At 60.5% G+C, this 56,591-nt stretch carries 51 protein-coding genes and 9 pseudogenes (1 of these 60 running past the window's edge); 50 read left to right on the forward strand and 10 right to left on the reverse strand.

All coding sequences use genetic code 11. From position 1 onward, the window contains the following. Window positions 1-149: 149 nt before the first annotated feature. From FJ973_RS07010 to FJ973_RS07020, 3 genes and pseudogenes are all read left to right on the forward strand, one after another. Window positions 150-401, forward strand: coding sequence for a type II toxin-antitoxin system Phd/YefM family antitoxin (locus tag FJ973_RS07010; RefSeq protein ID WP_140522731.1), 252 nt, complete (start codon window positions 150-152; stop codon window positions 399-401). Between the two features lie 2 nt (window positions 402-403). Beyond that, on the forward strand, window positions 404-847 hold the full coding sequence (locus FJ973_RS07015; protein WP_140522733.1) for a type II toxin-antitoxin system VapC family toxin: 444 nt from the start codon (window positions 404-406) through the stop codon (window positions 845-847). Between the two features lie 171 nt (window positions 848-1,018). Next, window positions 1,019-1,639, forward strand: a pseudogene (locus tag FJ973_RS07020) (ISNCY family transposase); the annotation flags it as partial. 364 nt (window positions 1,640-2,003) lie between these two features. Here FJ973_RS07020 and FJ973_RS07025 read toward each other — a convergent pair. Then, window positions 2,004-4,628: an EAL domain-containing protein gene (locus tag FJ973_RS07025; RefSeq protein ID WP_140523374.1), complete on the reverse strand. Its 2,625-nt coding sequence runs from the start codon at window positions 4,626-4,628 to the stop codon at window positions 2,004-2,006. A 211-nt stretch (window positions 4,629-4,839) separates the two neighbouring features. Here FJ973_RS07025 and FJ973_RS31215 point away from each other — a divergent pair. The 9 genes and pseudogenes from FJ973_RS31215 to FJ973_RS07060 all read left to right on the forward strand — a co-directional run. Further along, window positions 4,840-4,982: pseudogene (locus FJ973_RS31215) on the forward strand (IS630 family transposase); the annotation flags it as partial. A 403-nt stretch (window positions 4,983-5,385) separates the two neighbouring features. After that, window positions 5,386-5,541: a hypothetical protein gene (locus tag FJ973_RS30800; protein ID WP_181165398.1), complete on the forward strand. Its 156-nt coding sequence runs from the start codon at window positions 5,386-5,388 to the stop codon at window positions 5,539-5,541. Between the two features lie 21 nt (window positions 5,542-5,562). Next, a complete protein-coding gene (locus FJ973_RS07030; RefSeq protein WP_140501511.1) occupies window positions 5,563-6,459 on the forward strand; it encodes a LysR family transcriptional regulator in 897 nt (298 codons plus the stop codon). Between the two features lie 185 nt (window positions 6,460-6,644). After that, window positions 6,645-7,243, forward strand: a pseudogene (gene wrbA / locus FJ973_RS07035) (NAD(P)H:quinone oxidoreductase). Next, entirely contained in the window at window positions 7,195-7,869 is a 675-nt protein-coding gene (locus tag FJ973_RS07040) for a DUF1003 domain-containing protein (RefSeq protein ID WP_224647543.1), read from the forward strand. Before wrbA ends, FJ973_RS07040 begins: the two are co-directional and overlap by 49 nt. A gap of 149 nt (window positions 7,870-8,018) precedes the next feature. Continuing rightward, window positions 8,019-8,624: a sulfite oxidase-like oxidoreductase gene (locus tag FJ973_RS07045; protein WP_140501506.1), complete on the forward strand. Its 606-nt coding sequence runs from the start codon at window positions 8,019-8,021 to the stop codon at window positions 8,622-8,624. Beyond that, window positions 8,617-9,363, forward strand: a complete 747-nt coding sequence (locus FJ973_RS07050) for a ferredoxin reductase (RefSeq protein WP_181165397.1) — start codon at window positions 8,617-8,619, stop codon at window positions 9,361-9,363. The genes FJ973_RS07045 and FJ973_RS07050 overlap by 8 nt, the downstream gene beginning before the upstream one ends. 250 nt (window positions 9,364-9,613) lie before the next feature. Then, entirely contained in the window at window positions 9,614-10,300 is a 687-nt protein-coding gene (locus tag FJ973_RS07055) for an antibiotic biosynthesis monooxygenase (RefSeq protein ID WP_140522735.1), read from the forward strand. Between the two features lie 161 nt (window positions 10,301-10,461). After that, on the forward strand, window positions 10,462-10,956 hold the full coding sequence (locus FJ973_RS07060; protein WP_140522737.1) for an OsmC family protein: 495 nt from the start codon (window positions 10,462-10,464) through the stop codon (window positions 10,954-10,956). A 183-nt stretch (window positions 10,957-11,139) separates the two neighbouring features. Here FJ973_RS07060 and FJ973_RS07065 read toward each other — a convergent pair whose 3' ends face one another. Then, a complete protein-coding gene (locus FJ973_RS07065) occupies window positions 11,140-11,685 on the reverse strand; it encodes a carboxymuconolactone decarboxylase family protein (protein WP_140501500.1) in 546 nt (181 codons plus the stop codon). A gap of 113 nt (window positions 11,686-11,798) precedes the next feature. Here FJ973_RS07065 and FJ973_RS07070 point away from each other — a divergent pair, with 113 nt between their 5' ends. The 7 genes and pseudogenes from FJ973_RS07070 to FJ973_RS31220 all read left to right on the forward strand — a co-directional run. After that, window positions 11,799-12,746, forward strand: a complete 948-nt coding sequence (locus tag FJ973_RS07070; RefSeq protein ID WP_140501498.1) for a LysR family transcriptional regulator — start codon at window positions 11,799-11,801, stop codon at window positions 12,744-12,746. 192 nt (window positions 12,747-12,938) lie between these two features. After that, window positions 12,939-13,529 carry a peroxiredoxin-like family protein gene (locus tag FJ973_RS07075; RefSeq protein ID WP_281405129.1) on the forward strand — a complete coding sequence of 197 codons (591 nt, stop codon included), beginning with the start codon at window positions 12,939-12,941 and terminating at the stop codon, window positions 13,527-13,529. A 171-nt stretch (window positions 13,530-13,700) separates the two neighbouring features. After that, entirely contained in the window at window positions 13,701-14,636 is a 936-nt protein-coding gene (locus tag FJ973_RS07080; RefSeq protein ID WP_140522739.1) for a LysR family transcriptional regulator, read from the forward strand. Beyond that, complete coding sequence (locus FJ973_RS07085) at window positions 14,633-15,364, forward strand: peroxiredoxin family protein (RefSeq protein ID WP_140522741.1); 732 nt, start codon at window positions 14,633-14,635, stop codon at window positions 15,362-15,364. The genes FJ973_RS07080 and FJ973_RS07085 overlap by 4 nt, the downstream gene beginning before the upstream one ends. Window positions 15,365-15,614: 250 nt before the next feature. Beyond that, window positions 15,615-16,067, forward strand: coding sequence for a peptide-methionine (R)-S-oxide reductase MsrB (gene msrB, locus FJ973_RS07090; protein WP_140501490.1), 453 nt, complete (start codon window positions 15,615-15,617; stop codon window positions 16,065-16,067). 2 nt (window positions 16,068-16,069) lie between these two features. After that, complete coding sequence (msrA, locus tag FJ973_RS07095; RefSeq protein WP_140522743.1) at window positions 16,070-16,582, forward strand: peptide-methionine (S)-S-oxide reductase MsrA; 513 nt, start codon at window positions 16,070-16,072, stop codon at window positions 16,580-16,582. Window positions 16,583-16,740: 158 nt separating this feature from the next. Next, window positions 16,741-16,978: pseudogene (locus FJ973_RS31220) on the forward strand (SUMF1/EgtB/PvdO family nonheme iron enzyme); the annotation flags it as partial. A gap of 234 nt (window positions 16,979-17,212) precedes the next feature. Here the strand turns inward: FJ973_RS31220 and FJ973_RS07105 are convergent. Next, a complete protein-coding gene (locus FJ973_RS07105) occupies window positions 17,213-18,166 on the reverse strand; it encodes an AraC family transcriptional regulator (protein WP_210239479.1) in 954 nt (317 codons plus the stop codon). 729 nt (window positions 18,167-18,895) lie between these two features. Here FJ973_RS07105 and FJ973_RS31705 point away from each other — a divergent pair. The 3 genes from FJ973_RS31705 (at window position 18,896) to FJ973_RS07120 (ending at window position 22,146) form a co-directional block, all read left to right on the forward strand. Continuing rightward, on the forward strand, window positions 18,896-19,468 hold the full coding sequence (locus FJ973_RS31705) for a zinc-binding dehydrogenase (protein ID WP_347439607.1): 573 nt from the start codon (window positions 18,896-18,898) through the stop codon (window positions 19,466-19,468). A 65-nt stretch (window positions 19,469-19,533) separates the two neighbouring features. Continuing rightward, window positions 19,534-20,451 carry an NADP-dependent oxidoreductase gene (locus tag FJ973_RS07115; RefSeq protein WP_140501484.1) on the forward strand — a complete coding sequence of 306 codons (918 nt, stop codon included), beginning with the start codon at window positions 19,534-19,536 and terminating at the stop codon, window positions 20,449-20,451. 1,161 nt (window positions 20,452-21,612) lie between these two features. Continuing rightward, the gene (locus tag FJ973_RS07120; RefSeq protein WP_181165396.1) at window positions 21,613-22,146 is read left to right on the forward strand and encodes a DUF1993 family protein; all 534 of its coding nucleotides are present in this window, start codon (window positions 21,613-21,615) and stop codon (window positions 22,144-22,146) included. 212 nt (window positions 22,147-22,358) lie between these two features. On the opposite strand, the pseudogene msrA (FJ973_RS07125) reads toward FJ973_RS07120, so the two are convergent. Next, window positions 22,359-22,888: pseudogene (gene msrA, locus FJ973_RS07125) on the reverse strand (peptide-methionine (S)-S-oxide reductase MsrA). A gap of 257 nt (window positions 22,889-23,145) precedes the next feature. Between msrA (FJ973_RS07125) and FJ973_RS31710 the strand changes: the two are divergent. The 6 genes from FJ973_RS31710 (at window position 23,146) to FJ973_RS07165 (ending at window position 29,267) form a co-directional block, all read left to right on the forward strand. After that, window positions 23,146-23,628: a hypothetical protein gene (locus FJ973_RS31710; RefSeq protein ID WP_318013163.1), complete on the forward strand. Its 483-nt coding sequence runs from the start codon at window positions 23,146-23,148 to the stop codon at window positions 23,626-23,628. A 350-nt stretch (window positions 23,629-23,978) separates the two neighbouring features. After that, entirely contained in the window at window positions 23,979-24,485 is a 507-nt protein-coding gene (locus FJ973_RS07135) for a DNA starvation/stationary phase protection protein (protein ID WP_140501480.1), read from the forward strand. 562 nt (window positions 24,486-25,047) lie between these two features. After that, window positions 25,048-25,755 (forward strand): glutathione S-transferase N-terminal domain-containing protein, encoded by a 708-nt coding sequence (locus tag FJ973_RS07145; protein ID WP_140522747.1) that lies wholly within the window; start codon window positions 25,048-25,050, stop codon window positions 25,753-25,755. Between the two features lie 1,108 nt (window positions 25,756-26,863). After that, a complete protein-coding gene (locus FJ973_RS31225; protein ID WP_224656240.1) occupies window positions 26,864-27,046 on the forward strand; it encodes a hypothetical protein in 183 nt (60 codons plus the stop codon). Window positions 27,047-27,437: 391 nt separating this feature from the next. Further along, entirely contained in the window at window positions 27,438-27,839 is a 402-nt protein-coding gene (locus tag FJ973_RS07160; RefSeq protein WP_140522749.1) for a hypothetical protein, read from the forward strand. Window positions 27,840-27,992: 153 nt separating this feature from the next. Continuing rightward, window positions 27,993-29,267, forward strand: a complete 1,275-nt coding sequence (locus FJ973_RS07165; RefSeq protein ID WP_224656239.1) for an MFS transporter — start codon at window positions 27,993-27,995, stop codon at window positions 29,265-29,267. A gap of 71 nt (window positions 29,268-29,338) precedes the next feature. Here FJ973_RS07165 and FJ973_RS07170 read toward each other — a convergent pair whose 3' ends face one another. Continuing rightward, window positions 29,339-29,752 carry a hypothetical protein gene (locus tag FJ973_RS07170; protein WP_140501470.1) on the reverse strand — a complete coding sequence of 138 codons (414 nt, stop codon included), beginning with the start codon at window positions 29,750-29,752 and terminating at the stop codon, window positions 29,339-29,341. 341 nt (window positions 29,753-30,093) lie between these two features. On the opposite strand from FJ973_RS07170, the gene FJ973_RS07180 reads away from it, so the two are divergent. The 7 genes and pseudogenes from FJ973_RS07180 to FJ973_RS07225 form a co-directional block, all read left to right on the forward strand. Beyond that, a complete protein-coding gene (locus FJ973_RS07180) occupies window positions 30,094-30,336 on the forward strand; it encodes a hypothetical protein (protein ID WP_140522750.1) in 243 nt (80 codons plus the stop codon). 263 nt (window positions 30,337-30,599) lie between these two features. Then, window positions 30,600-31,211: pseudogene (locus FJ973_RS07185) on the forward strand (molybdopterin-dependent oxidoreductase); the annotation flags it as partial. Between the two features lie 179 nt (window positions 31,212-31,390). Further along, window positions 31,391-31,861: pseudogene (locus FJ973_RS07190) on the forward strand (cupin domain-containing protein). Between the two features lie 461 nt (window positions 31,862-32,322). Continuing rightward, window positions 32,323-35,256, forward strand: a complete 2,934-nt coding sequence (locus tag FJ973_RS07195) for a lysozyme inhibitor LprI family protein (RefSeq protein ID WP_140555410.1) — start codon at window positions 32,323-32,325, stop codon at window positions 35,254-35,256. Between the two features lie 47 nt (window positions 35,257-35,303). After that, window positions 35,304-35,996: a hypothetical protein gene (locus FJ973_RS07200; protein WP_140522756.1), complete on the forward strand. Its 693-nt coding sequence runs from the start codon at window positions 35,304-35,306 to the stop codon at window positions 35,994-35,996. Between the two features lie 796 nt (window positions 35,997-36,792). After that, window positions 36,793-37,143 carry a DUF2200 domain-containing protein gene (locus FJ973_RS07210; protein ID WP_140522758.1) on the forward strand — a complete coding sequence of 117 codons (351 nt, stop codon included), beginning with the start codon at window positions 36,793-36,795 and terminating at the stop codon, window positions 37,141-37,143. 591 nt (window positions 37,144-37,734) lie between these two features. After that, window positions 37,735-37,903: pseudogene (locus FJ973_RS07225) on the forward strand (DUF4158 domain-containing protein); the annotation flags it as partial. A 169-nt stretch (window positions 37,904-38,072) separates the two neighbouring features. On the opposite strand, the gene gcvA reads toward FJ973_RS07225, so the two are convergent. Further along, window positions 38,073-38,987, reverse strand: a complete 915-nt coding sequence (gene gcvA / locus FJ973_RS07230; protein ID WP_140522762.1) for a transcriptional regulator GcvA — start codon at window positions 38,985-38,987, stop codon at window positions 38,073-38,075. 170 nt (window positions 38,988-39,157) lie between these two features. Here gcvA and leuC point away from each other — a divergent pair, with 170 nt between their 5' ends. From leuC to FJ973_RS07265, 7 genes are read left to right on the forward strand one after another with little or no spacing between them, the layout of a single operon-like run. Beyond that, window positions 39,158-40,645: a 3-isopropylmalate dehydratase large subunit gene (gene leuC / locus FJ973_RS07235; RefSeq protein WP_140522764.1), complete on the forward strand. Its 1,488-nt coding sequence runs from the start codon at window positions 39,158-39,160 to the stop codon at window positions 40,643-40,645. Then, on the forward strand, window positions 40,642-41,280 hold the full coding sequence (gene leuD, locus FJ973_RS07240) for a 3-isopropylmalate dehydratase small subunit (RefSeq protein WP_140522766.1): 639 nt from the start codon (window positions 40,642-40,644) through the stop codon (window positions 41,278-41,280). The genes leuC and leuD overlap by 4 nt, the downstream gene beginning before the upstream one ends. Further along, on the forward strand, window positions 41,277-42,155 hold the full coding sequence (locus FJ973_RS07245; RefSeq protein WP_181165395.1) for an isocitrate lyase/PEP mutase family protein: 879 nt from the start codon (window positions 41,277-41,279) through the stop codon (window positions 42,153-42,155). The genes leuD and FJ973_RS07245 overlap by 4 nt, the downstream gene beginning before the upstream one ends. 57 nt (window positions 42,156-42,212) lie before the next feature. After that, window positions 42,213-43,262, forward strand: coding sequence for an ABC transporter substrate-binding protein (locus FJ973_RS07250; RefSeq protein ID WP_140522770.1), 1,050 nt, complete (start codon window positions 42,213-42,215; stop codon window positions 43,260-43,262). A 44-nt stretch (window positions 43,263-43,306) separates the two neighbouring features. Beyond that, window positions 43,307-44,077, forward strand: a complete 771-nt coding sequence (locus tag FJ973_RS07255; RefSeq protein WP_281405704.1) for an ABC transporter ATP-binding protein — start codon at window positions 43,307-43,309, stop codon at window positions 44,075-44,077. Further along, window positions 44,074-44,826, forward strand: a complete 753-nt coding sequence (locus FJ973_RS07260) for an ABC transporter permease subunit (protein ID WP_140522773.1) — start codon at window positions 44,074-44,076, stop codon at window positions 44,824-44,826. Before FJ973_RS07255 ends, FJ973_RS07260 begins: the two co-directional genes overlap by 4 nt. Beyond that, a complete protein-coding gene (locus FJ973_RS07265) occupies window positions 44,823-45,653 on the forward strand; it encodes an ABC transporter permease (protein ID WP_140522775.1) in 831 nt (276 codons plus the stop codon). The genes FJ973_RS07260 and FJ973_RS07265 overlap by 4 nt, the downstream gene beginning before the upstream one ends. Before the next feature lie 661 nt (window positions 45,654-46,314). On the opposite strand, the gene FJ973_RS07270 is transcribed toward FJ973_RS07265, so the two are convergent. Together FJ973_RS07270 and FJ973_RS31715 are read right to left on the reverse strand one after the other, a co-directional pair. Next, window positions 46,315-46,758, reverse strand: a complete 444-nt coding sequence (locus tag FJ973_RS07270; protein WP_140522777.1) for a hypothetical protein — start codon at window positions 46,756-46,758, stop codon at window positions 46,315-46,317. Window positions 46,759-46,826: 68 nt separating this feature from the next. Then, on the reverse strand, window positions 46,827-47,291 hold the full coding sequence (locus tag FJ973_RS31715; protein WP_210239480.1) for a metalloregulator ArsR/SmtB family transcription factor: 465 nt from the start codon (window positions 47,289-47,291) through the stop codon (window positions 46,827-46,829). Between the two features lie 161 nt (window positions 47,292-47,452). Here FJ973_RS31715 and FJ973_RS07280 point away from each other — a divergent pair, with 161 nt between their 5' ends. The 6 genes and pseudogenes from FJ973_RS07280 (at window position 47,453) to FJ973_RS07305 (ending at window position 52,344) form a co-directional block, all read left to right on the forward strand. Continuing rightward, window positions 47,453-47,962 (forward strand): hypothetical protein, encoded by a 510-nt coding sequence (locus FJ973_RS07280; protein ID WP_140522779.1) that lies wholly within the window; start codon window positions 47,453-47,455, stop codon window positions 47,960-47,962. Window positions 47,963-47,972: 10 nt separating this feature from the next. After that, the gene (locus tag FJ973_RS07285; RefSeq protein WP_140522781.1) at window positions 47,973-48,512 is read left to right on the forward strand and encodes a hypothetical protein; all 540 of its coding nucleotides are present in this window, start codon (window positions 47,973-47,975) and stop codon (window positions 48,510-48,512) included. 172 nt (window positions 48,513-48,684) lie between these two features. After that, window positions 48,685-49,116 (forward strand): annotated as a pseudogene (locus FJ973_RS31240) (ion channel). Window positions 49,117-49,314: 198 nt separating this feature from the next. Continuing rightward, window positions 49,315-50,283 carry a GAF domain-containing protein gene (locus FJ973_RS07295; RefSeq protein ID WP_140522783.1) on the forward strand — a complete coding sequence of 323 codons (969 nt, stop codon included), beginning with the start codon at window positions 49,315-49,317 and terminating at the stop codon, window positions 50,281-50,283. A 142-nt stretch (window positions 50,284-50,425) separates the two neighbouring features. Then, window positions 50,426-51,943 (forward strand): aldehyde dehydrogenase, encoded by a 1,518-nt coding sequence (gene adh, locus FJ973_RS07300; protein ID WP_140522785.1) that lies wholly within the window; start codon window positions 50,426-50,428, stop codon window positions 51,941-51,943. A 41-nt stretch (window positions 51,944-51,984) separates the two neighbouring features. Then, window positions 51,985-52,344, forward strand: coding sequence for a DUF779 domain-containing protein (locus tag FJ973_RS07305; protein ID WP_140522787.1), 360 nt, complete (start codon window positions 51,985-51,987; stop codon window positions 52,342-52,344). Between the two features lie 46 nt (window positions 52,345-52,390). Here FJ973_RS07305 and hemN read toward each other — a convergent pair whose 3' ends face one another. After that, window positions 52,391-53,740 carry an oxygen-independent coproporphyrinogen III oxidase gene (hemN, locus tag FJ973_RS07310; RefSeq protein ID WP_140522789.1) on the reverse strand — a complete coding sequence of 450 codons (1,350 nt, stop codon included), beginning with the start codon at window positions 53,738-53,740 and terminating at the stop codon, window positions 52,391-52,393. Between the two features lie 160 nt (window positions 53,741-53,900). Here hemN and FJ973_RS07315 point away from each other — a divergent pair, with 160 nt between their 5' ends. Continuing rightward, window positions 53,901-54,629, forward strand: coding sequence for a Crp/Fnr family transcriptional regulator (locus tag FJ973_RS07315; RefSeq protein ID WP_140522791.1), 729 nt, complete (start codon window positions 53,901-53,903; stop codon window positions 54,627-54,629). A gap of 2 nt (window positions 54,630-54,631) precedes the next feature. Here FJ973_RS07315 and FJ973_RS07320 read toward each other — a convergent pair whose 3' ends face one another. Continuing rightward, window positions 54,632-55,168, reverse strand: coding sequence for a hemerythrin domain-containing protein (locus tag FJ973_RS07320; protein ID WP_224680308.1), 537 nt, complete (start codon window positions 55,166-55,168; stop codon window positions 54,632-54,634). A 105-nt stretch (window positions 55,169-55,273) separates the two neighbouring features. On the opposite strand from FJ973_RS07320, the gene ccoN reads away from it, so the two are divergent. Then, window positions 55,274-56,591, forward strand: partial view of a cytochrome-c oxidase, cbb3-type subunit I gene (ccoN, locus tag FJ973_RS07325; protein WP_140522793.1) — the 5' portion only. It continues 293 nt past the right edge of the window; 1,318 of the gene's 1,611 nt are visible here — the first part of the coding sequence; the start codon lies at window positions 55,274-55,276; its stop codon lies off the right edge, out of view.

The raw sequence follows: 56,591 nt of genomic DNA on the forward strand, positions 1-56,591 counted from the left end.
CCCAGCCTCCATCCGCTGGCGATAAAACCGGACAACTCACGTGCTACCTAATCCGGACAACTCATCTGCTTACGACAGTTGGGCTACGGCCTTCTTGTCAAGGCTCGCTCCATAAGCTATATGACTACTTTGGTCACAGGGCTGTCAAGATGAAAGAGATTCAGCTTAAAGACGTGAAGGCGACGTTCTCGCATGTGGTCGACGAAGCGGTTGCAGGCGCACCGACGGTTGTCACCCGTCACGGCAAAAGAGAGGCTGTCGTAATCAGCTATGCGGACTACGAGCGCCTTTCCCGTGTGCCATCGCTGGGTTGGTTGCTTACAAACTCGCCCTTGGAGGACGGCGACCTGCCAGCGCGAAGCCGAAAGCCCGCACGGGCTCTGCGTGACCCGGCGTTTTGACGTTGTACCTTCTGGATACGAATGTCGTCAGTTTGCTCGCCCCCTCGAGACGCAGGACACCCTCCGATGAAAGACTAGTTGCCTGGATCGTCGACAGATCCTCCGACCTTTGGCTGTCCGTCATCACCTCGGCTGAGATCGAGGACGGTATTGCGAACGCCAAGCGAACCGGTGCCACCAAAAAAGCGGCCGCGCTCGCTGAGTGGTGGGGAGAAATTCGTCACTACTACGGTAGCCGCATTCTGCCTCTTGATCTCGAGACGGCAACGATAACCGGGCAACTTATGGCAGTCGCCCGCGGAGCTGGCATCTCTCCCGGTTTCGAGGATATCGCGATTGCTGCCACAGCCACGCAACACGATCTAATCGTGCTCACGGACAATGAAAAGGATTTCAGACCGCTCGGAGTTCGGTATCAGAATCCGTTCATCGGGCTTCCCGGTTAGCTTGTCCAATCGAAATATTGAAGTTCACATAAGTATATGAATAGTAATCACAAATGTTAGTTCCATAATACATGTTATGCGACTTATGGGTATTGCCGCAAAATAGAAATGTCTTGATTCCGCAAAGTAGGAATGTCGCCCTGCTCGCCGATGAGCGAGGGAGACGGCGGGTTGGGACTGATCTTAATGAGCGAGCGCGAGCTGCAACGCATCGAGGTGCTGTCGAAGGTTTTGGAGCGGCGCATGACGGTTGTCTCGGCGGCGCATGTCCTGGATATGACAACGCGCCAGGTCCAGCATCTGCTGAAGGCGTTCCGGACTGAAGGCGCCGCGGCACTTCGGCACAAGGCTCGAGGACGACCGTCGAACCATCGATATGTCGCCGGCATCGGTGAGTTGGCGGTTCGGCTGGTTCGGGAACACTATCTCGACTTCGGGCCGACCTTGGCGGCCGAGAAGTTGGCGGCGAACCACGGCCTGATCGTGTCGCGAGAGACGTTGCGCAAATGGATGGCGGAAGCCGGAATCTGGCTGTCGCGCAAGCAGCGCCGGACATTCCATCAGCCTCGTTTGCGTCGAGAATCTTATGGCGAGCTGGTGCAGATCGACGGCAGTGATCACCGTTGGTTCGAGGAGCGGGGCGATCCATGCACCCTGCTCGTCTTCATCGACGACGCCACGAGCAAGCTCCAGCAGCTTCGCTTTGTGAAGTCGGAGAGCACCTTCAGCTCCTTCGAGGCGCTGGAACTCTATCTGAAGGCACACGGCTGCCCAGTCGCATTCTACTCCGATAAGCCCCAGTCCCCTGGTCGATCATGAGAACCTGAAAGAACCTACCCGGCCTGTCGTATCCGAAGTGAGCCGCGAGCCTTCGGTTCTGCTTCCTTCCCTTCGAGAAGCTTAAGGATGTGACCAATCTCCAAAAGCTTGCCAGTGACGCCAGCGGCTATCGCCTGCGTCATGCGGCGCGAGGCATCAATGCGTCGCTCAATTGTAATACCTGGAATGGAGGCCACCGGGCTGGCGTGAGCCTCTGCCTTGTTAGAAAAGCCATTGGTCTGGCGCGTGAAATGGCGCTAGTACATCCGCTTGGTCATGCGCAGGGGCCGCAAACGGGGGTTGGCGGGCGCCGATGCTCGTCGCGCGCGCGCTGATCTCATGATGCTGCGAGCATTCGCCGGTTGTTTAACAACTTCGTGATGCCGTGTGCGGTCATTGGTCGGCTCAGCGCATAGCCTTGCAAGATGTCACAGCCTAAATTCTTGAGGACCTTGGCCTGCTGCATCGTCTCGACACCTTCGGCGATGACCTCCACGCCCAAGGACCGGCCAATCTGCACAATCGATTGTACGACCTCTCGCTGCTGGGCTGACCTGGCGATTGGACCAACTAGCTGGCGTGCAATTTTCAACCGTCGCGGTTGAAGCTTGAGCAAGCTGACAATCGACGCATGGCCGGTGCCGAAATCGTCAATTTCGATGTCGATTCCGAGTTCCTTGATCTGGTTGACGTTCCAGATCATAAGCTCATCGTTGTCGTCGAGGAAGATTGATTCTAGAAGTTCGAACGAAACGGTTCCTGGTTTTATCGAAAGTGACGTCAGGCTGGTGATCAGCTCCTCGTCCTGAAGCCGTCTCGCGGAGACGTTCACCGAAGCGCGCGGAACCAGGAGGCCGGCCCTCTGCCAGCGATCAAGGTCGTGGAGGGTTTGTTCCAGTACTAGTCGGTCAATAATTGAAACGACATTCAACTCTTCAGCAATCTTGAGGAACCCGGCTGGCGTCTGAAGTCCGTCGGCGGGATGGTTCCAGCGCGCCAGCGCCTCAACGCCCGCAACCTCCAGCGTTTTGGCATCGAACTGTAGCTGGTAATGTGGAACAAACTCGTTGCGTTCCAACCCTGCGAGGATCTCGTCGGCTACCCGTTTGGTCCGGATGATCTCAGAGTGGAGGTCCTGGGTGAAGAACTCATATCGATTGCGTCCCCGACTCTTGGCCCGGTAAAGGGCTATATCCGCGTTGACCATCAGGCGTGGGCCGTCGATGGGACCGTCCGCATCGACTGCGATCCCGATGCTAACGCCGATACGGCATTGATGGTCCTTGTAGGGAATCGGCTGCCGCAATCTATGTATGATGCGGTCGGCCAGCTGTTTAAGCTGATCAGTTGAGATATCGCGTCTGCAGACTACCACAAACTCATCGCCTCCGACTCGGGCAACGAAGTCTGATGAGCGAACAGTTGATGTCAGCTCCTTTGCGGTATGGATCAGCACGGCGTCGCCGATGGCATGGCCGAGCGTGCCATTTATCTGTTTGAAACGATCGAGATCAAGATGCAGAAGCGCGGCGCCGCTGCCAGGCGTTGAGCCTGTGACGGCGTAGCTATCGAGCATCGTGTCAAGGTGGCGGCGATTCGGAAGGCCGGTCAGTGAGTCGTGAAGCGCCGTATGCTCATTGCGCGCTGTCGCCGCCTCAAGCTCAGCACTCCTCGTTTCGGCGAGATCCTTTGCCCGTTCCAGTTCCCGTGTCTGGATCACATCCGCCGTCACGTCCCATTCCGCGCCAACCATTTTGTGATCGGTGCCGTCCCTGTAAGTCTTGGCACGCACGCGGACGTGTCGGACAACTCCATTGGGAAGCACCACACGATATTGCGAAGAGTATATGCCGGTTGCGATCCCTTGCGCGAAATCCCGCTTAGCCTCGTCGAGATCGTCAGGGTGGATCGATCTTGACCACTCTTCGAAGGTTCTTGGTTCGCCATCTGCTGACTTGCCATAGATTTCGTTCAGGCGGTCGTCCCAGAATATAATGTCCGAGTCGAGATCCTGCTCCCAGACGCCAATTTGCGAGGCGTCAAGCGCAAGCTCCAGCCTCTCTGAAAGCTGTGCCAGTCGTCGTTCGCCGCGGCGCAGATCGGCGTAATGCTTATACCGCTGATTGAGAAGCCGCCCCGCAAAGACGATCGGAACCACGACCAGGGCGCCGCCGATGAGCATTGTTAGTCGCAAAATCCAGGCGTTGCGGGGCGTGGTGTTCCAGCCACCCTTGGGAATGGCGGAAATTTGCCAAGATCCTGTCGGCAACCGCACCTCGGAAGTGACGGGATCTTGTTCCGTCACGTACGCGGGACCGTAAAATCGCGCCCCGCTTCTCCCGAGAGCGTCCTTACCTGTCAGAGCGATTTCGATTGGCAGGTTCTTGTCTAAAAGACCGCTGTCCGCGTACAGCTTCGGAACGTCGATCACGGCGGCCACTATGCCCCAGAACGTCTCGCGAGGGCCGTCACGGTCAAGGAAGACAGGAAATCGCCCGATGAATGCCTGACCTCCTTGTTTGAGTTCTACCGGCCCGGCTAACACCAGTTGCTTGTTATCGCGTGCCCGAAGTACTGCTTCGCGCAGCTTTTCGTCTTCGCGGAAGTCCAGCCCTATCGCTTTTTCATTGCCTTCCCTCGGATACATCAACGAGACGACCAGGTCAGGGGCGCCGGCAATGTTTCTGATCTGTGTCTTCTCGCGAAAGAGGCTCTTTGCCAGTTTGGCAAAGCGAGCTTGGCTCATGTTCGGTTCAGTAACGATCGTCGCGACCAGACCACGCGCCAGTTGAAGGTCTCCGTTGACATTACCCTCAAGTTTGGCGCGAACGAGGTTCATCTCCTTCGCAACGTCAACGCGCAATGCCTGCTCGGTTACAATGCTGTTTTGATGGTCCGCAAAAATTCCGGCAGTTAACAGCACCGCAAGGGCGATCACTGCCGGAAGACTGGTCCAGGTCATCAAGGTGCGGAAGCGCTGATGAATAGCAAATGGCAAGATGGAATCTCGGTCGCCCTGATTTCCAGTTGGCGCAGGATATCGGAGCCGACTTAATCGAATCTCTTCGCCTCTACTCAAAATTTATAAAAGACACCTGGAAGACTAACGCGTATCTGGCGTGCGCTGATCTCGCCAGCAGGCGCTTGCGTTTGGATCCTCGCAGACCGGGCCCGATCCCCAGTGCCTGTTCGATGAGCCGTGGATCAAGGCCAACATGGCTCGCTGTCATGTTGGCGGCCGAAGTGGAAGCGGCTGTGCGCCCTGGCTCCGCGCGGCCATTGGCGCACCCTGACCTTCCGTGGCGCGCTGCGCTGTATGGGTGCGCGGCTGCTCCACGAATATAAGGCGATCAGCGCGGCCGGCATGGACTAAGCGGCGCCCCGCGGCAAAAAGATAATCAGCGGCCAGAGCTAACGACCGCACCTGAGCGACGAGCGGTTGAATGATACCGGCGTTTCGCGGTTTGACACCAACTGCGCTGCGCGCTGAATGAAGAGGCGCGCTGAGATCAGAAGCGTGGGGGCGGCTCGTAGCGAGGGACCGTGACTTCCTAATCGCAGGGGATATTGCCGCCGACATCCCATAGCGCCGCCAGGAGCACGCAAACTACCTACTCTCATATGCCGAGAGGCGGTGTCTCACAGATAGACGATTATGTTGAGAGTCGATAGGCACTACTTCCCAGGTGTTGCAGAGCATGGTGCCGCTGAGGAGACCGATGAATGCCTGGAAAGCCGCACTCGCGACCGCAGTCGGCCTTTTTCGCTTCCAACGAGCACGGGGGTTTGGGGTCGCCGCCGTCTGCGCTGCGGTGGCGGTGGCCGCCGCGCTCGATACGATCCTGGCCCTCGTGCTGGATCCGACCTCCGTGTAGCCCGCCGCGAGCCACCAAGTGATGAACGACCGACTCTCAGCACTCAGACTGTTTGCTCGCGCCGCGCGCGTCGGCAACTTCTCCCGTGCCGGGCGCGAACTTGGCCTGTCGCAGCCGTCCGCATCCAGGCTGATCGCTGCGCTCGAGGAGGAGGTCGGCGCGACGCTTTTTAGCCGCACCACGCGAGCAGTGACGCTGACCGAGGCCGGCGCGACGTACTTGATGCGCGTCGAAACGATCCTCGCAGCGCTCGACGATGCCGACCACGAGGCGCGCGGAACAGGAGAGTTGCGCGGCTCGCTTCGCGTCGGCACGCCGACAAGTTTCGCGCTCAGGGAGATCATCCCGCGGCTTGGCGCGTTTACGAAGCAGCATCCGGCGCTGAAAATCGAGCTCCGAGTGACGGACCGCTACCCAGACCTCGTGACTGAGGGCCTCGACGTGTCGTTGCAGTTCGGCGCCCTCCCCGACTCCAGCGCGATGGCGCGCAAACTCATCCACCAGCCAAGGGTACTCACGGCCTCGGCAGGCTACTTACAGGAGCGCGGCACACCCACGATGCCGTCGGATCTCGTGCACCACTCGGTGATCATCAGTCCAGCGCATCCCTCGCCGACTTTCTCCTTCCGCAAGGGCGGCCGCATCACCTCCGTGCGCGTTGATAGCGCGCTCTCGATCACCACCAACGAAGTAGCCACGGCAAGCGCTGTCGCCGGGTTGGGGGTCGCCGCATCGAGCGAAAACAGCGCGCGGGCAGAGCTCGACGCCGGGAAACTTGTTCGGGTGCTGCCCGACTGGGATTTCGGCTCGATGGAACTGAATGCGCTCTTTGTCAGCGCAAAGACCATAAAGCCCGCCGCCCGTGCGTTTACCGACTTCCTTCTCAGGGAACTCCGCGCTGCAGACGATCGACCATAGGATTGCAGCGATAGCGCGGCATTCCCGGCAGTTATTGATACGATACGTTTACCCTTCCTGCCCCGAAACTTAATGCTAGCAAAGCAAGCACCCGACCGGACGCCCTCGCGCCGGAGGTTTTCTGCATGCTTCGAAATAGCCGAAGACGCGTAAGCGGGCGGCGGTCAATACGATGAACGGCTCCCATGGCCAAAGTGCTAGTACTCTACTGCTCCTCCTACGGGCACATCGAAAAGCTCGCACACGAAATCACCGCGGGCGCGCGCGAGGCGGGCGCGTCCGCCGACGTGAAGCGAGTGCCTGAACTTCTATTTCCGGAGGCGCGAAGGCAGCCAACGACAACCTCGACCAGACCGCTCCAGTCGCGTGCATCGACAACCTCGCCGTGTAGGACGCGATCGTCTTGGGCGCAAGCAGGCGCTGCGGCAGGATGTCGTCCCAAATGGCAAGTTTCCTCGACCAGGCTGGCGGCCTATGGGCGAAGGGAACCCTCAATCGCAAGGTCGGCGGCTCCTTCGCGTCATCGACGACGCAGGATGGCGGCCAGCAGACGACGCTGTTCACCATCATCACCAATCTGCTCCACTTCGGCATGACGGTGGTCGGAATGAACTGCGGGTTTGCCGGCCAAAGGAAAGTCGATGAGATCGCCGGCGGTACGCCTTACGGCGCCACGACAATTGCCGGCCCCGACGCGCAGCGGCCGCCGACCGAGAACGAGCTTGCCGGCGCCCGGTGCCGGCGACGAGCCATCGCGGATATCGCCACGAAATTTCACGGCTAAACGACGCGATCAAAAACGCGGTGGGGCGCTGGCGCGTCGACCGTGCAATCAAGCGGAACGGTGCTGGCAACGTGGAAGAGAAGGTGGAAGACCAGGACGGCATGGAACAAGCCGAGCATGACCTGCTCGCCGACCTCAGGCGAGCGCGTCGCTCATTTCGTCTCCAGGACATGGATGAGTCCGCGGCGGCTGCGTGCCTGACGCCCGGGCAAAGGATAGCTGACGCCGTCGCCAGCGTCATGGGATCGTGGAGTTTCATCATCGTGCAAAGTGCGATCCTGGTCGTCTGGATAGGGGCCAACCTAGTCAGCGCGATCAGGGGCTGGGACCCCTACCCGTTCATCCTTCTCAATCTCGCGCTTTCTTTCCAAGCGGCCTACGCCGCGCCAGTCATCATGATGAGCCAGAACCGGCAGCAGGACATCGATCGCAAGGCCGCGGAGAATGACTACCGCATCAACGTGAAGGCGGAGCTCGAGATAGAGTTGCTGCATGAAAAGATCGACCAACTACGTGAGCGCGAAGTCCTGAAGCTGACGGAGGCCGTCAGGATGCTGACCGAGCTGCTGGAGCAGTCGGCGTCGGGCGCACGCGAGGCCGATGCGGAAGGCGGACGGCGATCATAACGCCCGGCTATCGACTTCATGGCGTGACGTCATTTCCCATTCGCGGCGCGGAATACTATGTTACGCCGGTACCTTGCTCATCCGGCGCACTACGGCTTGGCGTTGCGCGGGACGACGCTCTTTTTACCTGCCGAGGAAGGATGTCCGCCATGGTTACTCGCGGTTTTACCGGCCGCCAATCCGGATCGGAACTATCGGATCGGATTCCCCCGGGACAGCACCTCGTCGACAATTTCCCGGTGCTTACGGCCGGTCCCACGCCGAGGATCGAGCCCGCGGACTGGACATTCACGCTAAAGGTCGGACCTCGTCCGGTCAAAGCTTGGAGCTGGTCGGAGTTCAACGCCCTCCCACGAACCAAGATGACGCGAGACATCCACTGCGTGACCTCCTGGTCGAAGCTCAACACCGCGTGGCAGGGCGTGGCCGTCGACGATATCCTCGCCGACGCCGGCCTCAGCGCACCCACTCCGTTTGCGCTCGCCCATTGCTACGACGGCTACTCCACGAACGTGCCACTGGCGGACCTCGCGACGGGCAAGGCGATGATCGCACTCGAGTACGAAGGCCAGCCACTGCCGCGCGACCACGGGGGGCCGGCGCGGCTCTTCGTGCCGCATCTCTACTTCTGGAAGTCGGCGAAGTGGGTAAACGGGCTTCAGTTCACCGAGCGCGACGAGGCCGGCTTCTGGGAGCTGCGCGGGTACCACATATACGGGGATCCGTGGCGCGAGCAGCGATACACGAATGACTGAAGCGATTGGCACAACCGCGCGATGGCAGAGCTGCGCGATTGTCGAGATCGCGACGAGAACGCCGGCTATAAAGAGCTTCTTTCTTCGCCTATCCGAACCGTTCGAGTATACGGCCGGACAGCACGTTGACGTGCGGCTGACTGCACCCAACGGCTACACTGCCATGCGCAGCTACTCGATCGCGTCGGCCCCGGGCAATTCCAAAGTGATCGAGCTGGCGATCGAGCGCCTCGCGGACGGCGAGGTCTCCCCGTTCTTCCACGACGTCGCTCGAGCAGGAGATATGATCGAGCTTCGCGGGCCGCTTGGCGGTCACTTCCTCTGGCCGGGACCGACAGCGAAACCGCTGCTCTTGATCGGCGCGGGCTCCGGCGTCGTGCCGCTGATGGCAATGATCCGGCATCGGAAGGCCAGCGGCGAGCCAGTGCCTGTCGCGCTGTTGCTCTCCTCCAGGACCTGGCGTGACGTGCTTTTCAGGGACGAGCTCCTCGAGCTCGAGAGGTCGCTTCCCGATTTCGCACTCGCCCTGGCCTTGACGCGCGAGCCGGCGATGCGCAGCAGCGACTTCAGCAGGCGGATCGACGCGGCGATGGTCGCCGACGTCGCGGCACGTCAGCCTGTCTCTCCCGGCAGCGTCTTCGTGTGCGGGTCGACTGCTTTCGTTGACATCGCGGCGGACGCGGCGCTCGCATTGGGACTGGAAGCGAGAGCGATCAAGGCCGAACGCTACGGCGCTTGAGGGACCGTTCCTTTCGTTTTGCGAGAGCATAATTTTCGCAAACGCCAGATTATCCGTGCGGCCTGCAGCGACTTTAGTGGTTGAATGCGAGGACCCGCGCAGTGAATGAACGGGAGCCACTGGGGTGCTGTCCAAGGCGACCGATGTCGACGGCTGGAACGTCTTCTGCCGTCAAGAATATGTGCCTTTGTCGGGCCATTTCGACATTGGGACTGACTGCGTCGAAGCACTCTAGAGACGGGATACGAACATGTTTTCAGTGATTTTCGAAGTCCTCCCCAATAAAGAGAACTGGGATGACTACCTCGACAGCGCCAAGATGCTGCGCCCCGAGCTGGAGCAGGAAGAGGGCTTCGTCGACAACATCCGCTACAAGAGCCTGATCCGCGAGGGCTGGATCCTTTCGCTTTCGAACTGGCGGGACGAGAAGTCGCTCGTGCGCTGGCGCACCCGCAGGCATCATCACGAACTCCAGCAGAAAGGCCGCGACGAAATCCTCGCCGACTACCACCTGCGCGTGGGTCAGATCACTGCCGACAATCAGCTGCCGACGGGGTACGCCCTCACGGAGCAAAGGCTCGATGAGACTGAATTTGGGGAGGGCACGACGGTTACGCTGATCAACGCGACTCGCCCCGCGCAGTGGAAGCAAACCAACAACCCGTACGATTGTGCCGAGTGGCTTGGCCTGAATCCGTGGGCCGCCGACAGCACGTTCTGGGACATCTTTGACGCCGTACTCACGCCCGGCGACCTGATTCTCCTCATATCGTGGAAGAACGCCGCTGCCGCGCAGGCTTATGAGGACGCTTCTGCGCCGAATAACAAGGCCAGGATCCGAAGAGTGCGGATCGTGCGCGACTACGGAAAGTATGACCGTCGCGAGGCGCCTCAGTACTACGCGGATGCCGAAGGTGGCGAGACCCTCCACGCCTGATACCCACTGTCGGGAACCGTCGACCCGCAGCGTGATAAACCCTACGTTCGCAAAAGTGCGGGCCGCGGGGGAGCCAGGTCGCGCTCGCGAGGCCGTAGCTACGATACCTGGTCAAGGCGGGCCTGCCAAAAGGCCCTGTCGAAACCTGAAAGGAAAGCACGATGACGAACTCGAATGATGGCGCTCCCCACCCGCAGGCCGTGGTAGGCGGCGATCTTGACGGCGCCGGCGCGCTCAACGGCCGCGCCGGCGCATCGGAATTCTCCATTGGCGGCCTCAATGGGAGGGGCGGCATCACGGCCGGGGCAAACCCCTACGAGCTGCTCAGCGCTTCGCTCGCCGCGTGCACAGCGATGACGATACGGCTGCAGGCGCGAAGGCGGAAATTCCCGCTTTCTCATGTCGAGGTGGCTGTTTCATATCACCACGGCATCGAGGGCAGCCGCGACTCCTTCGAGCGTTCCATCCGGCTCGAAGGAAACCTGAGCGACGAGGAACGTGCCCAACTGATGCAGGCCGCGGACATGTGTCCGGTGGGGCGGACGCTTGGCCTCAGCGCCGACATCCGCACGAACGACAACGTCAGCGTCGGGCGAGCGGCTAGCTATGACGACGACTTGCGCAAGCTTCCGATCCCGAACATCGACCCCGACTAGAGGCATAATGCCGAAGAATGTGAAGCGGTTTTCGGGCAACACCATGCTCAACTTCTCCGATTTAGAGACGAATTCAGATTTCAGGTCGATTCGACCTGAAATCATCTGCTAGCGGGCCGCGAGGTAGACGGCGAACGCATCGGCATCGTCGCGTCGAGCGCCGGAGAGCGGCGTCACCTGGCGTTAGACTGCCTTCGCGGGCCTCACCTCCGGAAAATCAATCGGGGTCCGCACTGCATTGTTCACGAAGTTGGTCAACAGGAACTGAGCAGTCAGCGCGATCATTTCGAGGGTACTAGCATCCGTCCAGCCCGCATCCTTGACCGCCGCAAACTGGGCGTCGGAGAGTTTGCCGCGCGTCTCGATAAGCGCCTTCGCGAAGGCGACCGCAGCTTGGCGCTTGGAGTCGCTCGATCGGCCCTGCCGGTTTAGATCGATTTCCTCCGGAGGGATCTTCGCGAGGTTCGTTGAGACATAGCTGTGCGCTGCAAGGCAATAGTCGCAGCCATTTGCCTCCGAAACCGCGAGCGCGATGCCCTCCCGGGTCTTCAGATCGAGGGCCTTGGACAGCGACCCCATCAGACCGGCCCAGCCGCCCAGAACGTTCGGACTGATGGACATGAGGCGATAGTGGTTCGGTACGAAGCCGAGCATCTTGTTGATGTTGTCGAGGATTGGCTGGGATTCGGCAGGCGCGTCGTCGCGACCCGGGATAGCGATGCGGGACATTTCTTCTCCGTTGGACTCTGGCCGGCTCGGTTTTTGAATTGCTGTGGTAGCCTCTGCCGTTCGGCGCCATAATTGCCTAATCGTGAGAAATGGCCTCTCGGAGGGTGAGAGAAATGGACCGGTTTGAAGCAATGTCGCTTTTGGTAAGGTCGGCGGAGGCCGGCAGTTTCTCCGCGGCAGGCCGTCAGCTCGGCGTCCCTCTACCGACCGTCAGTCGGAAGGTCGCCGAATTGGAGACCCACCTCAATACCCAGCTGCTGGTCCGATCGACGCGGAAACTGTCCCTGACCGAAGCGGGGCTCGCCTACGTCGCCGCCTGCAAACGCATCCTGGAACAGGTCGAGGAAGCCGAATCGCAGGCCTCTGGGGAGTACACAGTCCCGCGCGGTACGCTCACGATGACCGCGCCTATTGTCTTTGGGCGCTTCCACGTAGTGCCTGTCGTGAATGAATTCCTCGCGCGTTTCCCGCAGATCAGCATTCAACTGACGCTCACCGATCACACGATCAACATCGTCGACGAGCACATCGACCTGGCCGTCCGCGTCGGCATGTTGCCCGATAGCACACTCGTCGCGACGAAGGTGGGCGAGATCAGGCGTGTGGTGTGCGGCAGCCCCGACTATTTCGCCGCCCATGGCGTCCCGAAAACGCCTGACGACCTGGCCGAGCACATGTGCGTGACGTTCACGGCACTCGCAGCTGGGATGACGTGGGTTTTCAAGCCGCGCGGCAAGGCGACGAGGAGCGTGCGTCCCTACTGTCGGCTGAAGATCAACACGGCGGAGTCCGCGATCGACGCGGCGCTCGCCGGCGTCGGCGTGACGAACGTGCTCTCTTACCAAATCGCGAGGCCTGTGGCCGCGGGGAAGCTCAGGATCATCCTGGAGGACTACGAGCCTGACCCGATCCCGGTGCATCTGGTGCACACCGGACAGGCGATCCTGCCCCTCAAGCTGCGGCGCTTCATGGAGTTCGCCGCTTCTCGGCTGCGCAAGTCGCTTGCGGCCGACCTGGCCAAGCTCTCCGCGCCAAAGATATGCGCAAAAACGACGAAGTAGCCAACTCTCTCTCGGGCGATCATTCATGCATGAGAAAAATAACTCAAACTCGCGCGGCAAGACTACCGGAGCCACGCTGCACCAGCGATTATGCTAGTGGCATGCCGGGCCGCGCGCGACGAGCCGAAGATGTTACTCCAAGACGAATTGGACGCCGTTAGAGCCGAGGATTTGGCCAGGACCCCGCCGAACGTGACGCTGGTTCGGCAACGGGCGGTGGAAGCGCTTGCCACATCCGGATTGGCCGAGCGGGCCGCGCAGGCCGGGGATCAAGCCCCTCCGTTCCGGCTGCATGATGGGCATGGCCGGGCATTCTCATCATGCGAGGCGCTGCGTCGAGGCCCGATGGTTCTCTTCTTCTACAGGGGGAGATGGTGTCCCTACTGCACAGTCGACCTTCGCGCGATCGAGGCGTGCTCTCACGACATACGCAGCCTCGGCGCCTCGCTGGTTGTCATCTCACAACAGACGGCCCACAACAGCCTTGAGACGCAGAGGTGGAATGCCCTTTCATTCGCGAGCCTGGTCGACGCGGGTGGCAAGGTCGCGCACGCTTTCGGCCTACGCTGGAGGGCCTCCGACGAACTGCGTTTCGTCGAGAAGGAATGCGGCATAGATCTCGCGACCTTCAACGGCGATCCGAGCTGGACGTTGACTATGCCGGCCCGGTACGTCGTTGCGCCCGACGGAACGATCAAATACGCCGATATCAGTGTCGACTATACGCGACGCGGCGACCCGTGCGATCTGATTCCGGTCCTCGCCAACCTCGCTGCGCACTAGCCGCTTTCTGGGGCTCCAGAAAGCGTGTCCGGGCGTCCAAACGAATAGACCCGGCCATTCCAACGTGCGCCTGCAAGTGGCATCCATGCTCCGTTGTTACGGCGTGCCCCGCACGCCACCGGGTGCATAACCTCGCCATCATAATGGTCAGCCACTTGACGGAGAAAACACATGGAGCTTCATCAAGTCCGCTACTTCCTCGCCGTCGCGGCCACCCTCAACTTCACTCGCGCGGCCGAGCAGTGCAACGTAACGCAGCCCGCCCTGACAAAGGGGGTGCAGAAGCTTGAGCAGGAGCTCGGCGGCGAATTGATTTACCGTGAGCGCCAATTGACGCAGCTCACCGACCTCGGAAAGGAAGTCCTTCCGATGCTGGAACGCACATTGTCCTCGGCGGAGGCGGTGTGTCGCAGAGCCCAGGAGTTCCAGCGCAAGGAGGTCGCACCACTGAAGATCGGCCTCGCCCCCTCCATCTCGGCGTCGCTCGTGCTCGATCCGATCGCGGAGATTGCAAAGTTCGTGCCTGGACTTCACGTGGAGCTGTACGAGGGTGTAGCGCAGAGACTCGTCGATTTATTGCTTGAGGGGGAGATCAGCGCCGCAATCGTCGGTGACGTGCCCGACATGCCCGCCCGCATCGACGACTGGTTGCTATTCGAGGAGCGCTACGTCGCAGTTCTCGCGCCAACACACCGCTTGGCGAACCGTCTATCGATCGGTATCGACGACCTCCGACAGACCGTCTTGCTGGATCGCGCGGGATGCGACGTCGCCCCAAAAATCCAACAGACGTATTTTCCAAAGGGACCACCCCATCTCGGCCACTGCAGCGGTCATGAATTGCACCTGCAGCACATGGCGGCGGCTGGCTTCGGCGTGATGCTCGCACCAGAGCACATGCCGCGCCTTCCCTCACTCAAGACCATTCCGCTCGAAGGCGATCAGGTTTGGCGGGAAGTCCGGTTGCTGGCTGTGCAGGGGCGCCGCTACTCGCCGGCGCTGGACGCTTTTGTCAAGGTCGCGCGGCTTCGCGACTGGTCGATCGATGTCCCCCATCGCGGGATGCTGGACCCAACGTTTCCGAAGGCGGCGGGCGTGCCGGCATGACCGCGGCACGCACGCCGCCGGCCAACCGCTTCCAGCCAACCGATCCGCAGTTTGACGCCAAACGGATGCCAAGCCAGATCGACAAGACACTCGCCCAGATTCGTTCGGAGCTGTTGACGAGGTTCAGCGAAGCGGACTGGGCGTCATACAACCACCTCGTGGGCTGGCTTCGCGATATAGACGTGGTATCGTACGCGTTGAAGGTCGGAGATGCCGCGCCGGACTTCCTCCTTCCGGACGCGGACGGTCGTCTTCACTCCTCCGACCAGCTGCGCCGGGGCGGCCCCCTCGTCCTGAGTTTCTTCCGAGGAGACTGGTGTCCGTTCTGCACCGCCGAGCTGTGCGCCCTTCAGGCGGCGAAGGAGGAGTTTGAGAGCGTCGGCGCAACTCTCGCGGTCGTGACACCCGAGACGGGACAATTCCCGCGGCAACTCAAGCGAAGTCTGGGCCTAGACCTGAAGGTACTGTCTGACGTCGACTACGGCGTTGCGTTGTCGTATGGCATATTGTTCCGGGTGCCTGACGAAATCAAAGCGCACTATTCCGGGCTCGGTTTCGACTTCGGTGCGCGGCACGGTTCGCCAGTCTGGATGCTGCCCATTCCCGCGACTTACATCATCGACACGGAGGGCCGGATCCGCAGCGCGTCCGTCGAACCCGACTTCACGATGCGGGCGGAGCCGGCGCAAATCTTGGCCTCGCTGCGCCGTGCCGCTTCCACGTCTTAGCCGGAGGGGTCCGCCACCCAACACCACGACCTGTTGCGGACCGCGGCCGGTGGGCGCGTCGCCCCGACAGGGATCGACGGCTTTGAACAAGCATGTCGAGGACGGAATCACTCCGACCGACGGCTCGCCAAAGCAGTGCTTCTTGCCGCTTGCGCTGCGTCGATGGCATCGTTTCGATAGCCCGAGGTGATTAGACGCTCGCCAACCCGCTACCTATTCTTCCAGCCTGCGCGAGAAGGAGCTCCGCGAAATGCCGACCTATAGGAAAAACCCAGCGACGGTCTCGAAGCTGACTCCGGAGCAGCACCGCGTCACGCAGACTGACGGGACCGAGCGCCCTTTTGCCAACGAATACTGGGGCAACAAGGAGCCTGGCCTCTACGTCGACGTGGTTTCCGGCGAGCCGCTGTTCGCATCTTTCGACAAGTCCGACAGCGGCACCGGGTGGCCGAGTTTCACGCGGCCTCTCGAGGCCGCGAACGTCGTAGAGAAGGACGACAGCTCGCATGGCATGACACGGACCGAGGTCCGCTCCAAGCACGGCGACAGCCACTTGGGCCACCTCTTCCCGGACGGACCGCTCGACAAGGGCGGGTTGAGATACTGCATGAACTCGGCCTCCCTTCGTTTCATCCACCGCGATCAAATGGAGAGCGAAGGGTACGGCCAGTACGCGAAGCCCGTTGCAAAACAGGAGGTCTGACAATGGCAGCGAGTACAGAACGAGCGATCCTTGCCGGCGGTTGCTTCTGGGGAATGCAGCAGCTGATGAGGCGTTTGCCCGGCGTCGTGTCGACACGGGTCGGATATTCCGGCGGTGACGTCAAGAACGCCACCTATCGCAATCGCGGCACGCATGCAGAAGCTATCGAGATCATCTTCGATCCAAGCAAGACGAGCTTCCGCGACCTGTTGGAGTTCTTCTTCAAGATACACGACCCGACCACGCCCAACCGGCAGGGGAACGACCGCGGCACGAGCTACAGGTCTGCGATCTTCTACACCAACGACGAACAGCTACGCGTCGCGCAAGACACGATCGCCGACGTTGAAGCCTCAGGACTGTGGCCGGGCAAGGTCGTGACCGAGATTTATCCCGCTGGCGATTTCTGGCAGGCGGAGCCCGAGCACCAGGACTACTTGGAACGTTACCCGAACGGCTACACCTGTCACTTCGTCCGGCCGGGTTGGAAGTTGCCGCGAAGGAACGCCGCCTGAGGGCGGCTGCGGTACGTGTGACCTGCGGCGGGCACATCTTGACTGCATGTGCCTCACAAACCGTTTTGTTAAATATTCCCGCCGCCGCGAAGTCGCCCACACACGACAAGGCTGCGAGATTTGGACGGCCGGACACAGCTTTCAGATTCCAAGCGCGGATGCATCAGATGTTCGGCGACGCCTGGGAATGGACACGCACAGCCCGTCCTCGCCTCACCGGGGTTCCGCGCGGTCGAGGGCGCGGTCGGCGAATACAATGGCAGTTCATGTCCGGGCAGTTCGTTCTACGCGGCGGATCTTGCGTGACGCCGCCGGGATACCTCCGCGCGAGCTATCGCAATTTCTTTCCGGCACACGCGTTGGCAATTCTCAGGACTTCGCTTGGCGGCGGACAGCTCGGTCCGCCTGTTCGCGAACGACTTGAAGGCGCTCCGCCGGAGGATCGCCGAAAGCCTTCTGTGAGTTCCGCGACGTCGCCTCGGCTGAGAGAAAACGCGGAGCCGTGATGATCTTCGTGTACCACCTGAAAGCCTTGATGTCTCAAAGCGTCCCGTGGCTGCTGGGGGCGCTGGTGCGTCCAGCGCACCTTACCGCGGTCGCGCCTACGCAATCCCGGAGCGAACACCGGCGTCAGGCTGCGTCGGATTCCTCGATCGCGTCTTCGATCGGCGTAGCGCTGTTGGACCAGGCTCGCTGCGCCTTGGCGCGGTACTCTGATGGGTCGCTGCCGTAATATCTGCGGAAAGTGCGCGTGAAGCTGCTTCTACTCTGGTAGCCGGCGTTCAGGGCGACCTGATCGACAGACAGCGCATTGGCCGCGAGCAGGTCCGCCGCGTGACGCATCCTCACGCGGCGGAGCAATGACATTGGAGACTCTTCGAAGGCGGCGGAAAACCTAGCCATAAAAGCCGAGCGGCTGAGACCGACGGCATGAGACAAGCTCTGGACAGTGTGCGGCGCGGATGGGCGCGAGGCCATTTCGGCAAATGCCCGTGCGATCGGAGGATCGCTCAAGTTCGAAAACCGCTCCACCCACGCGTTCGTCGACACCAGGCTGCGCCGGAGCAATGCGAGGAGAACAAGTTTCAGCAGTGCCGCCGACATCGGCCCTCCACCAACCTCCTGGGCTGCGAGCTCGGCCATCGCGTAGGTCATCACTTGGTCGAGCTGGTCGTGCACGTCGAACCTCTCGACAATGGGCGTTGCCAAGGAGGCGAACAAGTCGAGCGCCGGACCATAAGTGGCCCGGAAGGCCCCGCACGCAAGCACCAGTGTCGGATCACCGTCTCCGACGGTGTGCCGCTGAGACGACCCCAGTGTGAAGCCGCCGTTGTTGTGTTTGCCGGCGTTCCTTAGTGCGATCGGATGCTCCGTTGCGGTGATCGTCATCGCTCGCCCAGGAGGGACGACTACCAGCGTGTGCGGTATCAGGCGTATGGGCGTTTCATGATCACGGAGAATGAACCCGGCGCCTCGAAAGCAGTAGTGGATGGTGGAGGTTGCCGCGCGGGCAACCGCCAAGTGGGCTCCCGCCGCAAGCGTGCACTCCGACAGGCTGACTAGGGTGACGTCCAAAGTGGTCATCAACTTGTCGAGGTCTTGTCGCGATATACGCCAGAACGGCTCGCCTGCCACGTCCAGAAGCCTTCTTTATGGTGCTCAGGCCCAGCTCGACTGCGAGACAGCGGGACGATGCCATCTCGCCCACGCCTTCGGCCTGCGCAACCGGGCGAAGGGCCATTCACGCTCCCACCTGATGTGGGATTGATCGGTTCGATCTTCACTGCCTTCAACTGAAGACGCTGAACAATCACTCAGTTGCAGCTGACGGAGTAGTGGCTGAAGTCGAATTAGATATATTCAGGCGCAACATGAATGATCCTGCTGAGCGTCTCAGCGACCGGCAAACTTTATAAATTCACACAAACCGATGCCCAGGCGCCTCAACAGGAAGCCCCGAGTCTCGGTCGCACGGCCGAATTCGCGACCGACCGATCGCGACGCACCAGTATCGGACGTCAGCGTCATACCTACACTGTGCGTGCCGCGCGGCCACGCGGCTCCTCGGTCTGCGACAGTATCCGGGACAGTCCGGCAATGAGCGTCCTTGCAACGGCCCTGGGCAATTGTGAGCATGGCACCTTTGGATGACGATACCTCGCGCCTATCGAAAGCATGTCCAAAGGGAATTTCTAATTTCGTCCGCCGCGTCCGATCTTTGAGTCTGGCTGGGCCGGCCGAGCACACGCGGCCGCCTTGACATCGATTGAATTTATTGCAGCGCGTCGCGCGTGGGCTGCAAAGGAGCGCTCTATGGACTCGCGATTATGCCGCGACCAAAAAGTGGTTTGCAACTTCCTGAGCAACGAACAGAGCGACAAAATTTTCCATACGTCCGTCGCGGCTTTCTCGACGTTGCCGCTCCCCGCGGGCGCTGCTTCGCTGGCGCCGGGCGTCCTGGCAGGAACGGCGGCAAAGATCGCCGCTCTCGCGGAAGCATCCCAACCCACCTCCTCCCAAGCCGTGGATGCTTCCGCGAGTACTATCGCCACCAGATTGCCATCGCCAACGCCCTTCTATCTTTCATTCGGCCGGAACGAAGCCGGCTTCGTCGAGGTAACGGCCAACGTGATGTTTCCTGCGGAAGCGCTGATACCGCGCCCGCTGACCATCGCCGGCCCGGCCGGAGCACGGCCCACCAATGGATTGGCGGTCGACTTTGTCGTCGAGTCCAATCGTGACCAACTGAATGAGATTGTCCAACGGGTGCGGGACGGACGATTGCGGACGAACATCGACAAAGTCGTAACCCTCGACGAGGCGATCGCCGCGTTCAACGTGACCGAGCGACGTAAGGGGAAGACGATCATCCGCATTCGTCCGTGAGCGAATCGCGCTCATCGATGAAGCATTTCCGCTAAGCAGACAAAAGACCCGAGGAGACAATTCCCATGAAAGCGATCGTAGTGACGGACCAGGCTGCAGGAACGGCCGGGATGAAGTTGGTGCAGCGGCCCGAGCCGCAGGCGGCGATAAACGATGTCGTCGTCGAGATCCATGCGTCGGGGTTCGTCCCGACCGAGCTGACGTGGCCCTCGACCTGGACCGATCGCGTCGACGGCGACCGGACGCCATCGATCCCCGGGCACGAACTGGCCGGAGTGGTCACCGCCCTGGGCTACGGTACGACGGGACTGTCGGTGGGCCAGCGGGTGTTCGGCCTCGCCGATTGGTATCGCGACGGCACCCTGGCGGAGTATGTAGCCATGGAAGCGCGCAACCTCGCGCCATTGCCGGGCGATATCGACTTCACGGTGGGCGCTAGCCTGCCGATCTCGGGCCTGACCGCGTGGCAGGGACTGTTTCAGCACGGCCGTCTTCAGGCGGGGCAGAGCGTCCTTGCGCATGGTGCGGCCGGCGCCGTCGGGTCGATGGTGACGCAGCTCGCACGAGAGGCCGGCGCCTACGTTATTGGCACCGGACGCTCTGCCGACCGCCAGAAGGCGCTCGACTTCGGCACAAACGAATTCGTCGACCTCGAGAACGACACCCTGGAAGACGTGCGCGCAGTCGATCTGGTGTTCGATGTCATCGGCGGCGACATCCAGAAGCGGTCCGCGGCGCTGATCCGAGCCGGAGGCACGCTGGTGACCGTCGTCGGCCCGGCCGAGACGCGGCCCGTGGAGGGCCTGGCGGTCGACTTCGTCGTCGAAGCCGATCGTGCCCAGCTGAGCGAGATCGTCCAGCGGGTGCGGGACGGACGGCTGCGGACGAACATCGGCAAAGTCGCGCCCCTCGACGAGGCGATCGCCGCCTTCAACTCGACCGAACGACGCGCGGGGAAAACGGTCATCCGCGTTCGCCCGTGAGAGACACGTGCCGATCGATGCACGCAGCCAGCCGACGCCTTAATCCTTACCGGTCATACCGTTCCTGTCGCCGTGAGTGCAGGGTGACGGTCGGGAGCCGATTCGTCCGCATGGGGGCCATACCGGACGATGCACCATTCGAGGGAGTGGCTCCAAACAATGCGGCTCCGCAAGCTTGTGGCAAGGAGTTCCTCAATGGGTCTTGATGGATAACGGCGCGATCCGAGATGTCCTAGAGCGGTCGATAGAAATTGCCTTATGAGCTGCGAAGCGTCTTCGTGGCCCGCGTTGCCAACGTCCTGACGGTGGGGCGTTGCGCCGCGTTATTCGATCGCCGTGCTTCCAGGCACACGCTTCGCTCGCCGTCTGCCGGCAGACCACCGCCTATTGGCTGCTAACTTTGTTAGGCTGATGAGCAAGGAGACAGAAGGTGAAAAGGGAGATCCGGGACAATCCGCCATGAGCCGGTTTGCATTGCCTCTAGATTCGAAGACGGCGGGGTCGTCCTGCACACATTGGTGTCATAAGAGCTGTCCGGCCTGGGTACGGATCGCGGCTGGCGCATGGCGTTTTCGAAGCATTGCAACGCGACGGCAAAAGAGCGATCGCGAAGTGCCCCTTCATGTCTTCCTACGCCGCGCCGCACCCTGAGTACGGTGCGTTCCTCGACGGCTGATCGAAGACCGACGCGACGCCGGTTGCGACCGGAGCTTTTGGACAACGATATCCCATTCCTATCAAATGCATATCCAAAAGGAATTTCTAATTTCGTCGGTTGAGTCGGATGCTGACGTCCATTCGCCCGGTCGCGATGCGTGGCCGCCTCCAAAGCGATTGAATTCGCCAGCCAAGTCATAGTGTCTTCAGCGAGCGACAAAGGAGACCTCCAATGAAGTTACCGAGGACTGTCAGCCTGGGCGTTGCCATTGCGCCGGTCGCCGGCACCGCAGTGGCGCTCGCACAGGTCAGCGGAGCGGCTCCAGCCTGCCGCACGCGTAGGCGCTCACCTGCTGCGGCGGTTTCTCCGAGCCAATGTCGAGTCCGGCAGACTGGCGTGGCTAAATCGGAAGATTGATGGGCTTATTGTGACCACTCGTTCCCGTCAGCGACCTTTCGGGTCCGACGGACGTTCAAAGTACAAACGAGCGCATGGAGATTGGCGTGTCCTTCTCGGTCTATGACATCACTGTCCCTGTCATGGTACATGGCCTGAACGTGATGGATGATTATCTCGACCACGCTCAAGCGCTCGAGCGGAGCAAGGGATTCGATCCCGGGAGGATCCTTGGCGAACGGCTCACGCCCAGCATGCTGTCTTTCGGAGGACAGTTCTCCGTAAGCTGCAACAAGGTCGACGCGCACATGGCGAAGTTGATGCAGCGCCACCCGCCGGCACCCCGCACCACGGCGATGATGTATCCAGCATTGAAGGGGCGGCTCGTTGAGACGCGCGGCTTTCTACAAAACGTGCAGCCGGAGGAAATTGCCGGCGCGCAGTCCCACACATACGAGCTGACGCCGCCTATCGTGCGCGGGTGGTACGGCGGCGACGACTATATCCGGCACCTGGTTCTGCCTGACTTCTTCTTCCACATCTCGATTGCTCACGCGATCCTCAGGCGGCTCGGTGCGGCTATTGGGAAGCGCGACTATCTCGGTAACCTCACTCAGCAGAGCGGCGGTGATTACTCGTGAGGTGGTGGCGCGACGCACGATAACAGCCGATGCCTTCAAGCCTGGAAACGAGCTCCAGGCACATCAGTAGTGAGCGAGTTGCGAGAGGTCATTGGCGCGCGACAAGGCTTAGTTGAATTTGAGGCCGATATAGCCGAGCTGGGAGCTGCGGGTATCGACCCTCTCGTTTAGGTTCGGGCACAAGGGGATATGGCAGGCTCCTGGAAGGCGCCTCAGTCCTCCGGTCCCTCGACGGTCCGCGTCGCCTGGCATGCACGAGCCGACGGCAGTCGCCAGTTTGGCCGGATAATGGCAGCTTTGGCCGCCCGGGTGCCGTTGCAGGTAGTCCTGGTGCTCGGCCTCGGCCTGCCAGAACCGCTCCTCGGAGTTGATTTCAGTCGTGACAGGACCGGGCCACAACCCAGAGACATCGATTTCTGCGGCCGTCGCGAGCGCCGTCTCCTTCTGCCGTTCGTCGGGGGTAGAAGATGGCAGCTAGCTTGGTCCAAAGTCGCTCCTGCTCGTAGGTTGTCGGGTCGTGAAACTGGAAGAAGCGTTCAAGGATGGCCCGGTAGCTTACCACCGCGGGATCGAAGATGATCTCGATTGCCTCTGCGTGCGCTTGATGGTTGCCGTAGGTCGGATTGGGGAGGTCGCCGCCAGTGTAGCCGACGCGTGTCGAGACCACGCCTCGCACTCGCCGGGACATGGCCTGCATGCCCCAGAAGCATCCACCAGCCAACACCGCCTTTTCCGTCGCCATGTTGGAGTTCCTCTGACCGGCCACACGCCGTAGTGAGAGTACCGGTCGCCGACATGGTAAGATCATAGAAAGCGGACATCCAATCGATAACCGGCCGGGATGAGGTCGTCACGGACAGTCCTGCTACCCAGCCTCCGACAGGGCGCCTCCACGACCGGCTCTGACGTGCAGCTCGCTACGTGGAAAGCGGAGAACGAACTTACAAGCGGCTTGGGCGGTTTTGAAGGCTGACCGCCGGTATCTGATGAGCGTGATCTTTGTCTGACATCATTTGCTTTTGGCGAAAGTGGAAGAATTCGTCGCCTACAATTCCCGACCGGCATGAAATCCATACAACGTTTTCATTGGCCTGGATTGGCGGCTTCGGGCGAAATCTGAGCGCGCCAGAAACAACGCAATTTTCGATCCTGGGCAAACACACATTGCAGAAGAACTCCCGCAAACCAGAAGGACACCTACTAATGAACCTGAGACCCATTCTGTTCGGAGCATTGGCTTTTTCAACGCTTGGTGGCGGGGCTTTCGCAGGCGCTCTCGACTCGCCAGCGATGATGGCGCCGTTTTTCAATGATGCAGGAATGAAAACGATGAAGCCCAAGGCCGAATTCGAGGCCGCGTGGAAAAGCATGTCGAAGAGCGATCAGGACGCGATGATGAAAGAGTGCCAAGATGAGGCAATGAGCAAGCCTTACGCGGAATTTTGTGCGAACCTAAAGCCGCTAGGCGGCGCGAACCATTAGGCCGAAGCCCTTGATCGGCGACGGGCCTCGCGCCCGTCGTGCATGACTTGGCTGCAAGCCTACATCGAACGGCAACACTCCGTCAGTGGAAGACGGCTCATCATAAGCTGCTCGAGTCGACTTGATCGAGGCGTTTGCGTCCCCCCGCCCTGGGATCGTCGCGTGCGGCGTGGCGCCTGACGAAATGCCGGACCTTCCACATCGCTCGAACAGGTCGGCGGCTATGCGCTCGAGAACGTCAATAAAGCGATCGTCGCCCTAACCGGCGGTTTGACGAGCACGCGCCCTCCCCGCTCGTTCCACGCACGCCAGGGACTCCCACGTACAAAGACAATGAAAGGGCTGCCAACATGACAACAAATGTCCAAGAGCTGCCGAACGGCGAGCGAGACGAGCCGGCGGTGCGAAACTCGATTGCGACCTTCGCGGCAAAAATCAACCAGCTCCTTGCTGACGCTCTGTCGCTCTATCTCAAAACCAAAAACTTCCACTGGCACGTGAGCGGCCCCCATTTCCGGGATTACCACCTCATGCTGGACGAGCAGGCGAGCGACATTCTCGACCTGATCGACCCACTCGCGGAGCGCGTCCGCGCGGCCGGCAGCAGGACGATCCGCTCGCTTGGGCAGGCGGCGCGGCTGCGAACCATTGCGGACAACGATGCCGATGGCGTTGCACCGGTCGCTATGCTCGCCGAGCTCATGGAGGGCAACTTGGCCTTGGCGGCTTCGATGCGGCTGGCGCACAAGCTCTGCGACGAGTTGGACGACGTTGCGACGGCAAGCCTTCTCGAAGGGTACATAGACGCCGCCGAGAAGCGCGCGTGGTTCTTGCGCGAGGCGGCGCAGCCGCACTGATCATCGACGGATGCACTGAGCCGAAAGTTCAAAACACGATGGCGCGAGTCTGAAGCGGCGGCGTGTTCGCCAGGACTCACATTCGTTCATATCCAGAGTGAGCTCTGGTCTAGGCGGAAATCGGCGTGCGCGGACAAATACGGTCAGCGCACGCATTTCGACCGCCCACAGAATGGATCGGATGCCTGAGTTGAGCGACACGGACGAATTGCAGTGACCTCCAGCCGCGTCGAGACTGGCGCCCGCCGCTTCAGCGCCTTCCGGTGAAGTGGAATTCGATGTCGACCTTGTTCGTGATCGGGGGCGGGTCAGGAGACGTCCGCGCCGCGGGCGTGGCGTCGGGACCCGGCGCGAAGGTGATGCTCGCCGAGGGCTGCAGGTCGTGGTGCCGGTCGCGATCGAGTGTAGGCGTCAGGCGGTCGGGAATGAAATCGATAATGCAGCGGCACTTCCGTAGGGACGAACGCATTGGCAATGTGGCGTCGGCGGCTTGGTCCAGTGGCTCCGTCGACCCGGCGCCCGGCCCTTGTGCGCAGTCTGTGAAATCCTGAAGGTGAGTGCGATGATCAGCTTCTATTTCCACCCTACGCCCAATCCAGCCAAGGTGGCCCTGTTCTTGGAGGAGTCTGAGCTAACGTATGAGCTGGTGCCGGTCGACACCAGCAAAGGCGAACAACACCAGCCCTCATTTCGCGCCGTCAATCCCAATGGCAAGGTCCCTGTGATCGTCGACCCAGAAGGCCCAGGCGGAAAAAAGGTGCGGGTTTTCGATTCCAGCGCAATTCTGCTGTACCTGGCCGAGAAAACAGGCCGCTTCCTTGGTCAGCCCGCCGACCGGGGTGAGCTTTTGTCATGGCTTTTCTTCCTAGCAACAGGCCTGGGGCCCTTCTCGGGACAGGCTGTGCATTTCCAGTTTGCGGCTCCCGACGGCCTGGACTACGCCGTCAACAGATATCGCCGCGAAGTGGAGCGCCACTATCGCGTACTCGACAGTCAACTCGTCGGCCGCGACTATATCGTCCGGTCCGACTACACGATCGCCGACATGTCCGCCTGGGGCTGGATAGACCGTGCCTCACGTGTGATGAAGGGCGCCGACGATCCCTTGGCGCCGTTCCCGAACGTCAAACGCTGGTTCGCCGCAATCGATGGTCGGCCCGCCGTCGCGAGGGCGCGTGCGGTCGGAACGGATCACGAGTTCAAGAAGGTGAACGACGAGGAAACGATGCGTGCGCTCTTCCCGTCGAACTACGTCGCGGCCGACGGCTAGACCAGAGGCGACCGGATCTCATCCGGCCGCAATTGCGAGAATGGAAACCAGAACAGTACTGCATTTCCCAACGTCTGTTACGAAACTTAGCGTTCGGTGCGGGGTGTCTAGGGACCACTTGTCGTGTGGTGTCGCGTTCGCGGGTCTGTTCCTGTGACCGATATATTTTGCCGCCTGAGCGGCGAAAATCTAGGAGGATGTAGATGAACCTCGACGCGAGGGACATGGTCGTGGCTGTTTCAGATCTCTTGAGACGCGGCTACGACCACAAATACCGGATAAGGATGGCCAACTCTACGACCTGACTGCCGAGAAGCCCGTAGGTGGCGGCGGCGCCCGCGTTGATGGCGCGATAAGGTTCGAGAGCCCGCCCGAAGCGGGAGACGGTTCCAACATCTATGCGATCACCGACAGGGGGGGCGGCAGCAAGGGCTTGTTGATCGATACCTTTGATGCCTTGGACCAGGAGCGCTCGCGGGGGCTTGACGAACAGCTAAACGCGAACCGCCCCACACGTCACGACAACGGAGACTAAATAGCGAGCCGATATGGCCTGCGAAAGATATTTAAGGAGGAATTCGATCGGGATCCCGAGCGGTTTGTGCTGCGCATCGGGTTTCCTGACTTCCCCCCGTGTCCGTTAGGGCAGTCATCCTCCATGCTCGGGTTCGACACGGTGAAGCAATCCTACGTCTGTCTGGTCGCCAGCATCCTACGAGATTCCAGGGTTGAGAGAATCCCTTACCAGGGGGCTGACGTTCCCGACAACGAATGAGCGCGCAGTGGTCGGGCTTGCCGACACTGTCACCACAGCGCCGGCCCGCGGCGCCTCCTTTAAAACGACGTGAGATGAATAAGCAGATCGTGAAGCAAACAATGCTGTCGCTCGAGGCGCGCGACCTCGAGAGCGCGAGAGAAAAATACCTGGAGTATGTCGCGAGCGCCCGGCTGGATAGAAGTGAGCCGATCGAATACGATGAACAAGCGCAGGCGGAGCTCGCAAGCGACCTGTCTGAAGCCTTCGACGACACTGTTCACTCGCACTCCGACAAGATCGAGAAGCTCGACGATAGACTTCGGACCAAAGAGCAAGGTCGAAGAAGGCGCAATGCTGAAGCTACACGGTCGGTTTTTCGTTGTTGCCGTGCCGACGGCCAAATTTGCGTGCGACGGCAACGAAATTATGGGCATCTCCACGCAAGCGCCGATCTATGCTGAGTTGGAAGGCAAGCGCGCCGGTGACACGGTCTCGTTCAATGGAAGGGACCTCGTGATCGAAGAGGTCGCCTGACGGCTGCGACGCCGAATGTTGAAGGCAAGCACCCCGGCATAACGCGCGGCAAGTGATCCGGCTCTTGTGGGGTGGCTAGGGAATAAGCTGATGACGTAAGGTCTGAAGCACGGTCACGTCGTGCGCCTGAAGTGCACTCCGCACTTACTGTCGGCCGACGCTCTACGCCGCATTAACGCTTCCATGGCGCGCCGGGCGACTGGAATGGAAACGATAACAACCCGGCATTTCTAATGGTCAGCCTTTCGGGATAGCTCTGTGCAATTAACCGAGCTGACCCGAGAGACGCATGGAGTGGCCGCTAGCGTAAGGCGTCGTGATCGCCCTCTTAGATGATGCGCTATCCACGTCGCAAGGACCCGCCCAAGCAAACAAGCCATAGGAGTCACCAATGTCGTTCCGCTTCATCACCAAGTCTATGCACGCCTACCTCATCGATTATCCCGTCGCTGTCGTCTTGATCGCAGCACCGTTTGTGCTGAAGCTCGGCCAGAGCGGACCGATCGCGGTGTGGCTTTCGGTTGTTGTCGGTGTCGCGGCGCTACTCTTGCCCGCCCTTACCGACCATCCCACCGGGCTCGTCCATATCATTCCCTACTGGCTGCATCTTTGGGTCGACCGGGCCGTTGGCGTCGTGTTTGTCATCGCACCGTTCGCCTTCAAGTTTGCTGGGCTCGACGCTTGGTACTACTGGGTCCTCGCTGCCGCTGTCCTACTCACCACGTCGGTCTTTAACGCGCCTGAGGAGCCAGCCGCGACGCATTTGGGAGCGGACAGGCGTAGGGCGGCTTGAGGGCGACGATTGTCGCAGCGCTCTTCTGCGCCGCTAAGAAAACCATATGCACCGGCTAGTGGAAGGTTTCGTTCCTCGCTGCAATCGATGCCTATCGCTTCCGCAGATCTTCTCGAGTGACGCGCAGCGCAGCCTGGAACGGACAAAGCTCAATTGCGTGAGGCAGAAATGCACGGCTCGGTGCAAGACGTGCCACCAGTGATCAATGAGGCTCGCCGGGGCGGAATGCGCCAGCTGGCTTTCATATCCGCCATGGTGTCCCTGGTCGCTTCCTTTGCCGTAGCGGCCGCTCCAATCCCGCTCTACAACACCTACCGGGCGGAGGACGGGTTCACCAACGCCGGCATCTCTATGGCCGTGGTGGCGTACGCCATCGGCACTATCGCCTCACTGTTGGTGCTGGGACGTCTGTCCAATCATCTGGGCCGCCGGCTCACTTCGATCGCTAGCCTCGGTCTGCTGCTGCTGGGCTGTCTGCTGTTGCTGAATGTGCGCGACATCGAAATCCTGCTGGCCGGTCGGCTCCTGGTGGGTGTCGGCACTGGGTTGGCCAGCAGCAGCCTGACTTCCTACATCGTCGACGCCGCGCCCAGCAGGCCAGAATGGTTGGCCTCCGTCGCCTCCAGCCAGGGACCGATGCTGGGCCTCACTGTCGGCGCCATCGCCTCCGGTGCTTTGGTCCAGTTCGGCCCTTGGCCACGCGACCTCATCTATCTGGTTTGCGTCGGCTTTCTATTGCTGTCTGGTGGACTCATCTCAATCAGCCCGGAAACCGCAACTCTGACCCCGGGCGCTTGGCGATCGCTGTTGCCTCGGGTGGGCGTACCGGCCCACGTTAGGCATCTGCTCCCTGTGGCGGCAGCGGTGTTCCTGGCCACCTGGGCGACCGGAGCCTTCTACCAAGCGTTCGTGCCTGCGCTGGTGGAAGATCAACTCCAGACCCGCAGCCCGCTCATTCTCGGATTGGTGTTCGCCGCCTATATGACGCCCAGCGTTCTCGGCGCTCCTATCGGCGGCCGGTTCACATCGGCGGTCGCCCAACGCGTCGGAATGGTCATCTTCCTGACCGGAATGATCGGCGTCATCACGGCGATCGCCGCCGGCACACTTGTGTTTTTCATCATCGCAACCATCCTTGCGGGCGCCGGCCAAGGCATCGCCATCAGCGCCGCGACACGCGGTCTGTTGCGCGGCAGCACGCTAGCCGACCGCGCACCGATCTTCAGCGCGATCTATCTCCTCTGCTACAGCGGCGCCGCCTTCCCCAGCCTCATCTCCGGCAAGCTGTCCAACACTTTCTCGCTGCCGCAAATAGCCGTCGGGTACGGAGGGCTTGCCCTCCTCGCCACCTTGTTCGCGGTCATCGGTGCACGCAACCCGCACGCTTACACGACCGCGAACGACGGCTCATCGCGGTCGATAAAATGACCCAGAAAGAGAACGCCAGGACGGAAGCACAGTTGGCTGTCGCGCACCATGCTCCGCGCCGGCAAGCCGCTCTAAGTCTCCCGCCAGCCGGTCGAGCAAATCGCCACGCATCGCCAATATTCGCCCTGCTGCCTCTCCTCCCATTTGCTCTCATTGGCGACCCGGTGGTCCTGCTGGATGGGACGGTCGTTACTGATCACGAAAAGCAGGTTTACCGCGAGGCTCCGGGCGTAGATGCGATAATTATCCGGCGTGATCACGACGTCGGGATTGGTGTTGCGCTCCTGGAGCCATTCGATCGTTTGATCGACCTTGCCCTCGGCGGGCTCTTCCCAATTTTCGATATCCTGGTCGAGCGTTTGCTGGACCCTATAGGTGTACTGCAGAAACTGTACCGTCGGCTGATCACTGGCGTGCTTGATCAGACTCGCCACAAACTCCGTTTCCGTGACTGGGTAGAGGACCGGTTTTCCGACGGCGGTCATCCAGGTACCTCTTTCGCAACCGCCATTCACGTCTCCCTTTAATCCAGTAGTTTCGCGCGGGCGAAGCTTTTTCTTCACCCTTGAAGAATTTGACCCGACCGACAAGGCCTGGCTTGAGCCATTCGGCCTTTTCTTTTCAGGCCCTTCGACACCGGTCCGCCTATCTGCCCCGTTGCCGATGCTCCCAATAGGCGGCGGGCTTCTGTGGACGCACCACTGGCGGCGCGGTGCGGTTTCGGCAGCGGACGAGCTTAGCGTAAAAGCCATCGCGAAATGGAAGAGCAGCCCGCCTTGACGTAATGTTTGGCATCTCGGGGATGCGCGACCGGTGGGGAAGTCCGATGAGAGTAGCAATATTTTTCGCGGCGATCGTGATCGCTGCGACTGGTGGTGCCTTTGCCAAGGAGAAGAAAGTGGTGGTCGGTGATGCTGCGGCCCTGTGTTCTACGAAGCATTCGACCAAGAAGCCGGTGAGAGATCTGGACTGCGGTTTGACTGGCACGGCCAAATTGCCGGATGGAACAACGCCGGAAAAGCCGCGCCTCGGATACGACACCGATCCGTGGATCCTAAATGGCTTTTAAAGCTGGCTTCAGATAGCCGCCAACTTGCAGCGTGGCCGGATGGAAGCGTTTTCAGGTACTTGGAACGACACTCGCATGAAATTCCAACACAACCACACGAGTATCCCCTTTTACGCGAAATGCGGGGTCCGATTCCACGGTCATTGCCGTTCAATCGTATCCGTCCTGTCCATTTCGCCTGTGGCGGAGCTTGTTGAACCGCAAACCGAGTGTAAGGCGTGATGCGGAAGATTCCGAGCCGCAACCCTCGCCACGACAACAAATGGGGCGCCCGCAGCATGTCGCTGGCCGACGCCATGGATCCCAAAAACATCCTTTGTTACGAGATGAACGGGACTCCCTTGCCGCCTGATAATGGCTTCCCGTTGCGGCTTATAGCGCCTGGCTGGTATGGGATCGCGAATGCGAAATGGCTACAGCGTATCGATGTGCGCGACCAGCGCTTCGAGAACCGTTTCATGGGACGCGACTACGTCACACGGCGCGAGGAGGACCACAACGGCGAGACTGTATGGGTGGAGACTTCTGTCGGGCGGGCGCGGCTGAAATCGGCACCGGCCCGGGTCACTCATATCGGCAATGACTATCGCATTGTCGGGGCCGCCTGGGGCGCGCCGATCGACCGGGTTGAGGTGAAAGTCGACGATGGGCCGTGGATGCTGGCGGCCATCGATGAGACGGACAAGGCGGACTTTGCTTGGAAGATATGGTCGGTCAACTGGCCCAAGCCCTCCGCCGGGGAGCACAGCGTCACCTCGCGGGCGGTCAGTACAGAGGGGCAAGTTCAACCGGCTATGGACGATCCTTTGATTGCAAAAAAGCACACATACTGGGAGAGCAATGGCCAGGTAACGCGGCACGTCAATATCGTTTGAGAAGCGTGCTCGAAAATTCCCTTGGGTGAAGCGCATGCGCGAGACTCGCATGCGCTTTCGCCAAGGGCAGCGGTTATACTGAGCCGACAAATCGCTTGCCTAGGTGTGACGCGCGGACCTTGGCGAGCCCAACCCGGCACGCCGCCGGAATGGGTAGCCCGCCTAGACGGGAGGCTACCATGAAAGTTGCATCGCTACTTGCAGTCGGCTGGATCATATCCTGCGCAATCGCCCCCTTTGCTTCGGCCGAGGACGCGCACACTGTGACCACTCCCAGCGAGGTTAAGTGGGGTCCGGGCCCCAAAACGCTTCCTGCTGGAGCAGAGTTGGCAATCCTGTACGGCGATCCGGCCAAGGAAGGTCCGTTTGCCCTTCGGCTCAAATAGCCGGCTGGGTATGCGATCGCGCCCCATACGCATCCGGGGCTTGAAGTTGACACAGTAATATCGGGAACCATTAATCTTGGCATGGGCGAGACCGCCAACCGTAGCGCCGTCAAAGCAATTCCTGCGGGCAGCTACTTCGCTTTGCCGCCAGGCATGGCGCATTTTGCATATTTCGACGAAGAGACGGTGCTCCAGCTCACCACTAACGGCCCGTGGGGCATAAAGTACATCAATCCGGCCGACGATCCTCGAAAGACGAAATAGCTACGAAGGCTCGAAAACGACAGGGTGGTGTGGACCCAGACGAGGTCGCCGCCGGCACTGACGAGACTAGCCAAGATAGTCTCAAGTGCACAACTTGCGCGCGCTGGGCAAGCGGGCATTTTTGGCAATGAGACGAGAACTCGCGCGGCTGCGGAGAAGTCAAGACTAGCTGCAAGAGAGCAGGGTTTCCGAACGCAGATCAAAACCAAGACAAGGGAGCTTGCCTCGCTCGTCGGACAGAGTCGCTCTCCGAAAGGCGTACTTGTGTCGATACGTGAGATGACCGAGGCTATCCTGCCTTGCCTATAATCGGATTTGTACGTCGATACTGCGGGATTCTGGGTATCAGGTGGCGCGGAGGTTTGGGCGGGAGCATCCTTCTGCAGGCAACCGATCCCGATCTGCGGCATGGCGGTTGCGGCAGTGGTTGTGCTGGAACGACACTTTTCCGGAGGGCGGCTATGCGAATTTTTATGACGCTCTGCGTCGCAGCCGCCGCTCTCCTTTTGGATGCGCCACAAAAGGCTGCAGGAGCAAGCTTTGATTGTTCTCGTGCGAGACTTTCCGTCGAGCGCATGATCTGTGCTGATGCATTGCTCTCCGATCTGGACGAGAAACTGTACGCGGCTTTTCAAGCGATTGACGGCCGGAAGGCACCGGAACTCGTGGCTGCTCAGAAACGTTGGATCAAGCAGAGAAACAAATGCACCGCTCCGACATGCGTTTCCACTTTGTACAGGGAGCGGATTTTCGAACTGTCCCAACTGGGTGCCACCGCGCAGGCAGTTCCAGGCAGCACAGCGGCATCTGCGTCTACGACACCTGCTGCAAGACTGGCGGGGGACGCTCGCAAGCAGGTTCTGAAGCTTCCGAGCCAAAACGATATTTACGTTCAGAACGCCGACGTGCTTGTTCAATTGATTCAAAAATTGCCAAGGGACATTCGTGATCTCCGATTTTTCCAGAATTACGACATAAGGTTAAGATCGTATTTTCAATTCCTTACCGCAGATCAGCAGCAAAGATATTCCAAGGTAATGGACGATTGGTGGCAGACAACCTTGAAAGAAATCGGCGGGCATCCCATTGCTGTTAGCGACATCACTCTCCTACAACTTATCGCGCCCAATTTCCCTCCTGAGCGTCAGGCGCAATTGCGCGAACTAGTGGGCAGTGCTCTTTCCTCTGGTCCCGGTCCCGCCCTTACGAACGCGGACACGCTATCGATCGAGGACGGAGTTGCTGTCGAGCCTACGGATCGGGAGATTTGGGAAGGCACTGCGCCGTGCGCGCCGAAGAATACGACGTATGACTTCGTTGTCCTTGGGTCGATCGATAAGGCGAATTCCGCCTATGTGATGTCGCGGGGAGATCAGCAGACGATCGTGCGATACGCAGCAAAATACGACCTGACCATCGGCACCATCGATCTCTCCGAAATGAGCATCATCCGCAACAATGATTTCGTCACGCTTCCCAAATCCGCGAACGTGGAACTTGAGGATGGCGGATCCACGCTGGCGATGCATCTTGCGCCATCCTGTGAGGTGCGTTTGCAGAGAAAGAAGTTTCCTGAGGCGGTCCTGCAGGCGATCTCGCACGCTAAAGCCGATCCGGCATATGTACCGGCGCAAGGCCTTCCGTTCTGCGTGAGCATGTTGGCGTGGTCGCATCAGATTCAAACTGGCGCGCCTAAACTCGACCTGACCAAGAACATTACGACAGACCCCCCCATGAAGCTGCTGATCGCCAGCGCATTCCACGATTCGATGACCAGGAAGTTCCTGGGGCGTCCGCTGACCACACTGGATACGCGACAGAAAGGAGACCAGGAAATCTGGTTCAGATGGACGGAGCTTGCGCGCGAGTGCCTGGCTCATCCGCTCTATTTCGACGACAGCCCCGCGCTGGTGAAAATAATACTTCCGTACTTGAACCATCTAGGTGACGAAGATGGCGAATTGGCGATCATCTCCACCGTGGAGAACCGCGTCAAACAGGTGGCCCAGGCTGGGGCAAATTTCAGTGCGACGGCCGATGGCTTCATGAAATTGCGGGCATATGTCTCGCCGCTCGAGATGCAATTGGAGCCGGTGCTGATGCAGGTTCGCCAAGCCGTGCTCAAGCCCCTGATCGACCGCGAGGCGGAGATCGCAATCGTCGCCGTGCATGCGGAGCCACCGGCAAAGCAAGGCAGTCCAAGACCGCTCGACAGGTTGAGCGTCATTGCGGATATGATCGACGCCCTGAGAAGTGCGGACCAAGCCGCAGAAGTCGCTTCGGCTGAGACCGTCGCTATCGGGATCGTCAATGCGGATTTGACGGAGATAATCGCGCTCGGCCGCACCCATGTCGAGTACGTCGGGGCGGACATATTCTCGCTCAGCCACCTGCAACAGTGGAAGAGCAAGACCGAAAACGAGCTCGGGAGATTTTCAGAATTCGCTTCCTACAAGACCGCCATGCAATCTGCCTCGCAGGAGATAGACGGCGTAATTCCGCAAGTCGTGGCCGGGCTGGCGAGCGTCGTGACCCAAGCCACGGACATCGGCGAGATCGGGACCATATCGAGCGCCGTCGCGGAGCTCCAATCCGGCCATTCCGACGTCATGACATCTCCCATGTGGCAGGCTTACATGCGCGGCCTCGACGGATGGTTTGCGGCCCATACGACGGGCAGTGCCGCGGTCGCCGGGACATCACCAGCCAGCCATGGCCAGAATGTGGCTTCGATCTTCCACTCCCCCGAGTTGAAGAATCGGCAGCTTGTGGGGGCGATTTTTGATCACGATTTCTTAGCGCTCAGAAACGATCAGGCGGACGCCTTCGCCGCTATCGTGGGGATGGTCAGGCCGATCAATCAGGCCTGCCCGGGAACCCTCACGGAAAAATTATTGCGAGCAGTGCTTCAGCGAGGACTGGGATCGGGCGTATTCGGGACCAGCGAAGATGCTCAGAACAACAATGCAGAGTTCCTGTTGCAGGAGGGGCAGTGGCTTGGAAAAGCCCTCAATAACCCCGGGCAGTTCATGAACGACATGGTCCGAGACGCGGCCGCTCAGGATCGCGCCGAGGCCGATGGACAACTCGTCACCGACATTTCCTGTAAAGACCCCGACATGCAAACCTTTTTTGCAAATGCCGAGGAATTCCTCGCAGACCCGACAAGCGGAATTCCAAATGATAGACTGGGCGTAGCCGAGATGTGTACGAAGGCCCTACCTGCAAACCAACCCGAGACGGCGCCTTATTGTGCTTGCGCAGGTCCTATTCTTGAACAGCGGTTGACTGCGGTTGAAGGCGCTTACCTGAAGTCCGATCCGCGCCGGAACTACTCGACCGTGGTCAACCTTCTGCCGAGCGTCAGTGAGGATCTAAGAAAGTGCCAGCAGTAGCACCACCTTGTTCTTCTGGTACATTGGCCGCGCGACTGATAGTTGCCATGCTGTCGGTTGGCATGTCGCTTGCGCCGGCACGGGCGACATCCCTCTACGACTTCTTTGTCAACTACCGCAGGCAGGATACCGATCTTCAGATCGCATTCTCTACAGAGGTTTTGCGCAGCGCGCGGCTCCAGAACGGAAAGCTGGCCGGCTGTATCGAGAAGAACTTTGTGAAGCACGGCCCGGCCTTCCTGCCCGTCTACGATGCCTTCAAAATCAAGCTTTATTCGACAATCACCCCCGCAAAAACCGGCGTCGAACAGTCCATCGTTGAGGCGATTTCCGAAACGTGCAATCCGGCCGCGCTGGCGGCATACCCCGACCTGGCGCGCGATAACGTGAGCGTTCATCCTACCGACGCTTTCCATTCCGAGTACCAGGACGATGCCGCCAGGCTGGGTGCTGCCACGATCGCGGTGAATACTCAGCTGGCGCGCGTCACTTCCGAGGGCGATGACGCCTATGCTGGCTGTCTGAACGAGAAGCTCGTTACCACTGACGGCGCGATCCCGGACGCGTTGGGTGATGACAAGACGGCATGGGCCTTGGGTGCGGAAGGACAAATTCTTGGAGCAATCATCTATTTCTGCAAGGAGCAGACGAATACTGCGTCCCGGAGAAGCCGGGGCAGTACCGTCCCACCGCCGAATCCGACTTCCACGACCCGATCTTCCGGAACCAACTGCAATTGATCGAAAGCGTAGCTGTTCAGCCGGGCATTGCAGCGGTTCATGCCGGCCCGGACAAACCAGCCGCCGATTCCCGTCGGCCATCCCCGCACCGGATCATAGGGCAGTTCCTCTAGCCGGAGCAACTCCGCTTTGCCCGATCGGTCCGATGAGAGCACCTCTCCCGCCAGTGGGCCACAACGTCCGAACACCGCAATGGTTATCGTTCTGATGAGAGGGCGCGCTTCGGGCTTGTTATCTTTTGAAAAGCCTCGAGGGTGGCTCCGCAAGAATGATGCGACTTCCGTCCGGGTCTGAAAACTGAGCGATTCTTCCGTCAAGGTGAAATTAGGGGCCGCAAGCGAGAGGTCGGCTGTCGGCATCGAGCAGCTCATCCACGCTCCACTTGACGGCGCGTGCCACTCCAGCCGATGTCGGGCTTATCTACGTCGATGGCGGGACCTGCCCCTGACCACGCTTTATGCGCGGCCTATGCAAGACCAGATGCCCTTCGCGTCGGATTTGATTGGTAGTCGCGCATTCTCACCGCAGCTGCCCAGAACAGGGCGGGGGGAGAAGCTCAAGATTTTGTCGAAACACCGCTGCTTTACATTCGCGGCGCGGATGAGCCTGGCGACATCAATCGTTATATCGACGGCTTTTCGTAGCGTTGGCATTCGCAGCATCCGCTGCGCCACTATTAAGGATTGCGGGCACCTTGCGCCCGAAGAACAGGCTGCTACGACACGCCGTGAACTTATCGTTTCCTGCGCCTCGTCGGGATGATCTAAAATACCACTTGGCACCAAGAGGGCGATGAATGACGAAACACCGCATCTATTCGATGAGCTTCGCCAAGGTGTATCCCCTTCTCGTCGCCAAGGCGGAGAAGAACGGCCGCACAAAGGCTGACGTCGACGAGGTAATTCGTTGGCTGACAGGTTACTCGCAAAAAGCGCTCAATGGCCAAATTGAGAAAAAGACGACCTATGAGGACTTCTTCGCACAAGCGCCCAAAATGAATCCATCGAGGTCCATGATAACCGGCGTCGTTTGCGGAGTCCGGATCGAAACTATCGAAGAACCCACAATGCGGGAGATCCGATATTTAGACAAAATGGTCGATGAGCTCGCCAAGGGCAAAGTGATGGACAAGATACTCCGCGCATAGTTCGCGCAAAGCGGTTTTCGACCCGACGCAGATCAAACCTCGGCGGATGCGCAAGGGGAATGCCGTCTCCTGCGGCCGAGCCCCACGTCTCGGCCGATGGGGAACCCCGCAACGGCCCAAGAGTGAAGTGCCGAGCATGCGTTCTTCAATATAGAAGGCGCGCTTGCTTCGGTCGGGACCTCTCCGAAGGATGTCGTCGTCGTACACGTCTTTGTGCCCGATCGTCAGGACAAGGAGATCGTCAACCGGCTTGTGGCCGAAAAGTTCCGCGGTATCCATCCAGCAAACACGACACTGTGTATGCCTTTGGGAAAGCCCGAACTGAAAGTCGAGATAGAGATCACAGCCTATCGGCGTCGGCGACCGGAAGAGCCGGAAAATAGACTGGCAGTTCACCTCGGCTGACGACTACATGGGGTGCGTGCATCGATTGCAGCAGGCATGAGGCCATCCGCCAACGTGCCGCTGCTTCTTGCGGTTATTAGCTTGCGAGAACAGCCGACTCATCAGTTTGATGAACATCGTCACAGCATCGTCGGTGAGCTTCTGGCCCAGATTCATGCGCCCGATCAGCGAGTCGCGACGGCTGGCATGATCCGCCACTATTCTCTTTCGCCCGGCCGATTTGCTGGAAAACCAGCTACGGCGCCGTGAACCCAATCAACTCGGCTTTGCCATCCAACTTTGCCTAATGCGCTACCCCGGCCGGCCACTGGCCCCTAATGAGGTTCCACCGAAAGCGATGCTCGACTATGTTGCCGGCAAATAGATGCAAGTCCGGTCGGCTACGCGAGCGGCTTTGGAAATGTTCGAGCCAGCACAAATCCGGGACCGACAGCCACGGGCAAACGGTGCGATTGATCGGGTCGCGCCACACATTTCAAAACCCCTGCGACCGGCGCCACCCAACCTCAAGCAAGTCACCGACTTCAACGAGCTCCATCGGCGGCCTCTTCCAACTCGGTCGCCTGCTGCACAATCCAGTTTTCGAAAGTGCGGATCAGGAGCGTCCGCCGCGTCGCGCGCGGATACACCAGATAGTAAGCGCCCTGCGTCGGCACTCTCAAACCGAAGGGTGCGATCAGGCGTCCCGTGCGCAGATCGTCCTCGACGAAGGCGCGCTGCGCCATCACGATGCCGAGTTCATCGGTAGCCGCCTGGTAGGCGAGCGCCGAATTCTCGAATTTGAGGCCGCTATTGCCGTCGACCGTCGTCACGCCAGCGGCATGAAGCCAGGCAGGCCAGTCATCCGGTCTGTGCATCGAACAGAGCAGGACGTAACGGACCAGATCCTTCGGCTCGACGAGAGGCGATGAGCTGCCAATCAGGCCAGGGCTGCAGACCGGCAGCACGATCTCCCCGAACAATCGCCTGCAATAGAGGCCCGGTGGAGGCTCCGAGCCGGAATGGATGCAGACGTCTATCTCCTCGCGATCGAAATCGACCTGCTGGTGCGAAGTAGTGATCTGCACGTCCACATCCCGATTGAGTGCGTGAAAACGGGCGAGCCGCGGCACGAACCAGCGGATGGCGAAGGTCGGGGGCAGCTTGATGCGCAATCTGTTGCCTTCCGGTTTTTCCTGAATGCGCCGCGTCTGCGCCTCGATCTGGTCGAAGGCGACGCGCAGCACAGCAGCCAGAGCCGCCCCCTCGGACGTCGTCTCTACTCCGCGCCTGAGCCGTAGGCACAAGGTTGTGCCGAGCCAGTTCTCAAGCTGGTGCAGATGGCGGCTGACCGCACCCTGGGTCACTGAGAGTTCCTGGGCGGCGCGTGTCAGGCTGCCGTTGCGCGCCGTCGCCTCAAAGGCGCGCAAGGCATTCAAGGGAGGAAGTCGGCGCGACATGTGCTATGCCTTTTCCTGATGGCAAAAGAGTAAATTGTGGGTGTACCCTAGGGCCGGAGGAGGTTACCGTCAGCAGAAATCTACTCTAACGGACGCATTATTGCGCGAACACCGGGCGGAGCCAAAAGCCAGAAGTCGCGGGTTTCACGACTCATGTGGGAGGAAAAGTCATGCCAGTTCACGCGCCGCCGACGCAAGCAGATGGCTTAGCAGCCGTTGCAACGTCTTCGGCGCGAGCTTCGGCCTCCTCCACTGGGCCGAAGACCGTCTTCGAGAAGATCTGGACCGCCCATCTCGTTCGGCAGTTGGATGACGGGCGCGACCTCATCTTCGTCGACCGGCACGTGCTGCAGGAGACGACGTGCGCCGCCGCTTTCGCGGGTTTGGAAAAAACCGGACGGCAAGTGCGTCATCCGGAGCTTACCCTTGCAACCCAGGACCACATCATCTCCACGGCGCCGGGTCGTACCGAGAACACCAATCCGGAAGGCCGCGAGCTCCTTTCCCTGATGCGGACGAATGCGTATCGGCACCACATCCGCCACTTCGGCGTCGGCGATCCGCGCCAAGGCATCGTGCACGTGATTGCGCCGGAACTGGGAGTTGCACTGCCGGGCAGCGTGCTGGCCTGCGGCGACAGCCACACCTCCACCGTCGGAGGGATCGGCGCGCTTGGCATCGGTGTCGGCACCAGCGAGGTCGAGCATGTGCTCGCGACGCAGACGCTTGCGCTCGCGCGGCCGGAGACCATGCGTGTCTCCTACGAGGGTACGCTCGGGCCGGGCGTAACCGCCAAGGACATGATCCTGCGCACCATCGGCGAATACGGCATCGCCGCAGGTCGCGGGGCGGCGGTCGAATACGCGGGGCCGGCGGTGCGGGCGCTCTCCGCAGAGTCGCGGCTGACACTCTGCAACATGTCGATCGAGTTCGGTGCGCGCCTCGGCCTCATAGCCCCTGACGAAACGACCTTCGACTATGTCCGTGGCCGCGAATTCGCACCCGCCGAGGCGGATTTCGAGCTCGCGCTGGCCTATTGGCGAACGCTGCGGACAGAGGCGGACGCCGTCTTCGATCGCGACGTCACCATCGATTGCGACAAGATCGTTCCACAGGTTACCTGGGGAACGACGCCGCAAGACGTCACGGGCATCGACGGGCATGTCCCCTACCCCGCCTCCTTTGCCGATGTGAAGCGCCGCGAACTCGCTGCTGCCGCAATTCGCTACATGGGGATCGAGCCTGGCAGTTCACTCGAGGGTATCCCGATCGACATCGCCTTCATAGGCTCCTGCACGAACTCACGTCTTGCGGATCTCGAAGCGGCGGCGGCCGTCGTGCGCGGGCGGAAAGTCGCTCCGAATGTTCGCGCGCTCGTCGTGCCGGGCTCCATGTCGGTGAAACGCGCAGCCGAAGACAAGGGCCTGCACCACATCTTCCGTGAAGCGGGCTTCGAGTGGCGCGATGCGGGTTGTTCCATGTGCGTAAGCATTAATGAGGATGTGGTCGGTCCGGGCCTGCGCTGCATGGCGACCAGTAACCGCAATTTCGAGAACCGGCAGGGGCCGCGCAGTCGCACCCATCTTGCGAGCCCCGCCATGGTCGCCGCTGCGGCGCTCGCTGGTCACATCACCGATGTCCGTAAGGGGAATGCATGAGAGAGCCCTTCGCCAGTGTCAATGGCGTGGTGGCAGTGATGCCGCTGAGCAACGTCAACACGGACGCGATTATCCCGTCGGCCTATCTGCGGTCCGCGATGGCCGACCTCGGCAAAGGCCTCTTCGGCGGCCATCGCTATGATGAGGCCGGCCGCGAACGGCCGGATTTCGTGCTCAACCGGCCGCCGTTCCGCGCTGCAAGCATTCTCCTGGCGGACGAGAACTTCGGCTGTGGAAGCTCACGCGAGGCGGCCGTCTGGGCATTGCAGCAGTTCGGCATCCGTTGCGTGCTGGCGCCGAGCTTCGCCGACATCTTCTACGAGAACAGTTTTCGCAATGGCCTGCTTGCCGGCTTGATCGACGCAGAGACATTCGCCGCGCTGGCCGCAACGGTCGAGAGCCGTCCCAGCAACCCAGTGTTCACGGTCGATCTGACGATGTCGGAGATCGCTGCGCCGGACGGGCACATCTACGCTTTCCGGGTGCCGGCGATGCGCGCTGAGGCGTTGGTGCGTGGCGACGATGAAATCGACACGACGCTTCGCCACGCCGCCGAGATCGAGGCTTATTATGCCGCCGGCAAGACAGGTCGCGGCTGGATCTACCGGCCCGTGGAAGGGGAATGGAACACATGACGCGTACGACCATCCGTGAGGCGCTGGCACAGGAGACGCCGCTCGTTACGCCGCTAGCACATGACGCGCTCTCCGCCAGGCTGATCGAACAGGCCGGCTTCAAGGCCTTCGCCATAGGCGGATCGGCGTTGCTCGCCGCCCGCCATGCCTATCCCGACATTGGACTGATCGGGCTGACCGACATGGTCGAGGGCATTCGCGATATCGCGGCTGCATCATCGCTGCCCTTCTTTGCCGACGCCGATGACGGTTATGGCGACGTGAAGAGCGTGGCGCGTACGATCGCCGCTTATGAAGCGATCGGCGTTCGCGGACTTCTCCTGGAAGACCAGAGTCGTGACCATAAGCAGCAGCGTGCCGACAAGGCGGCCGCGGTGGTCGAGGAAGCGGTGATCGAGGCGAAGCTTCGTACCGCCCTCGGTGCACGGAGGTATCCCGAGACTTTTATCATTGGCCGCACGGACGCCTATGGCCCGCTCGGCCTCGACGCGGCTATGCACAGGGCGGAACGCTTTCTTTCCGTGGGAGCTGACGGCATCTTCATCGCGGGGCTCCGCACCGAAGCGGATTACCGGAAGGTTGGTGCCGCCTTCAAGGGCGCCTATCTGTCGGCTGCCATGTTCGAGGGCGGCGATACGCCCTGGCTAAGCCCCGCCGAACTCGGCGCCATGGGCTTTACGCAGGTGTCCTTTCCGGCAAGCATCATCTTTCGCGTGGTCGCGGTCATGCAGCAGGCAGTCTCCGCGCTGCGGCGCCATGCCGAGGGGACGGAAACACTGCAGCCGCTCGCCAACGGCGTGGCCGTGCGCGGGATCCTGGATCAGGCAGTCAATCTCGACCACTGGCGGGCGATCGAAACTCCCGGGGCGAGGTAGGACGTACTGGAGTCGCCTTTCCGAGGGTATGAATGCCGCGCAAGCAGTGGCCTTGGCATGGCAAAGAGAGTCACGGGCTTAGCGACGCCCGGAGAATTGAAAAGGGAGGAACTTATGAAAGTATCGAATGCATTCTCGCGTCTAGCGGTTCTCGCTGCGGCCAGCCTGGCGCTGGCGGGCACGGCGCAAGCCGAACAGATCGTTGTGAGCAACTACGGCGTCTCGGCAAACGGAATGCCTTTTGCCGTGGCCATGGAGAAGGGCTTCTTCAAGGAAGAGGGCGCCGACGTTACAGGCATCCTTTCCTCGGCCGGCGGCGGCACGACGCTGCGCAATATGCTCGCTGGCGACGCGCCATATGCGGAAGTCAATCCGAATGCCATCATCGCGGCGATCCAGCAGGGCGCCGATATCAAGATCATCAGCGACAACGTGCTGACAGTTGCAGAATTCATCTGGGCAGTGAAGCCGGATTCGCCGATCCAATCGGTCAAGGACCTGAAGGGCAAGAAGATCGCTTTTACCAACCCTCGCTCCACCAGCCAAGGCTTGGCAGCGCTGGTCTTGCAGGCTGGCGGCCTCAAGACTGAAGACGCCGAGCTCGTGAAGACTGGCGGTTTCGGCGAAGGCGTTGCGGCGCTGGACACCGGGCTTGTCGACGTCGCGCCCATTCCAGAACCGCTGTGGTCGAAGTTCAAGGACAAGTATCGGCCTATCGCCAAGGCCTCCGATCTGCTGCCGCCCATCGCCAATGTGCTCGGTGCCGCTGCTGGCTCGGCGGCCGAGAAAAAGGGCGATTTCATCAAGGCGGTGATCCGCGCCCGCCGTCGCGCGGTGGAGTTCATGGCGCAGAATCCCGATGAGGCAGGCGACATCATCGCCAAGGTGTATAATCTCGAGCCAGAAGTAGCGCGCAGCGCGGTCAAGAACCTCGTGGACAGCCGTACCAACGGCATCGAATATTGGGGCACGGGGCAGATCCACCTGGACGGGCTAGAGAAGTCCGTCGAGGTGCAGAAGATGATCGGCGCCCTGAGCGGCGACGTCGACCTCAAGGCAATAATCGATACCCAGTTCCTGCCAGACGATATCAAGGAATTGAAATGACCATTTCGCAAAGCGCACAGGTCGCGCTGCGCGGCGTAGACAAGGTGTTCACCCGGCCGGGACGGCCGGGTGACACCGTTCACGCACTCGGCGCGATCGATCTTGAGTTGAAGCAGGGCGAATTCTTCGCCGTGGTGGGGCCGTCCGGCTGCGGCAAATCTACCCTACTGGAACTCGTCGCGGGACTTTCGACCGCGACCCGCGGCGAAGTCACCTTCGAAGGCCGGCCGATCGCCGGCCAGATACCGGATGGCGTCGGCGTCGTCTTCCAGGAAGATGCCTCCTTCCCCTGGCTTACGGTCGCCGACAATATTGCCTTCGGGCTGCGGCGCATGAAGATTTCGCATCAGGAGCGCGAAGAACGGATCGCGCGGGCGCTCGCGATGATGGGGCTCACATTCTTTGCCAAGAGCTATCCTGCCCAGTTGTCTGGAGGTATGCGCCAACGCGTATGCATCGCCCGGACGCTAGTGACGGAGCCGCGGCTCATTCTGCTTGACGAACCGTTCGGCGCGCTCGACCAGCAAACCCGCCTCCTGATGGGCGATGAGGTGCTGAACCTCTGGCGCAAGACCGGCGCGACGGTCTTCCTCATCACCCATGCGCTCGATGAAGCCGCCATGCTTGCCGATCGCATCGGGGTGATGTCGGCCCGACCCGGACGGCTCATCGATATCGTTAAAACGGACTGGCCGAAGGATCGCGACAGCCGCATCGTGCAGGAGGAGCGCTTCGGGACAATTACAGCCCGGCTCTGGCGTTCGCTGCGCGAGGAATCGCTCAAGGCGATCGGCAAGATGGAGGGGGCGGCATGAAGAGCGCCACATTCTGGCGGATCGGTATCGTCGTCGGCTTCGTCGGCCTGCTCGAAGTCTTGTGCTTTGTTGGGGTCATCCCCCACCTCACGATGCAGCCGCCGCACCGCATCGTCATCGATCTCGTCAAGATGTTGGCCTCGGGCGCGCTCAATGCCGCGATTGCCAAGACGTTGGGCAACGCCGCAATCGCCTTCGTCATTGCCGTTGTCACCGGGGTCGCGAGTGCTATCGTCATCCATCAGTTCGAGCGTGTGCGCGACACACTCGACCTGGTCTTCGCGACCTACTATGCGATCCCGGTCTTTGCTTTCTACCCGCTCCTGATTATCCTCTTCGGGCTTGGTGACGCACCGCAGATCTTCATCGGAACCATGCTGGGCGTCGTCGCTGTCATCGTGAATACGTTGAATGGCCTGGACCGGGTGCCGCGGGTGTTCCTCAAGACCGCCAAGATGGGCCATATGTCTGCGGTCGAGACCGCGTGGCGCATCACCCTGCCTTGTGCAGCACCTTATATCCTCACGGGGGCCAAACTCGCCGTCGCCTATTCGCTGATCGGCATCATCGGCGCCGAATTCATCATGTCGACGGGGGGGATGGGCTACGAGATCAGCTTCGCCTACAACAACTTCGACAATGCGATCATGTATCCGCTCATTCTGCTGATCCTGATCGTTTCGATCACCATCAACGCGCTTCTCGCCCGCTGGGAGAAGAAGCTCATGAACCGGCGGGGGCTTCGATGAGCAGCAAACTGCCTCTCAACGCGGTCGTCTCCGGCAAGGTCGATACGGTTGCGTCGACCGAGACCCGGTCAGCCGCACAGGACTTCCATATTCCCGACGGCCTGCGCAACGGCGTCACCCTCGTTGTCGCGCTGCTCGTCTTCTGGCAGATCCTCTATTGGATCGTGGGAGAGGTCGCGCTGCGCTCGCCGCTCGAGACGCTCGGCTTCACGGCCCATCTCGTCACAACCGGGCAGTTCTGGGTTCATCTTACCGAGACCGCCCAGGCCTTCGGCCTCGCGCTCCTGTTGGCGGTCGTCATCGGCCTCGCGATCGGTTTCACGCTTGGCCTGAACGGCGCCATCGCCGAGGTTCTCGAGCCCATGCTCGTCGCAGTCTATTCGATCCCCAAGATCACGCTCTACCCGATCCTGCTGCTCGCCTTTGGGCTTGGCATGTCGGCGAAGGTCGCATTCGGCACGATCCACGGCGTCATTCCTATCGCACTCTTCACGATCAATGCAGTGCGAAACGTCAAGCGCGTTTACGTCAAGACCGGGCACGTCATGCGCCTGAACCCTGCCGACATGATCGCGCGCATCGTCCTGCCGGCCGCCATGCCGGAGATCTTCGCCGGCATCCGGATTGGCTTTTCGCTGACGCTGATCGGGACGCTGCTCGGCGAGATGTTCGCCTCACAGCGCGGCCTCGGTTTCCTCCTGATGAACGCAATCGGCTTGCACAACATAGACCTCATCATGGCGCTCACTTTCCTGCTCGTCGTCATTGCGGGCGTCTCCAGTAGCCTGCTGCTTTATCTCAACCAGCGGCTTTATGGACGCGCCTAGCTAAGCCCCGGATCTTTTTGTTTTGAGCGTGCAATCTTTGTCGAGCTTGGCTCTTCAGAAACGACCCGGCGCAACCATGGAAGTGCTCGCCGATAAGACAGCCGAAACGCCGCATTCGAGACGGATGAGGTTGTAGCCAGGATCGTACGGCTGGTCGTGCCGCGAAGGCTTCACCGCGCCCGCTCCAAGGCGGATATACTGCCTCCATCACGGCACGGTGTCTGTGCTTGTGGCCGAAGAGGTGCAGGATTGCACGAGAGGTCAAAGCATCGTTCACAGCGCCTCCGTCAAAGAGCCAGTCGATTGGATGATGGACGAGCACAAGGCGACTGTATTCGGCACCAGCCGTTTGTAGGACTCAGAAAGATGTCGCTGGCCCTGTCGTCTTCAGTACGGCCAAACGGTGCCATGACCCGAGAATCTCTCGCCGAAGAGCTTGAGAGTGCGGCCGAGTGCCATTGCGGACATGTCGCGGCCGGATCTTCAAATCATCCTTCGCCGCGGTGCCTTGATGTTCCGAAACCTCGCTGGCTTTCCTTGAAGCCGGCGACGGACGATGCGCTCGCCTTGATCGCCTCTGTGATGAGGATCTGGGCTTGGAGATTACTTCTCCACAGTTCTCCGGGCAAGGGCGGTCAGGCGAAGCGCAATTTCATCCGGCTCATCGCGCGCGGCAGCGCTGGAATGTTTCCGGATCATCGGACGACCAGGAAAAGCCGTGCAGGGACAGGCTTATCCTGTTGGGCTCCGAACGCGAGAGCTCGACCGTGCCTGCGCTCATCGGGCTGCCGCCCTTGTAGCATTGGGCAGCAACGCGCAGCGTTTTTCCGTCAACGTGCGGTTCGCCGAATTCGCAGCCGACCTCATAAAAGGTCAATCCCGACGGCAGAACCTCCAGCACATCGACTTCCCCGTTCTCCTGCTCGCAGCGCAGCGGATCGGTCGACCATTTGCCGAGGAAGTCGTTCGGCATCTTGGCTTGGACGGCTGCCGGCAGGAACGACGCCAGTGCGACAAGGACCGCGAGCGAACGCTTAGCCCCGGCGCGGCGATGGCTGTCCGAGCTGGATTGCCTTTTCAGCATGACCGATCTGGTCATAAGCATGGTTCTCTCCTTTCTGCTGCCCGCCCATTCACAGCCGCGCCGGCCCTATTCAGGATTGACAGCGGCAATCAGGCAGTCCTTTCCTTGACCTTGTTGGTTCTGGGCCTTGCGCGTTTCGGCGGCGCGGATGCCGTCGCCTTGGCCTTTGCAGCCAAGCTCTTCGCGGCTGAGGCCTTTGCCACCGGGATTTTGGCGACTTGCTGATCCTTGGCGCCGGGCGCCTTTGCCTTCCTGGCCAGTGCCTTGCTCTCGCGGCGGATCGGCCGGCCTACCGGGCAGATCTCCTGCACAAAGCCGGTTAACGTCGAGGCCAGCGTGTTAGGCGCCTGGCGGTAATAGACGAACTTGCCGCGCTTTTCGCTCAACACCAGGCCGGCATGCTCAAGCAATTGCAAATGCTGCGAGATCGACGGCTTCGACATGTCGAAGCGCCCGGCGATGTCACCCGCGCTTAGTTCGTGATGCGCAACATAGGCAAGGATCTTGCGGCGTACCGGCGAGGACAGCGCCTCAAAGATGAGTTGGATGGACATACGACAATGCTACACGACAGCAAGTCGATTAGGCAATCAATTAATTGTTGACGCATTGACGATAAGCTGATTACCTAAATGACGAAACGAATTCGATCGGGGCTACAGGGGCGGGAGACAAGGCTGACCGCCGATGGCGGACGGCAAAGAAGGATGGCGAGATGCGCCCGGCCCTGAAAACCTTGCTCAAGATCGCCTTTGACATAGTCGCCACGATCGCCTTCTTCTACCTGGCCATGCTCACGGTGCCTTACGCGGTCGGCTTTCCTGTCGCCGGGCTGATGCGTCTCTTCTCATTAGGTGCTGGGTTTGTGGCGAACACCTGGATCGGCCACCAGTCCTTCCTGACGGATGCCCTGCTCGACACTTTGGGCATCACGTATCTGATGTTGGTCTTCGCCGTCGGCATTGAGATCGTGCGCCGGCTGGTCGGGTCCCGATCGATCTGGCTCTATGTCGTCGGCGCCTTCGTCACGATGGCGGTCTATATCGGCCCCGCATCCACAGCACCCCGTCCGGCTAGTGCCTTCGCGCTGGCACTACCGCTGATGATGGCCGCTGGATACGGTGCCGGCTACTGGCTGGTGACCATCCGTCTGCGCGCCGCTGTCATCCAGTTCGCCAGGCGCCTGATCTGCGGCCCCGACGCCAAACCCTGCGTGTTCTCCTGAGGATATCAAAATGTCTGCTTTGCGCCTTACATCTCTTTTGCGTTTTTCAACTCTGGGGTTCTTTACGCTGTCGGCATTAGCGTTGCTCGCCATCGCCACCGGCAGCGCTATGGCGGCGCCGGCGAAGGATCTCTACAAGCTCTGCCGCCAAGTGAAGAACGACGACGAGGTCCTCCCCTATTCGCACGCGCTTTACGCCGGCACGGTCAGGGCGTTCAAAAAGCTGTTTCCAGATGCCAAGATCGTGCCGGAGGAACCGGAACTCGAAACCCAGGTTCACTATCGCTGCATGAATGGCAAGCTGCTGGCCTGCTTCGTGGGCGCCAATCTGCCCTGCACCAAGATGAACGCCTCACGCGACAATCCTGGCGCTGACGAATTCTGCAAGGCGAACCCGAATGAAGACTTCGTGCCGGCCGCGGCGAGCGGCCACGATACCGTCTATTCCTACAAATGCCAGGACGGCAAAGCTGTGGTCACGGGTGATACTTGGGCACTCGACGAGCGCGGCTTCGCCAAGAAGCTTTGGGCCGAGGTAATTCAACATTGAGTTTGGTTTTGGCGCCTCAACGCTCTTCACCTCACTTGGGCCGAGACAAAGGGGCGGCAATTCCAGAGCATCAGTCAGGGCGGCTTCGGGAGGGGCAACGACACTGCATGCCCGTTACAGATTTGATCTCGCACGACGTCTGGTCGTGAGCTCGAATGGTAGAGACTCGCCTGTGGCTCTCAATCTCCTTATCGGTACCATCGTGATCAGCCTGACGGTACTGATTCATATCTTTGGCCTCATCGAGGTCACACACCCGGTGGGGGGTGCCTTGTGTCCCGTTTTCGCATGCACGGGCGCCGCAGCCGCATCGTCGCGATGACGCGTGGTGATGGGTCTCTTTGCCGTCATGACGGCAAAGATCTGGCTTTGGGCGGGGTTGTACCGGATGCTCAACATCTTCGCCGACTTTGAAACTGCATTGTACTTTTTCCACCATCACCTTCTCGACTGTTGGCTACGGCGACATAGTGCCTGCCCTTGCGTGGCGTGTCCTGGCGGCACTCGAATGCGTTAACGGGTTCTTGCTCATCGGCTGGTCGACCGCCTGTCTCATCGCAGCCGGCACCGCATCGGACCGTCCAAGGCGGGCGAGCATTTCTGACCAGTTGGTGCTCAGGTTTGCTCCCGATCAATACTGTACGGGCATTCTGTTGGTACGCTCTTACGATCGGGTCAGCCATGATTTGGCCGACGATCAGCAGGAGGGAGAGATCTGCCTTTCTGCTTCTTTGGACGAATTGACTATGACCTGATCGAACCGCAGACCGGGAGGAAAGACATCAGAGTTGGGAGGATAAGCATGGGAGAAGATCTATTCGGTCATCATGCCGACCGCATCCAGGCGGCGATTGCGTCGGACGCTGCGGCGAAATCCGCCCTGGTTGCCTCCTGGCGACGGTCTTCCAATTTGCATCGACTCGAACCAGCCGATTGCAGGCCTCCACATTATCTGACGGAGGCCGAACTGGGACAGGCCCGGCAACGAATCGAACCTCTCATTTGCGCTGCCCAAGCGAGTCTCGACCGTCTCTATCTCGCAGTAGGCGGCGTGGGATGCTGTGTCCTGCTCGCCGATCGCGACGGCGTGCCTGTCGAACGGCGCGGCGCGCTCGTGGACGACGAGACGTTTTATTCCTGGGGTTTGTGGACTGGCTCCGTCTGGAATGAGGAAAGGCAGGGCACCAACGGGATCGGCACCTGTCTGGTTGAGCGACGCCCGCTGACAATTCACCGCGACCAGCATTTCCATACGCGCAATACGCTGCTCAGTTGCACCACCGCTCCGATCCACGATCATGAGGGGAATCTTGTAGCCGTGCTTGACGTGTCGTCCTGCCGGGCTGATCTGACCGAAGCCTTTGTCAATCTCATCTCGATGGCTGTGGTCGACGCGGTGCACCGGATCGAGATTGAGAACTTCAAGATGGCATTCCCGAAGGCGCGAATTCTGCTGGCGCCGGTGACCAACAAAGGCTCTGGCGCGCTGATCGCCGTTGACGCGGACGATCTCGTGGTCGGCGCGACCCGTTCGGCCCGCCTGGCGCTTGGCATCACACAGCAGTGTTTCGACAAACCAATGCCTGCCGCCGATCTGCTCGGCTGGGCTGAGATCGGCCCTAAAGTTCTCGCTGAGGCAGAGCGTGGAGCCCTCCAGCGTGCGCTCGCGCGCGCTGACGGGAACGTCTCAGCCGCAGCTCAGGCGCTTGGGATCAGCCGGGCGACGCTTCACCGCAAGCTCAACCGTCTGGATGTCCGCCGGTCACACTGACGCCCAAGCTCTCATAACTGTCGCAATTCTGCGACACATCCTACCCGACCAGCGTGACCGGCGCGGTGACAAGCACCGCCGAAAATCGCAAGTGTCTTTCGAAGCGTCGCATCCCGCGACGTCAGCTTTGGGAGGAAGACGCATGAACAAGGTTGAATTCTCACGCTCGGTCAAGGCGCCCTTCGACAAGCGCTATGGCAATTTCATCGGTGGCAAACGGGCCGAGCCCCGCTCTGGCCGCTATTTCGAGAACTTCTCGCCGGTGAATGGCCAGCTGCTATGCGAGGTAGCGCGCTCGGACGGCCAGGACATCGAGGCGGCCCTGGACGCCGCCCATGCCGCCAAGGACGCCTGGGCGCGCACCAGCGTGGCCGAGCGCTCCCTTATCCTCAACCGCATCGCCGATCGCATGGAGGAAAACCTCGATCTCCTCGCATGCGCCGAAACGTGGGACAACGGCAAGCCGATCCGCGAAACGACCGCGGCCGACCTGCCTTTGGCCATCGACCATTTCCGCTATTTCGCCGGCGCGGTGCGTGGCCAGGAAGGCAGCCTTTCGCAGATCGACGACGACACTGTCGCCTATCATTTCCATGAGCCGCTCGGCGTGGTCGGCCAGATCATCCCGTGGAACTTCCCGTTGCTGATGGCATGCTGGAAACTTGCTCCCGCGTTGGCGGCCGGCAATTGCGTCGTCCTGAAACCTGCCGAGCAGACCCCGGCTGCCATCCTGCTCTGGGCCGATCTCATCGGCGATCTTTTGCCGCCGGGTGTGCTCAACATCGTCAACGGCTTTGGCCTCGAGGCCGGCAAGCCGCTGGCTTCGTCGCCGCGCATTGCCAAGATCGCCTTTACCGGCGAGACAACGACGGGCCGGCTGATCATGCAGTATGCCAGCCAAAACCTGATCCCGGTGACGCTCGAGCTCGGCGGCAAGTCACCCAACATTTTCTTCAAGGATGTCGTCGCCGAAGACGACGATTTCTTCGACAAGGCGGTCGAAGGCTTCGTCATGTTCGCGCTGAACCAGGGCGAGGTGTGCACCTGCCCGAGCCGCGCGCTCATCCAGGAATCGATCTACGACAGGTTCATGGAACGCGCCCTCAAGCGCGTCGAGGCGATCGTGCAGGGTGATCCGCTCGATCCGGCAACGATGATCGGCGCCCAGGCTTCGTCCGAGCAGATGGAAAAGATCCTGTCCTATATCGATATCGGCCGCCAGGAAGGAGCCGAGTTGCTGACCGGTGGAGCGCGCAGTCTTCTGCCCGGCGATCTGGCCGGCGGCTACTACGTCCAGCCTACGGTGTTCAAGGGTCACAACAAGATGCGCATCTTCCAGGAGGAGATTTTTGGGCCGGTGGTATCGGTCACGACCTTCAAGGACGACGACGAAGCGCTCAGCATAGCCAACGATACGCTCTACGGCCTCGGTGCCGGTGTCTGGACACGCGACGCCAACCGTGCCTATCGCTTCGGCCGCGCGATCCAGGCTGGCCGCGTCTGGACCAACTGCTACCATGCCTATCCCGCGCATGCGGCCTTCGGCGGGTATAAGCAGTCCGGCATCGGCCGAGAGACCCACAAGATGATGCTCGACCACTACCAGCAGACGAAGAATATGCTGGTCAGCTACAGCCCGAAGAAGCTTGGCTTCTTCTGATCGGCTCAAGGGCGCGGCTCCGCAGGGGACCGCGCCCCAAGCTGGATCGAAAACCTAATGCATACCAGGTCACGGCAACGCCGGCAGCGCTTGAACTGATCGCGGAGATCGTTGCCGAGCACGGTCCAGTGCTGTTCCATCAATCCGGCGGCTGCTGCGACGGCTCTTCGCCGATGTGCTATCCGCTGGACGAATTGATCGTCGGCGATCGCGATGTCTTGCTCGGCCATATCGGTGATGCGCCGTTCTACATCGGCGCATCGCAATTCGAGGCCTGGAAGCATAACGATCTCATTATCGACGTGGTGCCAAGCCGAGGCGGCATGTTCTCGCTGGACAACGGAAGGGAGAAGCGGTTCCTGACGCGGTCGACGATCTGCGCTGTCCAGATCGGGATGTAGGCCTTTCCATACGATTTGGGCGAGCATTTCTGACCGCAGCCGATGTTCAGACCGCCACGGAATGCCTCGCCTTGCCGGTTTCGAAATACTTGTCGAACTTCGCCGCGACGCTTCTGACAAAGGGGCGGCTTTCCAACGGCACGACGAAGCGGTCACCGTCAAGTTCAAGCAACCGGGCAGGGTCAAGAAGGGCGGTGGAACTCGCTCTGCCGAGAAGCCTTTGGCCAGCTTCGCCAAAGCGCTCGACCAGGTCGATCGCTGAAAAGCCGGAATCGCACATCAGCCGCTCGATGATCCACCCGCGAGCGCGGTCGTCGTCGGACAAAGCAATTCCGCGGACCGCAGCCAACCCACCGTCATCCACCATGCGGCCATACTCGGCGGTCGAAGGCATGTTCTGTACATAGCCTTGCCGGAATTGGCTGATGGATGACGGGCCGAGGCCGATCAAGGTTTCGCAGCGATCCTCGGTGTAGCCCTGAAAGTTACGACGCAACATCCCCGCGTGCGCAGCAAGCGCCAGCGCATCGCCCGGTTTGGCGAAATGGTCGAGCCCGATTGCTTCGTATCCCTGGTCGAGTATGGCGCGAGCTGCCAGTTGCGATTGAGCGAACCGCTCCTCCGGGCCTGGCAACCAGGCCTCGTCGATCATTGTCTGATGTTTCTTGAACCATGGCACATGGGCATAGCCAAAAAGGGCGATCCGATCGGGTTCGAGCGTCAGCGCCTGCATGACAGTGGACAAGACACTCTCCCTGGTCTGGTGCGGCAAGCCGTAAAGCAGGTCCAGGTTGACCGACTCGACGCCGCGTGACCGAACGCCGTCGACGACTGTCTTGGTCTGCAAGAAGGTCTGTTCGCGATTGATGGCCTTCTGCACCTTCGGATCGAAATCCTGGACCCCGAGGCTCGCCCTCGTCATGCCGATTTCGGCAAGTGCGTCGAGGCGGGCTTCGTCCATATCGTTGGGTTCGATTTCGACGCTGATCTTGGCGCCGGGAAGAAATGAGAAGCAGTTGCGCAGAACGGCTCCCAGCGCGACCATGTCCTGTGGTTTGAGCATCGTCGGTGAGCCGCCACCGAAATGGACGGCACGTACCCGGCCCTTGCCTCCGGCGAGACTTGAGACGGTGGCGATCTCCGCATGCAGTGATCTCAGATATTTGGTGACCGGTTCGTAATGGCGTGTCTGCTTGGTGTGGCACGCACAGAACCAGCAAAGCTTGTCGCAATAAGGGATGTGCAGATAGAGCGAGATCTCGTCGCCCTTGTTGAGCGCCTTCAGCCAGTCGCGACAAACGGCGGCATCGACGCCCGGATGAAAATGCGGCGCCGTCGGGTAGCTCGTATAACGCGGCACGTTTTCACCAAGCCTGGCAATTAATTCTGGCCGCATCTCGATATCTGCTCCGATGTGTATTGCACGATCCTGCTCACATCGGACAATGGCAGCCTTGATCTCGGTCAATGATATCTCGCCGCGGACAAACTGCCGCAACGGATTTCTCGGGCCGATACTATATCCTGCCAGTACTTTGGGTTCGCGGACGACCACGATGACAGTGCGTCAGGATGTACATAGCGCCGGCATTCCCGTGCTTTGCCAGTCATGCGAAGCGCGGCATCATGGCGTTTGCGGCGCGCTCGATCCGGACCAACTGGTGGGCCTCGCCAAGACCTCATCGAAGCATACCGTTGAAGCGGGCGTGGAATTGATCGGTGATGCCGAGGCCATCGACAGTTACGCGAATGTGCTTTCCGGCGTGGTCAAGCTGACGAAGAGCCTTTCGGACGGACGCCAGCAGATTGTCGGGCTTCAATTTGCTCCCGATTTTCTGGGCCGGCCCTTCAAGGTGGAAAGCGCGATCAACGCCGAAGCCGCAACCGCGGTCTCCCTGTGCTCGTTTCCAAGGGCCGTCATCGAACGGATGATGAAGCAATCGCCGGGACTGGAGCATCGTCTCTTCAAGCAGACGCTGAACGAACTCGATGATGCCCGCGACTGGATGGTGATGCTGGGCCGCAAGAGTGCTTCGGAAAAGGTGGCGAGCTTCCTTCTCATGATCGCCAAGAACATCGACCCCACGCTTGATCCGACCGCCCAGTCGACACGTTTCGACCTGCCTTTGACCCGCGCCGACATCGCCGATTTCCTCGGCCTGACGATCGAGACTGTCAGCCGTCAGCTGAGCCGGCTGCGATCAGATGGCGTGATCCGCATCGAGAACAATCGGCATGTTAGTGTCGATAGCTTGAATCGGCTGCAGAGCCGCTCCGGCGCCTAGGCTCAATCGACAAACCCGATCATCGGCAGGACATGCTCGCGCTCGAAGGCGATATGCCGGCGCAGGCTTTCGAAGAAACCGCGCAGCATGAACCCAACCGCCTCGGCGTTGTCGATCGTCTTGCCGTGGCCGATCGCCAGCAACATTTCGGTCACCTCACCGGCAAAGCACTCGTCCTCGATATGCTCGGCGCTCAATCGCCTTGCTGAACCAAGGTCGGCATCACTGCTGGCCAACGCGGCCTCGTAGGCGGGAAAGATGACCGTCTCTTCGTATCGATGACTGTCGCGCAACAGCGGAACGATTGCGTTGGCTACGCTCAGGCACGCCAACGTGTCGACCTTGGGCAACGTGTCCGCGATCCTTTCCAAGACGTCGCAGAGCTGCAGTTTTTCTAGGTGTGCACGTTTCATCACCGCAGCAAACGCTGTCGGTATCGAATTTTTGCCGGCTGCATGCGGCGGAAATGGTCCCCCTGCTGTCTGCGAGTTCAACGGCAATCTCCTGATCGTTCGCAGGACCAAGCCTGCCCACTCCAAATGCAAATGACTTTGACATGGATCAAGGCGGCGACGTGCCGGCTGCGGAATTGGTGTTGCCGCGGATTGGCGCCCGCGCAGGGAATCCGAGGTCGGGGATATGTCATGAAGTTCGGCACACAAATCTTCGCGTTGAGCCTTTTTACATTCGCGGCTTTGGTGGCCGCCGGCTTCGGCGTGGACCAGCCATTCCGGCAGCACATGTGGGTGCTGTTCTTCGTGCTGCTCGGTTTTGTCGCCATCCTCATTCGCAACTCAAGCTTCGAAGTGACCGCACCGATCGACCCTTCCGCCTACATGGACGGTCCGATCCGCTACGGGGCCATCGCCACAATGTTCTGGGGCGTGGTTGGCATGCTGGTCGGCGTGGTTATCGCGCTGCAGCTGGCCTACCCCGATCTCAACATTCAGCCTTGGTTCAATTTCGGCCGCTTGCGGCCGCTGCACACTTCCGGGGTCGTCTTCGCCTTCGGCGGTAATGCGCTGCTGTGCACCTCATTGTACGTCGTGCAACGCACTTGCCGCGCCCGCCTGTTTGGCGGCGATCTCGCATGGTTCGTCTTTTGGGGCTACCAGCTTTTCATCGTAATGGCCGCGACAGGCTACTTGCTCGGCATCACCGAGAGCCGCGAATACGCCGAACCCGAATGGTACGTGGACATCTGGCTGACTATCGTCTGGGTCGCTTACCTCATCCTGTTCCTTGGCACGATCCTGAAGCGTAAGGAACCGCACATCTACGTCGCCAACTGGTTCTACCTGTCCTTCATCGTGACCATCGCGATGCTGCATGTGGTCAACAACCTTTCGATGCCGGCCTCTTTGCTCGGTTCCAAGAGTTACTCCGCCTTTTCGGGGGTCCAGGATGCGCTGACGCAATGGTGGTACGGCCACAACGCGGTCGGCTTCTTTCTCACCGCCGGCTTCCTCGGCATGATGTATTATTTCGTGCCCAAGCAGGCGAACCGGCCAGTCTATTCCTACCGGCTTTCGATCATCCATTTCTGGGCGATCATCTTTCTCTACATCTGGGCCGGGCCGCATCACCTGCACTACACCGCCCTGCCCGACTGGGCGCAGACGCTCGGCATGGTGTTCTCGATCATGCTGTGGATGCCGTCCTGGGGCGGCATGATCAATGGTCTGATGACGCTGTCCGGCGCCTGGGACAAGCTGCGCACCGACCCGATCATCCGTATGATGGTGATGGCCATCGCCTTCTACGGCATGTCGACCTTCGAAGGCCCGATGATGTCGATCAAGGCGGTCAACTCGCTATCGCATTATACCGACTGGACCATTGGTCACGTGCACTCCGGTGCGCTCGGCTGGGTCGGCATGATCTCGTTCGGCGCGATCTACTACATGGTGCCGAAGCTCTGGAACCGTAACCGGCTCTATTCACTGCGGCTGGTTACCTGGC

Source organism: Mesorhizobium sp. B2-1-3 (genome assembly GCF_006442495.1).
Lineage (GTDB): Bacteria > Pseudomonadota > Alphaproteobacteria > Rhizobiales > Rhizobiaceae > Mesorhizobium.

Bases quoted from the DNA above. Each gene is read 5' to 3' on its own strand.
- leuC (WP_140522764.1), top strand. From the start codon at position 39,158: ATGCCAGTTCACGCGCCGCCGACGCAAGCAGATGGCTTAGCAGCCGTT.
- FJ973_RS07045 (WP_140501506.1), top strand. From the start codon at position 8,019: ATGGTTACTCGCGGTTTTACCGGCCGCCAATCCGGATCGGAACTATCG.
- FJ973_RS07210 (WP_140522758.1), top strand. From the start codon at position 36,793: ATGACGAAACACCGCATCTATTCGATGAGCTTCGCCAAGGTGTATCCC.
- FJ973_RS07105 (WP_210239479.1), bottom strand. From the start codon at position 18,166: ATGACCACTTTGGACGTCACCCTAGTCAGCCTGTCGGAGTGCACGCTT.
- FJ973_RS07245 (WP_181165395.1), top strand. From the start codon at position 41,277: ATGACGCGTACGACCATCCGTGAGGCGCTGGCACAGGAGACGCCGCTC.
- FJ973_RS07265 (WP_140522775.1), top strand. From the start codon at position 44,823: ATGAGCAGCAAACTGCCTCTCAACGCGGTCGTCTCCGGCAAGGTCGAT.
- FJ973_RS07285 (WP_140522781.1), top strand. From the start codon at position 47,973: ATGTCTGCTTTGCGCCTTACATCTCTTTTGCGTTTTTCAACTCTGGGG.
- FJ973_RS07050 (WP_181165397.1), top strand. From the start codon at position 8,617: ATGACTGAAGCGATTGGCACAACCGCGCGATGGCAGAGCTGCGCGATT.
- FJ973_RS07315 (WP_140522791.1), top strand. From the start codon at position 53,901: ATGACAGTGCGTCAGGATGTACATAGCGCCGGCATTCCCGTGCTTTGC.
- FJ973_RS07070 (WP_140501498.1), top strand. From the start codon at position 11,799: ATGGACCGGTTTGAAGCAATGTCGCTTTTGGTAAGGTCGGCGGAGGCC.
- FJ973_RS07085 (WP_140522741.1), top strand. From the start codon at position 14,633: ATGACCGCGGCACGCACGCCGCCGGCCAACCGCTTCCAGCCAACCGAT.
- FJ973_RS07030 (WP_140501511.1), top strand. From the start codon at position 5,563: ATGAACGACCGACTCTCAGCACTCAGACTGTTTGCTCGCGCCGCGCGC.
- FJ973_RS31715 (WP_210239480.1), bottom strand. From the start codon at position 47,291: ATGTCCATCCAACTCATCTTTGAGGCGCTGTCCTCGCCGGTACGCCGC.
- FJ973_RS07065 (WP_140501500.1), bottom strand. From the start codon at position 11,685: ATGTCCCGCATCGCTATCCCGGGTCGCGACGACGCGCCTGCCGAATCC.
- FJ973_RS31225 (WP_224656240.1), top strand. From the start codon at position 26,864: ATGCTGAAGCTACACGGTCGGTTTTTCGTTGTTGCCGTGCCGACGGCC.
- adh (WP_140522785.1), top strand. From the start codon at position 50,426: ATGAACAAGGTTGAATTCTCACGCTCGGTCAAGGCGCCCTTCGACAAG.
- gcvA (WP_140522762.1), bottom strand. From the start codon at position 38,987: ATGTCGCGCCGACTTCCTCCCTTGAATGCCTTGCGCGCCTTTGAGGCG.
- FJ973_RS07250 (WP_140522770.1), top strand. From the start codon at position 42,213: ATGGCAAAGAGAGTCACGGGCTTAGCGACGCCCGGAGAATTGAAAAGG.
- FJ973_RS31705 (WP_347439607.1), top strand. From the start codon at position 18,896: ATGGACTCGCGATTATGCCGCGACCAAAAAGTGGTTTGCAACTTCCTG.
- FJ973_RS07055 (WP_140522735.1), top strand. From the start codon at position 9,614: ATGTTTTCAGTGATTTTCGAAGTCCTCCCCAATAAAGAGAACTGGGAT.
- FJ973_RS07260 (WP_140522773.1), top strand. From the start codon at position 44,074: ATGAAGAGCGCCACATTCTGGCGGATCGGTATCGTCGTCGGCTTCGTC.
- FJ973_RS07080 (WP_140522739.1), top strand. From the start codon at position 13,701: ATGGAGCTTCATCAAGTCCGCTACTTCCTCGCCGTCGCGGCCACCCTC.
- FJ973_RS07170 (WP_140501470.1), bottom strand. From the start codon at position 29,752: ATGACCGCCGTCGGAAAACCGGTCCTCTACCCAGTCACGGAAACGGAG.
- FJ973_RS07180 (WP_140522750.1), top strand. From the start codon at position 30,094: ATGAGAGTAGCAATATTTTTCGCGGCGATCGTGATCGCTGCGACTGGT.
- FJ973_RS07145 (WP_140522747.1), top strand. From the start codon at position 25,048: ATGATCAGCTTCTATTTCCACCCTACGCCCAATCCAGCCAAGGTGGCC.
- FJ973_RS07025 (WP_140523374.1), bottom strand. From the start codon at position 4,628: ATGACCTGGACCAGTCTTCCGGCAGTGATCGCCCTTGCGGTGCTGTTA.
- leuD (WP_140522766.1), top strand. From the start codon at position 40,642: ATGAGAGAGCCCTTCGCCAGTGTCAATGGCGTGGTGGCAGTGATGCCG.
- FJ973_RS07010 (WP_140522731.1), top strand. From the start codon at position 150: ATGAAAGAGATTCAGCTTAAAGACGTGAAGGCGACGTTCTCGCATGTG.
- FJ973_RS07295 (WP_140522783.1), top strand. From the start codon at position 49,315: ATGGGAGAAGATCTATTCGGTCATCATGCCGACCGCATCCAGGCGGCG.
- FJ973_RS07135 (WP_140501480.1), top strand. From the start codon at position 23,979: ATGACAACAAATGTCCAAGAGCTGCCGAACGGCGAGCGAGACGAGCCG.
- FJ973_RS07115 (WP_140501484.1), top strand. From the start codon at position 19,534: ATGAAAGCGATCGTAGTGACGGACCAGGCTGCAGGAACGGCCGGGATG.
- FJ973_RS07160 (WP_140522749.1), top strand. From the start codon at position 27,438: ATGTCGTTCCGCTTCATCACCAAGTCTATGCACGCCTACCTCATCGAT.
- FJ973_RS07060 (WP_140522737.1), top strand. From the start codon at position 10,462: ATGACGAACTCGAATGATGGCGCTCCCCACCCGCAGGCCGTGGTAGGC.
- FJ973_RS07195 (WP_140555410.1), top strand. From the start codon at position 32,323: ATGCGAATTTTTATGACGCTCTGCGTCGCAGCCGCCGCTCTCCTTTTG.
- msrA (WP_140522743.1), top strand. From the start codon at position 16,070: ATGGCAGCGAGTACAGAACGAGCGATCCTTGCCGGCGGTTGCTTCTGG.
- FJ973_RS30800 (WP_181165398.1), top strand. From the start codon at position 5,386: ATGAATGCCTGGAAAGCCGCACTCGCGACCGCAGTCGGCCTTTTTCGC.
- FJ973_RS07270 (WP_140522777.1), bottom strand. From the start codon at position 46,758: ATGCTTATGACCAGATCGGTCATGCTGAAAAGGCAATCCAGCTCGGAC.
- FJ973_RS07200 (WP_140522756.1), top strand. From the start codon at position 35,304: ATGCTGTCGGTTGGCATGTCGCTTGCGCCGGCACGGGCGACATCCCTC.
- hemN (WP_140522789.1), bottom strand. From the start codon at position 53,740: ATGCGGCCAGAATTAATTGCCAGGCTTGGTGAAAACGTGCCGCGTTAT.
- msrB (WP_140501490.1), top strand. From the start codon at position 15,615: ATGCCGACCTATAGGAAAAACCCAGCGACGGTCTCGAAGCTGACTCCG.
- FJ973_RS07280 (WP_140522779.1), top strand. From the start codon at position 47,453: ATGCGCCCGGCCCTGAAAACCTTGCTCAAGATCGCCTTTGACATAGTC.